Origin of the sequence: Crossiella sp. SN42, assembly GCF_023897065.1 — a bacterium.
Classification (GTDB): Bacteria; Actinomycetota; Actinomycetes; order Mycobacteriales; family Pseudonocardiaceae; genus Crossiella.
In genome coordinates, this window is sequence record NZ_JAMHIV010000039.1 from 56,604 (window position 1) to 101,666 (window position 45,063).

Here is a 45,063-nt window from a genome sequence, read left to right on the forward strand (position 1 = left end):
GAGTGCGAGTTCCGGCCGTCCCACCCACTCGGCCGCCTCAGCAGGCGCCGAGGTCCTGCCACACCCCCCATTCGCCGGTGGCCCCTGGCTCCTCGCCCTTGGTCCACCACTTGGCCCGCCACTTCTTGCCCTTGTGCGAGACCTCGTTGCCCTGGGTGTAGGTCGCGTCCCGGTTCCAGGCCGCCACCGAACAGGCCGGGGGCGGAGTGGTGGTCGTGGTCGTGGTGCTGGTCGTCGTGCTCGTGGTGGTGCCGGTCGTGCTGCTGCTTGTGGTGGTCGTGGGGGTGCTGCCGCCGGCGCCGCGGGCGTGGTCCTGCTTGAGCCCGTAGGTCTTGCCGCCGAAGGTCAGCGTGAGGTTGGACGGGGTGGCGATGGGCAGGTAGTAGACGATCGCCACCTCGGCGCTGGCCCCCGGCGCCAGGCTCTGCCAGCCGGGCAGCTTCAGCGAGATCCGGTGCAGGTCGCCCTTGAGGCCGCCGATGTTCGGTCCACTGTGGTCGGTGCGGGTCACCGCGAGCGTCCAGCCGGACTGCTGCTGCATGTTGGCCGGGGCCGAGGTGCCGTAGTCGAACTGGAGGTCCGCGCCGCCGGGGATGGTCACCGTGGAGTTGTTGGTGATCTTCGCCTTGGGGCTGATCGGGTAGTTCGCGTCGCCGACCGGGAACTGGCCCAGTTCCACCGACACGTCAAGGGTTTCCGCCGGGGTGGTGTGCTTGGCCTTGCGGTTGCCGTAGGCCGAGCCGGTGCGGAACTTGTCGTACATCGTGGTGGTCAGCGTGGACCCCATGAAGTACTCGTTCTTGGCGGTGTCCTTGGCGTAGTCGCCGGCCAGCTCCCAGATCATGATGCCGCCCAGCCCGCGGTCGAGCACGTACTGCGCCTTGGCCGCGATGGACTGTTCGTCCTCTGTGGACAGGAACACCTTCTTCTGCTCGTTCCACAGCCAGGGCGCGACCAGGGTGCTGTCGTAGTGGCGGGTGTAGGCGCCGGTGATCGCGTGGTCGGGGTTGGCCGCCGGGTTCAGGCCGTACTGCGCGGCGTAACTGCCGAGCTTGCCGTCCTGGAGGTTCTTGGCGTGCCACATGGGGTTCGAGCCAGCCGGGACCTCCTTGCCCGCGGTGTCCAGGTCGTGCCAGAGGTTGTCCACCCCGACCGCCCCGTTGCCGCACGGCGTGGTCGACCCGACCGAGCCCCCGGTGCCTGCCGGGCACTTGGTCTGGTCGGGCAACGCGGCCTTGCCCCACAAGCCGTTGGTGCCACCGCTGACCCCGCGCCAGCCGCGGGTGTAGTACGGCACCCCGAGGTTGATCCGCCCGGCCTGCATGGCGCCGCGGAAGTAGTGGTAGGACCAGTCACCGTTGAGGTAGCCGATCCCGCCGTACTGCGGGGTGCTGTAGACGTTGCCCGCGGCCAGCTCGGCGTCCTTGCCGTCGTCGAAGAGCGCGGCGTTCGGGCCGACGAAGTGGTTCCACGCGCCGTGCAGGTCGTAGGACATCACGTTGACGTAGTCCAGGTACTGCAACACCTGGTGGGTCTCCATGCCGCGCAGCATGTAGCCGGAGGAGGGCGCGGCCACGGTCAGCAGGTAGTACTTGCCGTCGGCGGCCGAGGCCGCGTCCAGCTTCTCCCGCAGCGTCTTCATCAGCGCGTTGTACCCGGCCATCAGCTTGGCCCGGCGCGGGTTGGAGAAGGAGAAGTCGAGCGGGTTGCCCGAGTTCGGCATGGAGGTCGCGTACTCGTAGTCGATGTCCGCGCCGTTGAAACCGTAGCGGCGCACCAGGTCCACCACCGAGTCGGCGAAGGTGTTGATCGTCGACTGCGAGTCGGTCATGGTGTAGAAACCGCCGCTGGCAACGCGGTTGCCGCTGTCGTCGATGAACCCGCCGGTCTCCGCCCAGCCCCCGATGGAGATCAGCGACTTCACGTCGGGGTACTGCTTCTTATACTTGTTGAGCAGGTTGAAGTGCCCCTTGTACGGCAACGACGGATCCAGCTCCGCCCCGGCCACGCCAGGCCACTCCATGCCGGTGGAGGGGTTGTTCGGACCGTTGGCGCCCACCGATGCCTTGTTGTCCGCGCCGATGTGCGCGAAGGCGTAGTTGAGGTGGGTGACCTTGGTCCAGGGGATGTCCTTGGCCAGGTAGGCGGGCTGGCCGTTCTTGCCGGTGCGCCAGCTGGTGAAGTAGCCGATGATCCGGCGCGGGTGGTCCGCGCCCATCTTCTCCCGGCCCTCGGCGTCGTAGGCCAGGCAGTAGGGGACGTTCACGTTCGGCGTGCGGTAGAGCCCGTCGGGACGGCAGTCCTCGTTGGCCGCGGTGTCAGGCACCTCGGCCCGCGACTCCGGACTCCGCACCGCGACGAACATCAAACTCGCCAGCAAGGCAACCAGGGCGGCGAAAAGCGGCACCTTCCTGATCACGGTTCACCTCCAGGGGACAGCGGCGGCGGAGGCGGCTGTGTGCGCGTGCGCGCGGTCACAGTGGTGCAGGGTGCCCGAAAGGTAAGAGGTCCAGACCATCATCGTCAATAGGTCTGGACCACTGGGTTTGGGTGGTGATCTGGGCTGATCCGGTTGGCGGTACGGGGTTGGGGCCGGTTGCCGGGGTGGTCACGCTCTCACGTCCCTGCCGACCGACCAGGCGGGCGGACACCCGTCACCTGTTCCAGTCGCTTGGCCACTCCCAGCAGCAAGCCGAACTTGCGGCGGAACGCGCCCCCGTGCACCGGGTACCCCCAGGTGGTCTCCAGCACGCCGTCGCCGACGTGGACATCGCCCCCGATGACCGGACGGCGAAGCATCCACCACCGCAATCCCTCCCCGGCACGCAACCGAGGATCGTCGGCGTACACCCGGACCCGGAACAGGAACCGCTTGTACTCGATACCGCAGGCCGGCAGGTGCTCGAAGCCGTACAACTTCAGCGTGGTGCGGTACGACTCCCCGCCGTCACCGTCGGAGTCGCGCTTCTCCACAACCCGGAACCGGTATCCCCGGTACGTGCCGGAGAAACGAACGGTTTCCAGGTCCCGACCCCAGTACTTTTCCGAGATCTTGTGCTTCCAACCGTGTCTCTTCGCCAGCCAGTCCAGTTGGAACGAGCGAAAAGCCCCCACCCGGATCTCGTGCAGGACCAGCCACCCCAAGGGGACGACCACCGGAGAACCACCGACCACCAGGGCCAGCAGCAAGTACAGTGTGTCGCTCACAGGTCGAGGTCCCGCCGGGTCTGGTCATCGGCCTGGTCCCGGCCGGTGGCCTGCTCGCTTTCCAGTGATTTCTTGATGTCCTTGGCGTAGCCGGCCGCCTTGCTGATCCCCTTCGCCGGGTCCGGCTTCTCCTCCCACTTTCCGTCCGCCTCATCCCACTTTCCGGTCTTGACGTCCTCCCTTCCGATGAGCTTCTTGCCCTGCTCCTTGAGCGAATCCTTGAGCTTCTGCCCGCCACCGGCCTTCACTTGCTCCCAGGCGGACGGGCTGACCCGCTCCAACGTGTCCCGCCATTCGTCCCTGGTGAGCTCGCGCTGATCCTTCGCCTCCTTGTTCTTGTTGTCCTCCAGCCCTTTCTTGGCCTTGTCCAGGGCCGAGGTCTGGGTCTTGTCCAGGGTCTTGCCGCCCTTACCAGTCGAGGTGTCCATGAACTTCTGACCAGTCTTGGACTCGCGGAGCCAGCGCTGGAGCTTGGCGATCAGTTCCTTGATCTTGTTGAGCAGCTTGGTGAGGCGGCTGACCTTCTGGGTCGTCTTCACGGTGGTGCTGGCCACCTTGTAGGTGGTCACCGCACCGGCCACGGCAGTGGATCCGCCCAGGGTGATCTTCGCGGTGGCCAGGGCAACCAGCCAGGTAATGATCAACCATTCGATCAGGTCGGCCAGCAGGCCTCTGATGAACTCCTCCGCGACCTTCACGAGCATGCTGGATATGTGGAGCAATCCGGCGATGTCGCCGGCCTTGTCGGCGGTGCCCGCCACGCCGTCGAGGAAATCCCCGAGCCGGCCCCTGGCAGCGTCCGCGGCGGCGCCCGTCCAGTCCTTCAGGTCCTCCTTCAGCGTCGCGCTCAACTCCTTGCCGAACTCGACGATCTCCTTGCCCAGGTTGCTGAAGCCCTGGGCGGCCTTGGTCAGGGCATCCGAGTCGCCGGAAACGAGTTGGAGGGCTTCCTTCAGCGGCGTGCAGATGTTGATCAGAAAGCCGAGTCCCTGGTTGATCAGCCAGCCGAGTGGGTCGGTCATCGCGGAGATGGCGGTGCCGGCGCAGGAGGTGACGAAGCTCTTGGCGTCCGCGGCCACCGCGAGCACGTCCTGGCTGACGGTGGCGGTGTCCTTGCTGAAGTCGAGTTTGTTGAACTTGTCCGCGAGCTTGACCGCGCTGCCGATGCCCGCGGGCAAGTTGGGCGCGACGGTGCCTTCCCAGTAGCCAGGAGCGGTCATCGCGGTCCCTCCAGCTTCGCCTTGAGCTGCGTGGCCGATTGCTGGGCCGTCTCGTCAGCCTCGCGATAGGCGGCCGCGCATTCGGTGAGCTTCTCGCCGGCGTTGCCGGTGCCCTCGGCAAGCTTGCGCAGGAAGTCCCGGAAGTCGGCCACCATCGGGCGGTAGAGGAGCGCGAGTGGCTGGCCGATCAGGCCCCAGGCCAGCTCGGGCACCTCGGCGCCGGACAGCTTGCCCTTGAGGCCGTCGGCCTTGCCCGCCAGGCCCTTGACCTTGCCCGCGCAGTTGTCGATGCCGGTCAGGTTGGTCTTGAGCTTGCCGGACATCAGTGGTCCTCCCCGTCGTAGAGCTTGCGCAGGAACTCCTGCCCCGGGCTGAGCGAGGAAGGCGGCGGGGACTGCGCCGGGCGGGACGGGTTCGCCTCGTCCCTGGCGAACTGGCGGTCCGCGAAGTCCTCGTCCGGGTCCGCGGGACGGGGGGCGGGGCTGGTGGCCGAGCGGAGTTGCTCGACGGGGACGCCTAGCACCTCGGCTTGGGTTTCCAGGACCTGGTCCAGGATGTTGAGGTCCTCGCCCACATAGCGCTGGACGGTCTCGGCCTGGCGGCGGGCGCCTTCGGCCACGGCCGCTTGCACGGTGGCCATGACCGTGGCGGAGAGGGCTTGTGGGCCTCGGCGGAGGGCTTCTTCGGTGAACTGGATGTTCCGGATGGCGCCGCCCGGGCCCGCGGTGACCGTGACGCCCCGGTCGGGTGAGGTGGCCACGGCTTCGACCGCGGCGATCTCCTCGCGCATGCCGTCGTAGGCCGCCAGGCGGGCCTCTGCTTTTCTGCCTTGTTCCTGGAAACGCTCGAACTCCGCCACCAGTGAATCGAACTCCGCCGACACGACGGTCCCTCCCCCTCGCGCTCGCCCATTCCCCAACAGTCGCCCCCCAGCGCGCTGCGAACGTAGCAAGGCCGCGGGAGGTCGTGGTGGGGTTTGGCCGAACTCCGCCCGGAGGTGACCTGGGTGACACTCGAACGGCTCAGGCCGCCTGGCTGTCCGTGCTCAGCACGGTCCAGTAGGCCAGGGCGGTGTCCAGTGCGCAGTCCATTGTGGAGTCCGCGGCGAGCCAGGCGGCGGCGCACAGGGCGCGGGCGCCGTCGGTGTGGTTGGCCGGGTTGGTGGTGGTGAGCAGCAGGTCGCCGTGGGCCAGGTCGGCGGTCCAGGTTCCACAGTGGACGGTGGTGCCGGTGGTGACGAGGTCGTTGTGCGGCACCAGGAGGCCGCGCAGGTCGGCGGCTAGGTAGGTGGGACGGTGGTGTGGTGGGGCCGTGGCCAGGGTGCGGACGGTGGTGACGCCGGTGAGGACCAGCAGGCTGTCCAGGCCGCTGGCGTTGGCGCCCTCGATGTCGGTGATCAGGCCGTCGCCGACGACCAGGTGCGGGGGTTCGCTGCGGCGAACGGACTCGGTGAAGATGGCCTGTTGCGGTTTGCCCGCGACCAGGGGTTCCTTGCCGGTGGCCAGGCGGACGGCGGTGGCCAGCGCGCCGTTGCCGGGGGCGATGCCGCCCTCGCGCGGGACCGCCAGGTCCATGTTGGACACGATCCACGGGATGCCGCGGGCCACCGCGTAGGAGGCCTCCGCCAGCTGGCGCCAGTCCACGTCGGGGGCGAAGCCCTGGACCACCGCGGCCGGGTCGTCCCCGGCCGAGCGGACCGGGCGCAGGCCCACCTCGGCCAGGGCGAGCTCCAGGGAGGGGCCGCCGACGATCAGCACCGGGGAGCCCGGCGGGACCTGCTCGGCGGCCAGCCGGGCCGCGGCCTGGGCGGAGGTGACCACCTCGTCCGGTGCGACCGGCAGGCCAAAACCGCTGATCAGGGTGGCCACCTCGGCCGGGGTGCGGGAGGCGTTGTTGGTGACGAACAGGGTCCGCAGGGCGTGCCGGCGCGCTTGGGTCAGGGCCTCGGCGGCGTGCTCGACCGCGACCGAGCCGCGGTAGACCACGCCGTCGAGGTCCAGCAGCGCGGTCCGGTAGCGCCGGGCCAGTGGCTCGGCGCTGCCGCGCAGGACCCGCACCGGCTCAGCCCGGGAAGCTGCGGGCCGCGGCGAGCATCGCCTCGTTCTCCTCCGGGGTGCCGATGGTGACCCGCACGCCGTCGCCGGCGAAGCAGCGCAGCACCACCTTCTGCTCCACGCAGTGCTCGTTGAACGCGGTCGCGCGCTCGGCCAGCGGCAGCCAGACGAAGTTGGCCTGCGACTCCGGCACCTCGAAACCGATCTTGATCAGCTCGTCCCTGACCCGGTCCCGCTCCGCCGCGATCAGCCTGCACCGCTCCATCAGCTCGTCCTGCACCTCCAGCGAGGCGAGCGCGGCCGCGTGCGCGAACCGGTTTACCGAGAACGGGATCGCCACCTTGCGCACCCCGCCGGCGACCTCCGGCGAGGCCACGCAGAAGCCCACCCTGGACCCGGCCAGCCCGTAGGCCTTGGAGAAGGTGCGCAGCACGGCCACGTTCTGCCTGCCGCGGGCCAGCTCCAGGCCGTCCGGCACGTCGGGGTCGGTGACGAACTCGCGGTAGGCCTCGTCCAGCACCACCAGCACGTCCTCGGGCACCCGGTCCAGGAAGTCGACCAGCTCGTCCCGGCGCAGCGCGGTGCCGGTCGGGTTCAGCGGGTTGCTGACGAAGATCAGCCGGGTGCGCTCGTTGATCGCCTCCAGGGTGGCGGCCAGGTCGTGCCGGTAGCCGGGGGCCAGCGGCACGGTGTGCCGGATCGCGCCGACCACCTGGGTGACGATCGGGTAGGCCTCGAAGGAGCGCCAGGCGAAGAGCACCTCGTCCTGGGCCGTGCACAGCGCCTGCACCAGCTGCTGGCACAGCGCCACCGAGCCGCAGCCGATCGCGACCTGCGCGGCGTCCACACCGAAGGACTCGGCGACCCGGGTGATCAGGTCCTCGCTGCCCATCGCCGGATAGCGGTGCACCGAGGCGGCCGCCTCGCTGACTGCGGCCACGATCGCGGCCGGCGGCGGGTAGGACACCTCGTTGCTGGCCAGGTTGATCGCCCCGGCGATCTTCCGGCCGGGAACGTAGTCGGGCATCGCGGCAAGGTCGGCTCTGACTCGCACGGGCATGCCCGCATCCTTACACCGCTGACCTGGCCGGAGGAATAGCGCATGTGACGCCCGGACCGGTGACGGCTGCGTTCCGCGTCACAGTGCGTCGACATGCGGACACTTCCCGGTGAACTCGGCGGGAACTGAACCCGGTCGCGGCCCGACTATCACCATCGAGAGCCGATCCCGCACGTTCAGGAGTCACCGATGACCCGCACCACCGTCGCGCTGGCCGTCGCCAGCCTGCTGCTGCTGAGCGCCTGCGCGGGCGCGCCGGCGGCCGAGAGCGGGGACGCCGGGTGCGCGCGGAACCACGAAGCGGGCCGGGACTACTTCCCGGACAAGGTCAGCGCGCAGGTCTCGAAGCAGTGGCAGGTGGAGTACCGGCAGAACTACAAGCTGCTCAAGGTCAACGCCGGGCCCAAGACCAGCCTGGAGCAGACCGACACCGCGCCGCGCTCCTACGTGCTCTACCAGTGCGGCACCCCCGCCCCCGAGCTGACCGGCGAGCTCGCCGGGGCCACCGCGATCCGGGTGCCGGTGCGCAAGGCCATCGACAACCCGGCCACCCTGCTCGGCGCGTTCGAGGTGCTCGCCCCCGAGGTGCTGGCCGGGTACGGCGAGTTCCCCGGCGCGGAGACCGCGGACAAGCACCTGCCGCGGGTCAACAAGCGGATCATGGACAAGACCGCGGTCGGCGTCGGGCACGGCGACAAGCTGGACACCGAACGGGTGCTCAACCTCGGCCCGCAGGTGATGTTCGCCGCCAGCGGGGACAAGGCGCGCTTCGACAAGCTCGGCCAGGGCGGGGTGGGCGTGGTCTTCTACGACCCGTTCAACGAGACCCCGCTGGGCAGCGCGGAAGCGGTGAAGTTCCTGTCCCTGTTCACCAACGGCGAGGCCAAGGCCACCGCGCACTACACCGCGGTCGAGTCCCGCTACCGCGAGCTGACCGCGAAAGCCGGTGCGGCAGCGGCGAAACCGGCAGTGCTGGTCGGCATCAACGGCCACGGCCGGGACTTCCTGGCCCCGCAGAACGACTACCTGGAACCCACCCTGGTCCGCGACGCCGGTGGCCGGACCGTGTTCGACCTGCCCGGCAAGGCCCTGCAGCGGCTGCCGATGGAGACCATGATCGAGCGCGGCGCGAGCGCGGAGTTCTGGTTCCGGCCGGACTTCGTCGGCAAGGGCGCCACCGTCGCCAAGATCCTCGAAGGCGAGCCGCGACTGAGCCGGATCACCGCGCTGACCAGCGGAAAGGGCATCGACCGGGCCGACCCGAGGGTGTACGCGGCGGCCGGCCTGGTCAACCCGGACAAGCTGCTGGCCGACCTGGTCAGCGTGCTGCACCCAGACCTGCTGCCCGGTCATCAGCTGAGCTTCCTGCGCCGGATCGAGGCCGGCTGATGACCCAGGCGACGCTGCCGGGCACCGACACCCCACCCACGGCCCCACCCCGGCCGGCCCGCACTCCCGTCCGGGCCGGGTGGCGAGTGGCGCTGCTGGGCGGTCTCGGCGGCGTCGCCCTCCTGCTCGCCGTGCTCGCGGTCAGCCTCGGCTCGGTGCGCATCCCGGTGCCCGACGTGCTGCGCGCGATCCTCGGCCAGCCAACGGAAAGCCCGTCCTGGGCGTTCATCGTCACCGAGATCCGCATCCCGCGCACGATCACCGCGCTGCTGGCCGGAGCAGCGCTCGGGGTGGCCGGGCTGAAGATGCAGACCCTGTTCCGCAACCCGCTGGCCGACCCGCACCTGCTGGGCGTCAACGCCGGGGCCAGCTTCGGTGTCAGCCTGGTGCTGCTCGGCGGCGGCAGCGCGCTCACCGGCGGCGTGGCACTGTCCACAGTGGAGGGAATCGGCACGGTGGCCGCGGCCGCGCTGGGCGCTGCCGCGGTGATGGCGGTGATGCTGCTGGTGGCCGCGCTGATCCGGAGCACGGTGATCGTGATCGTGATCGGCGTGATGGTGAACGCCTTCGTGCTGGCCATGGTCGACATGCTGGTCTACTACGCCCAGCCCGAGTCGGTGAAGACCTTCACCGACTGGAGCGCGGGCAGCTTCCAGAGCGTCACCTGGCAGGCGCTGCCGGTGCTGGCCGGGATGGTGCTGGCCGGACTGGCGCTGGCGGTGCTCTCGGTCAAGCGGCTCAACCTGTTCCTGCTCGGCGAGAGCTACGCCGGGTCGCTCGGGGTGTCCGTGCGGGCCTTCCGCTGGACGCTGATGGCCGGGGCCGCGCTGCTGGCCGGGGCGGTCACCGCGCACGCCGGGCCGATCGCCTTCCTCGGCATCGCCGCCCCGCACCTGGCCCGCGGCCTGCTGCGCACCGCCGACCACCGCTACCTGATCCCCGGCGCGGCCGTGCTCGGCGCCACCATCGCGGTGGCCGCGAGCATCCTCACCCAGCTGCCCGGCAGCGAGGCGGTGCTGCCGCTGAACACCACCCTCGCGCTGCTCGGCGCGCCGGTGGTCACCTGGGTGCTGGTGCGTCTCGGTCGCGGCCGAGGGCTGGACGTGTGATGGGCGCGGAAGTGTTGCGCGCCAACGACCTCGCGGTTGGCTACCGGGCCAGGCGGCGGAGCCGGACCGTGCTCTCCGGGGTTGACCTCGGCCTGCGCGCGGGCGAGCTGGTCTGCCTGCTCGGGGTCAACGGCACCGGCAAGTCCACCCTGATGCGCACCCTGGCCGGGATGCAGCCGCCGCTGGCCGGATCGGTTGAGCTGACCGGGGTTCCGCTCACGTCACTGTCCAGAGTGGAGCGTGCGCGGCGGCTGGCCGTGGTGCTCACCACCAGGGTCCAGGTCGGCAACCTGCGCGGGATCGACCTGGTCGAGCTGGGCCGCGCGCCCTACACCGGCTGGTCCGGCAAGCTCAGCGCCGAGGATGAAACCGTGGTGCGGCAAGCACTTCGGCTCACCGGCGCGGAGTCGCTGGCCGAGCGGCTGCTGGACGAGCTCAGCGACGGCGAGCGGCAGCGGCTGATGGTCGCGCGGGCGCTCGCCCAGCAGCCCGCCGTGCTGCTGCTGGACGAGCCCACCGCGTTCCTGGACGCGCCCCGGCGGGCCGAGCTGACCGCGATGCTGCGCGGCCTCGGCCGGGCCACCGATCTGGCCGTGCTGCTCTCCACCCACGATGTGGAACTGGCCCTGCGCAACGCCGACGTCATCTGGCTGGTGCTGCCCGGCGGCGGGGTGGTCGCGGGCGCGCCGGAAGACCTGGTCCTGGACGGTGTCCTGGAACGGGCCTTCGGCGGCCGCGACCACACCTTCGACCCGCTGGCCGGCGGTTTCCAGGTGCGCGCCGAGGTGCACGGCACGGCGCGGATCACCGGCGCGGGCGCGGAGCTGGCCGAGGTGTGGACCCGGCGGGCGCTCCAGCGCTGCGGTTACCGGATCGACGACTCGGCCGGGGTGGTGGACGTCGAGGTGGGCTGCCACCGCACCGCGGACGGCCACCGGTGGAAGGTGGCCACCGAGGCCGGGAACAGCGAGCACGACTGCCTGGCCGGCGTGGCCGAGGAGATCAGGCGGACACCGCGACGTAGTGCGACGGACGGCCGTTGAGCCACACCGGCTCGCCGATCTTGGCCGCGTCGATCCGCTTCATCAGGGTGTAGTTGTGCTCCCCGCGCTGCTGCACGGCCACCGAGTGCCAGGGGGTCAGCCAGCAGTCCGGCGAGCCGAGCAGCATGATGCCGAACTTGGGCCCGCCCACCGGCTGCGGGTGGATGGACAGCCGGACCTGCTTGGCGTGGTACTTCGCGATCAGGTCGCCCCAGGCCCGGCTGCGCTGGATCACCCCGTAGGCGCGCTGGCGGCACTCCCGCTGCAACGCCGACTTGGTGCCCTCGAAGTCACCGGCGTCCTCCACCAGGAACCGGGTGATCCCCCGGTACAGCCGCAACGCCTTGCCACCGGCGCGGACCTCCTCGCGCAGCGACTCCTCCGGCTCGGCGAACTCCTCGGTCAGGATCCGCCGCTTCTCCTCGAAACTGGCCTGTCCGTAGACGTTCTCCAGGCTGAAGGTGTCGATCGAGTCGAAGCCGCCCCAGGTGATCATCTGGCGCAGCGTCTCGGCGTACTCGTCGATGTGGTGGTCCGGCACCTTGATCAGGTCGCCGAAGACATGCCCGTCGGAGCAGATCAGCATCCGCGCGCCGGGCGGGTAGACCTCACGGACCCGCTCGGTCAGCCCGTGCAGGAACCGCAGCGAGAGCAGCTCGCCCAGGTCCGGCAGGTGGCCGAACACCTTGTCGTTGTTGGGCGACTTGCACGGGAACGCGGGCAGGGTGAACACGATCGGCTCGCCCGCGCTGACGAACTCGCGTAGCTGGGACAGCTGGTCGGCGAAGGCGGTGCGGATCTCGCCGTCGGCATAGGTGTCGTCGGCCTCCGCGCGCCGGTACGGCAACAGGATCCGCAGGATCGACTCGCAGGTCTCCGCCACGGCTAAGGCGTGGTCGGAGCCTGCCGCGGACAGGGTGGTCGTGGTGGGACTCATGGCGTGCCTCCAGTGCTGCGCGCAGCATCCATCGCGCCGGGTGCGCGCCCGGCGGGGACGGGAATGTGGTTCTCGGACGGGACAACCGGGGGTCACGACCCCGGCGGGATCGCGGTCAGTTCAGGCGAGTGCGGGCTGGGCCCGCGCGTGCTCGAAGGTCACCGGCAGCCGGGCCACCCCTCGGCCCAGCACCGCCTGGATCCACTCCAGGTCCTGCGCGGGCACCGCGAGGCGCAGCCCTGGCAGGCGGCGGACCAGCGCGGAGATCGCGGTCTGGCCCTGGATCCTGGCCAGTGCCGCGCCGGGACAGAAGTGGATGCCGTGCCCGAAGGCCAGGTGCGGGTTGGGCGAGCGGGTGAAGTCCAGCCGGTCGGGGTCGGCGAAGCGCCGCCCGTCCCGGTTGGCCGCGCCCAGGGAGACGATCACCGACTCGCCCGCCGGGATCGGCACCCCGTGCAGCTCGCTGTCCTCGCGGAAGAAGCGCCAGGTGGTGATCTCGAACGAGCCGTCGTAGCGGAACAGCTCCTCCACCGCGCCCGGCAACAGCTCCGGGCGCTGAGCCAGCTCGGCGAACTCGGCCGGGTGGTCCAGCAGGGCCACCGTCATGGTGGTGATCTGGTTGGTCACCGGCTCCTGCCCGGCGGCGAACAACTGGAAGATCATCGAGCTGAGCTCGTGGTCGGCCAGGTCACCGGCCTCGTTGGCCCGCACCAGCGCGGAGAGCAGGTCGTCGGCCGGGTGTTTCCGCTTGTGCGCCACCAGTTCGGCGATGTAGTCCTGGCACCCCTCCAGCAGTGCCAGGTACGCCGGACGGCCGGGCTCGTTGGGCCCCACCGGCGCGACCACCTTGCGCCACTCCGGGCGGAACCGGGCCCGGAACTCCGCGTCGATGCCCAGCACCTCGCTCAGCGCCAGGAACGGGAACTCCGCGGCGAAGTGCTCGACCAGGTCCGCGCTGCCGCCCCTGCGCACCTGCGCGACCACGTCGTCCAGCAGCGACTCGGCGATCTCGGCCACCTTGGCCCGCAGCGCGGCCATCCGGCGCGGGGAGAAGGAGTCGGTGACGTGCCTGCGCATCCTGGTGTGCGTCGGCGGGTCCTGGTGCAGCAGGTGCGCCTGCAACCGGCCGTGGTACGGCTCCGGCATGCTGGCCGAGAGCCTGCGCCACTGCTCGCCACCGTGCCGGTGGTCCTTGGACAGGCGCGGGTCGGCCAGGGTGGACACGGCCGCGTCGTAGCCGGTCACCAACCAGCCCACCACGCCACTGGGGAAGGCGACCCGGTGCACCGGGCCCTGCTCACGCAGCCGCGCGTAGACCGGGTACGGGTCGCGCTTGAAGTCCCTCGTGTGCAGGAAGACCGGTTCCCTGGGGCGCGGCGAGTGATCTGACAACGGCACAGCTCCTCCTCATGTCCTCAATCAGGGTCGGTGGCGACCCGCGGCGAGTTCCTCGGCTCTGTTGTGCCGGTACTCACGGTCCGGCCTGCGCCATTCGGCGGCAGGTGTCCTTGGAGGAGGAGGACACATACCGCGTAGTGGTCGAACGGAGCAGGCCTGGTTCTTTGGTAGCACGAAAACTTTGCTCGGGAATCCGTCACTGGAACCTAGCAGCGGCCAGAACTGCCGGGTGCCTGCTTCAAAATCTCGTATCGCTGCTTGAAAACTTGCCCCTCGTTCGGCATCCGGGCTGTTCAGGGGAACGCGTCAGCCACAACCCGGCAAAGGGCCTGGATCGGCAGATGTCAAACAGGTCTCAGCTGGCACGGGTCACGGAATTAACCGGCCAGCAGGAAGAACCGGACAAACCCCAGACTCGCGCCTGCCGTCACTCGCTGGCGGCGGAGCGGCGCGGGCCCTCGCCCAGCGCCTGCACCAGCTCCTGGCGCGCCCTGGCCACCCTCGACCGGATGGTGCCCACCGGGCAGCCGCACACCTCGGCCGCCTCGGCGTAGCCAAGGCCGATGACCTGCGTCAGCACGAACGCGGCCCGCTGGTCCTCGCCCAGCTCGCGCACGGCCAGCTGCAGCGCGACCGCCTCGTCCACCCCCGGGGTGACCGGGGTGGCGCGCTCGGCGCTGTCCTGCCAGTCGACCCCGCCGGAGATCCGCGGCCGGGCCATCGCGGAGCGGATCTGGTCCACCGCGACCCGGCGGGCGATGGAGAGCAGCCAGGTGCGGGCGTGGCTGCGGCCAGCGAAGCGGTGCACGCTGCGCAGCGCCCGGACAAAGGTCTCCTGGGTGAGGTCCTCGGCCTCCTCGCGGCCGGCCAGGTGCACCAGGAACCGCCAGACCTCGCGCTGGGTGGCCCGGATGAAGGACGCGGCCGCGACCTGGTCGCCCCGGCCGGCGGCCAGCGCCCACTCGGTGATCTGGGTGTCATCGGCCATGGCCGGAACTCTAACCACGAACAGGGGAACGGAGGGAACCGGACGAGGGTTCAGTCCGACCTTGAAAGACGTGGACTGCTCGAAGTACCAGGAGCTGCTCTCCGCGCGGCTGGACGGCGAGGAGCCGCCGCCCGCGGCGCGGCTGGACGCGCACCTGGACACCTGTGAGGACTGTTCCGCCTGGTACGAGCGGGCGGCGCGGATCACCCGGCTGGCCAGGACCGGGGTGGCCGAGGCCGGGCCGGACCTGGTCGCCGCCGTGCTCGCCGAGGCCGCGCCGCGGCGCAGGGTGAGCCTGGTCGCGGCGCTGCGCTGGGCGCTGGGCCTGCTCGGCATCACCCAGGTCACGCTGGCCATGTCGGTCTTCCTCAGCCCCGGCGGCGGCGACCACCACGGCACGGGCCTGCTGGCGGCCGGCGCCACCCACCTCTCGCACGAGAGCGCGGCCTGGAACCTGGCGCTCGGGGTGGCCTTCGGCTGGGCGGCGCTGCGCACCCGGCAGGTGGCCGGGCTGGTGCCGGTGCTGGCCACGTTCGTGGTGGTGCTGTTCGGGGTGAGCCTGCTGGACCTGCTGCGCGGCGGGGTGGCGCCGACCAGGGTGGCCGCGCACCTGGTGGCGCTGGCCGGACTGGTGCTGATCGTGCTGCTGGCCCGCTTCGGCGGTTCCCGGCACCGGCCCGCGCCCGCCGACCTGGTCGAGGACGAGGACCAGGACATTCCGCCTGGTTTGTTTCCGGTTACTGATATTCCCCAACTGAAACGGGGACGTCCCGGCACCGCGAGTGCCGCGCACCGCAGGCACGTGGCCTGATTGATGCGTGAAATTCACCAGCGTAATCAATGGTCGCTGGTGTTCGCCGCCGGAATGGTCGCGTTCACCTCGCTGTTGACGATGAACAGTGTGAACATCGCGTTACCGACGATGCAACACGAATTTGACGTGCCGCCCAGCGCGGCGCAATGGATCGTGCTCGCCTATCAGCTGCCGTTGATCGCGCTGGTGCTGCCCAGCGGCCGCTGGCTGGACCTGGTCGGCCCCCGGCCCGCGCTGGCGCTGGCGGTCGGCGGGTTCGCGCTGACCAGCGTGGCCGCCGCGGCCGCCGGTGAGTTCGCGGTGCTGGTGCCGGTGCGGGTCCTGCAAGGCTGCTTCGGCGCGCTGATGCTCGCGCTGACCCCGGCGCTGGCCGGCCGCGCGGTCCGGCCGGAGGCCAGGGCGCGGGCGATGAGCGTGCTGGCCACGCTCGGCCCACTGGGCGCGCTCACCGGTCCCGCGCTCGGCGGCCTGCTGCTGGAGTCCTTCGGCTGGCCCGCGGTGTTCCTGCTGAACGTGCCGATCTGCTTGCTGGTGCTGGGAATCGGCCTGCGCGCGATCCCGGCCGGGCGTCCCTTGTGCCTGCCGGACCGGAGCTGGCTGACCGAGGCCGCGCTGGTCGCGGGCGCGGTGAGCGCGGTGCTGCTCGGGGTGAGCTTCGCGGCCACCGACGGCCTGCCCTGGCTCGGCCTGCTGCTGCTCGCGGCGCCGCTGTTCCTATTGTGGCGCAAGCGTTCCACCAGTGCCGAGGTGCTGGAGCTGCTGCGCCGCCCGGGAATGGCCGGTCCGCACCTGACCTTGCTGGGCATCGGCCTGGCCTTCGCCGCGATGAACCTGGTCCTGCCGTTCTACCTGCAACGGGTGCTGCACGTCGACGCCGCCACCACCGGGCTGACCGTGCTGGCCTTCCCGGTGGGCATGGTGCTGGCCGGACCGCTGGGCGGGGTGCTCGGTGACCGCTGGGGGGCCCGCCGCACCGGCCTGCTCGGCGTGGCCGTGGTGGCCGCCGGCCTGCTGCTGGTGCTGCCGCTTTCCGAGTCCTGGCAACCGGTCGACCTGGCCTGGCGGCTGCTCGCGGCCGGGCTGGGCATGGGCCTCTACGGCGGTCCGGTGCAGTCCCTGGCCATCGGGGCCGCGCCGCGGAGCCGGATCGCGACCACCGCGGCGACCATCCAGCTGGCCCGCGGCATCGGGTTCGCGCTCGGTCCGGCGCTGGCCACCACGCTGTGGGCGGCCAGCGGCTACACCCTCTCCGGGATGCGACTGGGACTGGGTCTCGCGGTACTGGCGGCCGCGGCGACGCTGCCCGCGCTGACGCTGTCCCGGCCGAAGGTCGCGGTGGTCAGCCCGCGGTGAGGTAGCGCGTGAGCATGGCCACCAGCTCATGCTCCAGGCGGTCGAGGTCGATCGGGCTGGGCGCGCCGATCTGCTGGTGCACCACCAGTTCCACCGTGGAGACCACCAGCCTGGCCGCGGTCTCGGTGTCGGCCACCGTGACCTCGGGGTGCTGGTCGAGCAGGTCGCGGGCGAAGGCCACCAGGTCCCGCTCCTGCCGCTCGATCTTGGCCAGCAGCTCCGGCGAGCGGGGCGCCTGCTCGAACATCACCCTGAGCAGCTGCGGGTCCTCGCGGTGGTTCTCGATCGCGGTGCGCACGAACACCCGGAGGATCTCCTCGATCGAGCGCGGCAGCTCGGCCTGGGTGCTCAGCCGGGTGGCGGTGATCCCGGCGTCCAGGTGCCTGCTCACCAGCTCCAGCAGGATCGCGTCCTTGTTCGGGTAGTACTGGTACAGCGAGCCGATGGAGATCCGGGCGCGCTCGGCGATCCGGTTCGTGGTGCCCGCGGCGTAGCCGTGTTCGGCGAAAACCTGAGCAGCCGCGGTGAGGATCCGCTGCCGGGTCAGCTCGGCCCTGGCCTGGCGGGGCTGTTTGCGCGGGTGGAGACGGCGCCGCTCCGACGTCATGGCACCTCCTGGTCAGCGGGACGAAAGCGAGTAGACCACGAACTGAGTTATTGCTCATAATAGCGCTCTGACCTGCGAAAACCCAGATTGGTGCCGTGATGCTGCGCAAAGTCCACAAGTCGGCCGCCCGCAAGATGATCACCCTGGAGGTGCTGGGCCGGACCACGCTGAGCCCGCACTTCGTCTCCGTCACCCTCGGCGGCCCCGAGCTGGCGCACCTGGAGTCCTCCGGGTTCGACCAGGGCGTGCGCCTGTTCTTTCCGCGCGAAGGGCAGTCCGGCCTGCGGATGCCCACGCTGTCCAGCGAGGCCTGGCTGGCCGAGTTCATGCTGCTGCCCAAGACGCGCAGGCCCTGGGTGCGCAACCTGACCATCCGCCGGTTCCGGCCCGAGCGAAGTGAGATCGACATCGAGTTCGCGGTGCACGGCGACTCGCCGATGTCGCGGTGGGTGCGCCGGGTCCAGCCCGGCGACCCGGCCGGGATCTTCGACATCGGCCGCACCTACCTGCCCGCCGCGCACGCGCGGTGGCAGCTCCTGGTCGCCGACGAGAGCGCGCTGCCCGCCACCCTGTCGATCCTGGAACAGGCCCCGGAAACCCTGACCGCACAGGTGTTCCTGGAGGTGCCCGAGGCCGCGGACATCCGCGCGGACCTCACCGCGCCACCCGGAGTTCGAGTGCACTGGCTGCCACGCACGGACCCGCACCAGCGGCCGGGCGTGCTCGCGCTGGACACCGTCCGCGCGGCCGAGCTGCCGCCGGGCCCCTGCTACGCCTGGGTCGCCGGGGAGTCGAAGCTGGCCACCGGGCTGCGCCGGCACCTGGTCGGCGACCGCGGCCTGGCCAAGCCGGACATCGGCTTCGTCGGGTACTGGCGGCACGGCCGGTCCAGCCCCGGCTGAATAACTAAGGTAAACCTAACAAGTCTTTAGCTATGCTCAGGACATGACAACTTCACTGCTCAGCGCCGAGGCCGCGGTCAGCACCGACCGCCCCTCGCGCTACCTCACCCAGCTGTGCAAGCACTTCGCGCACAAGATCGAGGCCGCCGAGTTCTCCGAGGAACGCGGCGACCTCACCTTCGGCGCCGGCAAGGCCGAGCTGACCGCCGAGACCGGCATCCTGCGCCTGCGCGTGCACGCCGACTCCGAGGAGAACCTGGAGCGGATGCAGCACGTGGTGGGCAGCCACCTGGTGCGCTTCGACCAGCGCGACGAGCTCGCGGTGGACTGGTCCCGCGTCTAGAGCGGGGATTCGGTGGCCAGCCGCATGAGGCCTTCCTGCACGACCGTGGCGACGAGCTGGCCGTCGGCCGAGAAGAACCGGCCGGTGGCGAGCCCGCGCCCGCCCGAGGCGCTCGGCGAGACGCAGTCGTAGAGCAGCCACTCGTCGGCGCGGAACGGCCGGTGGAACCACATCGCGTGGTCCAGGCTGGCGCCGATCACGCCGTCGGAGCCCCAGTTCAGGCCGTGCCTGGCCAGCACCCCGTCGAGCAGGGTCATGTCCGAGCAGTAGGCCAGCAGGCACACGTGCAGCAGGTCGTCGTCCGGCACCTTGCCGTCGGCGCGCATCCACACCTGGTTGTTGGCCTGCTCGCGCGGGCCGGAGTCCTTGGACACCCACGGCGGGTCGGTCACGTATCGAACGTCGATCGGCCTGGGCATGGTCGCCCACGCCTTGAGCTGCTCGCGGTAGGGCGCGGTGCGCTCGGCATACGTCGGCAGGGTCTCCGGCGCCGGCACCTTCGGCATCTCGGTGGCGTGCTCCAGACCCTCCTCGACCACCTGGAAGGAGGCGGACAGCGAGAAGATCGCCTTGCCGTGCTGCACGGCCACCACGCGGCGGGTGGTGAAGGAGCGGCCGTCCCGGATCCGGTCCACCTCGTAGACGATCGGCACCCTGGGGTCGCCGCCGCGGATGAAGTAGGCGTGCAGCGAGTGCACCTTGCGCTCCGACGGCACCGTGCGGCCCGCGGCGACCAGCGCCTGACCGGCGACCTGACCACCGAACACCCTGGTCGGCGAGATCGAGGGACTGACCCCGCGGAAGATGTTCTCCTCGATCTTCTCCAGGTCGAGCAGCGCGACCAGGCGGTCGAGGATCGGCTGGCCGTGCGGCACTCCGTCCAGGGCCAGGGGCGCGGGGTGCGCTCCCTGGGCCCCGGTCGGATCGGCGGCTGCGGCGCGGGCTGCCTCAGTCACGTCTAGACACTCCCCATCGGGCGCTAGGCCCAGGTGAGTGACCTACGCGTGGTCCTCTTCACCCAGGCGGTGTACGCGGATGAGGTTAGTCGAGCCCACGGTCCCGGGCGGGGAACCTGCGACGATGACCACAAGGTCACCCTCCTGGTACCGGCCGATGGACAGCATCGCCTGGTCGCACTGGCGGACCATGGCGTCGGTGGAGTCCACCTCGGGCACCAGGAAGGTCTCCACGCCCCAGCTCAGCGACAGCTGGCTGCGCACCTCGGCCTCCGGGGTGAAGGCCAGCAGCGGCAGCGTGGTGTGCAGGCGGGCCAGCCGCCGCACGGTGTCACCGGACTGGGTGAAGGCGACCAGAGCCTTGGCGTTGAGGCGCTCGCCGATGTCGCGGGCGGCGTAGGAGATCACGCCGCGCTTGGTCCTGGGCACGTGCGTCAGCGGCGGGACCGTGTCCGTGGTGGTCTCGGTCTCGACGTACCGGACGATCCGCGCCATGGTCTCGACGGTCTCGATCGGGTAGCGCCCGACGCTGGTCTCCCCGGAGAGCATGACCGCGTCCGCGCCATCGAGCACCGCGTTGGCCACGTCGGAGGCCTCGGCCCTGGTGGGGCGCGAGTTCTGGATCATCGAGTCCAGCATCTGGGTGGCCACGATGACCGGCTTGGCGTTCTCGCGCGCGATCTGCACCGCCCGCTTCTGCACCACCGGCACGTGCTCCAGCGGCAGCTCCACGCCCAGGTCGCCGCGGGCCACCATGATGCCGTCGAAGGCCAGCACGACGGCCTCCAGGTTGTCGACCGCCTCCGGCTTCTCCAGCTTGGCGATCACCGGCAGCCTGCCGTTGCCGACCCGGTCCATCACCTGGTGCACCAGGTCGATGTCGGCGGGCGAGCGCACGAAGGACAGGGCGATGAAGTCCACGCGCAGGCTGAGCGCGAACTCCAGGTCCTCGATGTCCTTCTCGCTCAGCGCGGGCACGGAGACGTCCATGCCGGGCAGGGAGATGCCCTTGTTGTCGCTGACCGTGCCGCCCTCGGTCACGTCGCAGACCACGTCCTGGCCCTCGACGCCGACCACGGTCAGCCCGACCTTGCCGTCGTCGACCAGCATGCGGTCGCCCGGCTTGGCGTCCTCGGCCAGCCCCTTGTAGGTGGTGGAGACGCGGTCGTGCGTGCCCGCGATGTCCTCGACCGTGATGCGCACCCGGTCACCGGTGCGCCATTCGACCGGCCCGTTGGCGAAACGCCCGAGCCTGATCTTGGGTCCTTGCAGGTCGGCCATGATGCCGACCGCCTTGCCGGCCTCGTCACTGGCCTGGCGCACGATGTCGTAGATCTGCTTGTGGTCGGCATGGGTGCCGTGACTGAAGTTCAGCCGGGCGACGTCCATGCCAGCGGCAACCAGGTCGCGCACCTTCTCAGGGGTCCCCGTAGCGGGCCCCATCGTACAGACGATCTTCGCTCGTCGGCTCACGGTCTAGGAGCTTAGCTCGCTGCTGTACCGATCACGGTACCGATACGGGAACTTGTCCACCTTGTTCCGGCAAGATGAAGAACTGTGCGTCAAGCGAACGTTCGGGTGTTCCCTTTTGTCGCCGCCGCGCTACTGAGCGTTGTGGTTCTGTTCACTCCGGCGTCAGGTGTGCCATCCGCGCCGCCCGGCACGGACAAAGTGATCCACTTCAGCCTGTTCGCGCTACTGGCGGTCACCGGGCTGCTCGCCAGGTTCCCGCCGCGGCCGCTGGTCTTCGGACTCATCGGCTGGGCCGGGCTCTCCGAGTGGCTCCAGGCGGTGCTGCCGATCGGCCGGACCGGCGGCGTGCCGGACGCGGTCGCCGACCTGCTCGGCGTCGCGGCGGCGGTGACGCTGTGGTTCTGGGTGCGACGACTGCGGAGTTCCCGGCGCCGTTCGGGTTCAGTCGATCGGGGGAATGTTTCGGGCGAGTGAACTCCGCGCCGGGCGGGACCGGGTTCGTTGGCCGGGAGCCGATCACCGCCTAGGTTCTGAAGGATGCGTCTGTCGCCCCGCGAGCAGGAGAAGTTGCTCGTCCACGTGGCCGCCGACCTGGCGGCCCGGCGCCGCGCCAGAGGGCTGCGGCTCAACCATCCCGAGGCGGTCGCCCTGCTCAGCTCGCACGTCCTGGAGGGCGCGCGGGACGGCCGCACGGTCGCCGAGCTGATGGAGTCCGGCCGTTCCGTGCTGACCAGGGCGGACGTCCTGGAGGGGGTGCCGGAGATGCTGCACTCGGTGCAGGTCGAGGCGACCTTCCCGGACGGCACCAAGCTGGTCACCATCCACGAGCCGATCCCGTGATCCCCGGCGAGGTCTTCCCGGCGCAGGGCCGGATCGAGCTGAACGAGGGCGCGCCCCGGCTGCGGCTGCGGGTGGCCAACACCGGCGACCGGCCGGCCCAGGTCGGCTCGCACTACCACTTCGCCGAGGTCAACTCCGCGCTGGAGTTCGACCGGGCCGCCGCCCAGGGTCACCGGCTGGACATCCCGGCGGGCACCTCGGTGCGGTTCGAGCCGGGCGTGGTGCGCGAGGTGGACCTGGTGCCGCTGGCCGGCAGGCGCGTGGTGCCCGGCCTGAGCCTGAGGAGGCCGGAGTGAGCTCGATGGACCGGGCCGGGTACGCGGCCAGGTACGGCCCGACCGTGGGCGACCGGGTGCGGCTGGCCGACACCAACCTGCTCATCGAGGTGACCGAGGACCGCTGCGGCGGACCGGGCCGGGCCGGTGAGGAGGTGGTTTTCGGCGGCGGCAAGGTGATCCGCGAGTCGATGGGCCAGTCCGCGGCCACCCGCGCCGAGGGCGCGCCGGACCTGGTGATCACCGGCGCGGTGGTGCTGGACCACTGGGGCGTCATCAAGGCCGACGTCGGCGTGCGGGACGGGCGGATCGTCGCGCTGGGCAAGGCGGGCAACCCGGACACCATGGACGGGGTGCACCCGCAGCTGGTGATCGGCCCGTCCACGGAGGTGCTGGCGGGCAACGGGATGATCCTGACCGCGGGCGCGGTGGACGCGCACGTGCACCTGATCTGCCCGCAGCAGCTGCCCGAGGCGCTGGCCGCCGGGGTCACCACCATCGTCGGCGGCGGCACCGGCCCGGCCGACGGGACCAGGGCCACCACGGTCACCCCCGGGGCCTGGCACCTGGAGCGGATGCTGGTCGCGCTGGACGGCTACCCGGTCAACGTCGCCTTGCTGGGCAAGGGAAACACCGTCCGGGCGGAGGCGCTGTGGGAGCAGCTGCGCGCCGGGGCCAGCGGGTTCAAGCTGCACGAGGACTGGGGCACCACGCCCGCGGCTATCGACGCCTGCCTGCGGGTCTGTGACGAGTCCGGGGTGCAGGTGGCCATCCACACCGACACGCTGAACGAGGCCGGCTTCCTGGAGTCCACTGTGGACGCCATCGCCGGCCGCGCCATCCACGCCTACCACACCGAGGGCGCGGGCGGCGGGCACGCGCCGGATGTGATCAAGATGGCCGGGGAGTCCTTCGTGCTGCCCTCCTCCACCAACCCGACCCGGCCGTTCACGGTGAACACCCTGGACGAGCACCTGGACATGCTGATGGTCTGCCACCACCTGGACCCGACGCTGCCGGAGGACCTGGCCTTCGCCGAGTCCCGGATGCGGCCGGGCACCATGGCCGCCGAGGACGTGCTGCACGACCTGGGCGCGATCTCCATCATCAGCTCGGACTCCCAGGCGATGGGCCGGATCGGCGAGACCATCGTGCGCACCTGGCAGACCGCGCACGTGAACAAGGCCCGCCGCGGCGCGCTGCCCGGCGACGGCGGCGCGGACAACCTGCGCGCCCAGCGCTACGTGGCCAAGTACACGATCTGCCCGGCCGTGGCGCACGGGCTGGACCGGGAGGTGGGCTCGGTGGAACCCGGCAAGCTGGCCGACCTGGTGCTGTGGGAGCCCGCGTTCTTCGGCGTCCGCCCGCACGTGGTGGTCAAGGGCGGCCTGATCGCCTGGGCCGCGATGGGCGACCCCGGCGCGTCCATCCCCACCCCGCAACCGGTGTTCGCCCGCCCGATGTGGGGCGCGGAACCCGTTGCCGCGGCCCATTCCTCGCTGCACTTCGTCGCCCCCGCGGCACTGGAGGCCGGGCTGGCCGACCGCCTGGACGTGCGCCGGAAACTGGTGTCGGTGGCCAACACCCGCTCGCTGGGCAAGGCGGACCTGCCGAACAACACCGCGCTGCCCCGGATCGAGGTGGACCCGGATACCTTCACCGTCCGGATCGACGGGGACGTGGTGGAACCCGAACCGGCCGACTCGCTGCCCATGGCGCAGCGGTACTTCCTGTTCTGATGGTCGCGGCCGGACTACTACTGCTCGCCGACGCCCGGCTACCGGCGGGCGGCCACGTGCACTCGGGCAGCCTGGAGGCGGCGGTGCGGGCCGGGGTGGTGACGGATGTGCCGTCGCTGCACGGGTTCCTGCGCGGACGGCTGGTGTCGGCGGGGCTGGTGGCGGCGGCGTTCGCGGCGGCGGCGACCCGGCTGGCGGAGTCCCTGGATGGTGGGGACGCGGCTTGCTGGGCGGAGCTGGACGGGGAGCTGGACGCACGGACTCCGGCGGCGGGACAGCGGCTGGCTTCGCGGCAGCAGGGGCGCGGGTTGCTGCGCACACTGCCGGGGCAGGCGGTGCGACGCGGGGCGGAAACCGGTGTGGCGTCGGCTGATGCGGCGGGGCTCGGCGGGGCGGGACTCGACGCGGCGGGACTCGACGCGGCGGGACTCGACGCGGCGGAGGTCGATGCCGGGGCGGTGCTCGCCGCGTTGCGTGCCGGGTGTCCGGCCGGTGCCCACCACAGCCTCGCTTGCGGCGCGGGCGCGGCGATCCTGGGCGGCAGCGCCGAGGACGCGGCGGTGGCCATCGCGCTGGCCTCGGTCACCGGACCGGCCTCGGCCGCGGTCCGGCTGCTCGCCCTCGACCCGTTCGCCGTGCAGTCCGCACTCACCAGCCTCGCGTCCACAGTGGACAGTGTCGCGGCCACCGCGGCCACTCCCCTGCCCTGGGCCGAGCTGCCGGACGAGGGCGCGCCCGCGCTGGACCTGCTCGCCGACACCCACGCCACGCTGTCCGACACGCTTTTTGTGTCCTGAGAGGAGATCCATGGGCGCCTACCACGGTGACGGCCCGCACGACGACGGCCCGGACCCGCACGCGCACCTGCACCGGCTCGGCGCGAGCCCGCGGATCGGCATCGGCGGCCCGGTCGGCTCCGGCAAGACCGCGCTGGTCGCCGCGCTGTGCCGGACGCTGCGCGCGGAGCTGCGGCTCGGCGTGGTGACCAACGACATCTACACCACCGAGGACGCGGAGTTCTTGCGCCGCAACGCGATCCTGCCGGATGACCGGATCAGCGCGGTCAAGACCGGCTGCTGCCCGCACACCGCGATCCGGGACGACATCACCGCGAACCTGGACGCCATCGAGGACCTGGAGGCCCGGCACGGCGCCTTCGACCTGGTGCTGGTGGAAAGCGGCGGGGACAACCTGACCGCCACCTTCAGCAAGGGCCTGGTGGACCGGCAGATCTTCGTGGTGGACGTGGCCGGTGGCGACAAGGTCCCGCGCAAGGGCGGCCCCGGGGTCACCCTGGCCGACCTGCTGGTAGTCAACAAGACCGACCTGGCCCCGCTGGTGGGCGCGGACCTCGGTGTGATGGCCAGGGACGCGGCCGCGGTCCGGGGCGAGCTGCCGGTGCTGTTCAACTCCCTCGCTGAGGACCCGACGGCGGCCGGCGTCGCGGCCTGGGTGCGCGCGGTGCTGGCCGAGCTGGCCCCCGCGCACCAGCACTGATGCGCGCCGAGGCGGCGCTCACCATCCGGCGCGCCCCGGACGGCCGGTCCGCGGTGGCCACCGCGCGCTCCCGGCCGCCGCTGACGTTGCGCCGCACCAGGTCCAGCGGACCCGGCGTGGAGGTGTGCCTGGTCGGCACGGCGGCCGGCCCGCTGGGCGGCGACGAGCTGAGCCTGACCGTGGCGGTGGAGGCCGGGGCGAGCCTGCGGCTGCGCTCGACCAGCGCGCAGCTGGTGCTGCCGGACCGCGAGCACCGGCCGGCGAACCTGCGGGTGCGGGCGGTGGTGGGCGCGGGCGCGGTGCTCGACGTCGAGCTGGAGCCGACCGTGCTCGCCGAGGGCTGCCTGCTGGCGGCCACCACCGAGGTGGAGCTGGCCCCGGACGCGGTGCTGCGCTGGCGGGAGGTCACCGTGCTGGGCCGGCACGCGGAGCAGGCCGGGCGGGCGGTGCAGCGGTGGCGGGTGCGCCGGGACGGCAAGCCGGTGCTGCGCACCACGACCTCGCTGCTGGACCCCGCCAGCTACCGGTCACCCGCGCTGGCCGGCCGGGCCCGGGTGCTGGCCACCGTGCTGGTGGCCGCGCCGGGACTCACCGCGCCGCAACGGGTGCTGGGCCCCGGCGCGGCCTGGGGCGCGGTGCACGTGCTGCCGGAAGCGGCGCTGGTCAGCGTGCTCGCCGCGGACACCGTGGCGGCGCGGGCGGCCCTGGCCGAGCTCACCGAGGGCTGGCTGGCGCAGGCCGCGGGCGGCTGACCGGTTCGCCTCAGGCGCTGGGCGGACCGACGTGGTCGGCGAGCCAGGCGGTGAACGGGGCCAGCGCCCGCCAGTGCTTGCGCACCAGGGTCAGGCACTCCCGTTCGTGCAAGTAGTCGCCGGGCTCCCAGGACCGGCCGACGTAGAGCGAGCGGTGCCGCAACAGGTCCAGCCGCGGGTGGTCCGGCTCGACCCCGCGCGGGCGGCTCTTCATCACGTCCCCGTGCACACCCCAGCCCGCCTTGGTCAGCTTCGCCAGGATCTTGGCCAGCTCGCCGCCGCGCCGGTCCTCGGCGACCGCGGTCCGGTACCGGGCCAGCTGGTCGGCGGCCAGCCGGTAGCTGCCCGCGCCGATCCTCAGCCCGTCCGCCGAGAGCTGCACGTAGTAGCTGGACTCCCCCAGCTTGCCCCCGGCCAGCGCGCCACAGGCGGTCTTGTACGGCGTCTTGTCCTTGCTGAACCGCACATCCCGGTACGGCCGGAACACCTTGCCGGGCCCGAACTCGTCTTCCAGATCGGCCAGCAGCGCCACCATCGGCGCCCGCACGTCCTGCTCGTAGGTGGCCTTGTGGTCGGTCCAGTAGGCCTTGGAGTTGTCCGCCTCCAGACCGTCATAGAAGTCCACGGCGTGCTCGCCGAACCCGGTGAAACCCATCATCGCCGCCACTGGTCGCTGAGGCCGACGTGGTCGGCGCACCACTCGTTGATCGCGTTCAGCTCCCGCCAGCCCAGCCGCACCCGCTCCAGGCACTCCGGCCCGTGCAGGTCGTCGTCAGGAGGCCAGCGCCGGGCCACGTAGAGCGAGCGGTGCCGCAGCAGGTCCAGCCGGGGATGGTCCGGGTCCACGCCGCGCGGCTTGGTCTTCATCACGTCCCCGCACACCTCCCAGCCCCCCTTGACCAGCCTCGCCAGGATCTTCACCAGCTTCCCGCCGCGCCGCTCGTCGTCCACCGCCGTGCGGTAGCGGGCCAGCTGGTCGGGGGCCATCGCGAAGGACCCCCCGCCGATCATCAACCCCTCCGCGCTGACCTCGACGTACCAGGCCCCGCCGCCGCGCCCCTGCTCGACCACCCCGCCGCAGTGGTCCTTGTACGGCCGCTTGTCCTTGCTGAACCGCACATCCCGGTACGGCCGGAACACCTTTCCCGCCCCGAACTCCGGCTCCAGCTCCGCCAGCAGCCGTTCCATGGGGGCGCGCACGTCGCGGTCGTAGACCGGCTTGTGGTCGGTCCAGTAGGACTTGGAGTTGTCCGCTGCCAGCCCGTCGAAGAAGTCGACCGCGTACTCGCCGAAACCCGAGAACTCCATGCGAGCCAGCCTACGACTCGGCACCGACAGTCACCGTTCGGGTGATCCGGCCTGTTCGGCCCCGACCAGGTAGTCCAGGTCCGCGCGCACCCGGTGCCCGGCCGACGCGGCGAGCCGTGCCAGCAGTTCGCCCTCGACCGGCAGCAGTCCGCCCGGCGGCTGCTCCGTCGCGGGCCAGTACGGCAGCTCGACCCGTTCGACCAGGCACTCGTCCACCCGGCTGAACCCCTCCAGCACCCAGACCACGTTCTTCATCGCGACCATGGTGCCGGACCGGCCCGGCGGGTCACCGGGCCGGTCCGGAATCTCAGCGAACCGCCAGGGGCACCAGGTTCGGGCGCACCGGCGAGGGCAGGTTGGACACACCGGTCAGGTACGTGTCCACCGCGTGCGCCGCGGACCGCCCCTCCGCGATCGCCCACACCACCAGCGAGGCCCCCCGGTGCGCGTCCCCGCACACGAAGACCCCCGGCGCGTCGGTCTGCCAGTCCGAGCCGCAGGAGATCGAGCCGCGCTTGTTCAGCTCGATGCCCAGGCCGGGCAGCAGGGGCATGTGTTCCACGCCCTCGAAGCCGATGGCCAGCAGGGCCAGGTCGCAGGGGACCTCCTCGACCTCGGCGGAGACCGGGATGACCGAGCGGCGGCCGTCGGCGTCCTTCTCCACCCTGACCTTGCGCAGGCGGACCGCGCGGACCTGGCCTTCGCCGTTGTCCACGAACTCCTCGACGGCGACGGCGAACTTGCGCTCGCCGCCCTCGTCGTGCGCCGGGTAGGTGTGCAGGATGACCGGCCAGACCGGCCACGGGGAGCGGTCCTCGTCGCGGACCGTGGGCGGCATCGGGTACTGGTCGAGCTGGATCACGCCTGCCGCGCCCTGGCGGTGGGCGGTGCCCAGGCAGTCGGCCGCGGTGTCGCCGCCGCCGATGATGATCACGTGCTTGTCCTTGGCGTCGATGCCGGCCGGGCCGTCGCCCTCGCAGAACTTGTTGGCGGGCACCAGGTGTTCCATCGCCAGGTGCACGCCCTTGAGGTGCCGGCCGGGGATGTCCGGGGCGTCGCGGCCGCGCAGCGCGCCCACCGCGAGCACCACCGCGTCGAACTCCGCGCGCAGCTGCTCCACCGTGAGGTCGACGCCGACCTCGCAGTTGGTGATGAACCGGGTGCCCTCGGCGCGCAGCTGGGCCAGCCTGCGGTCCAGGACCTTCTTCTCCATCTTGAACTCGGGGATGCCGTAGCGCAGCAGCCCGCCGAGCCGGTCGTCCCGCTCGAACACGGTGACCTCGTGGCCCGCCCTGGTCAGCTGCTGGGCGGCGGCCAGGCCGGCCGGGCCGGAGCCGACCACGGCGACCTTCTTGCCGGACTGCACGGTGGCCGGGTTCGGGCTGACCGTGCCCGCCTCCCACACCTGGTCCGCGATGGCCTGCTCCACCCGCTTGATCGCCACCGCGCCGCCGGAGAGCGGGGAGATGGCCAGCACGCAGGCCGTCTCGCACGGGGCGGGGCAGAGCCTGCCGGTGAACTCGGGGAAGTTGTTGGTGGCGTGCAACCGGTCCCCGGCCTGGGCCCAGTCGCCGCGGCGCACCAGGTCGTTCCACTCCGGGATCAGGTTGCCCAGCGGGCAGCCCGCGGAACCGCTGTGGCAGAAGGGGATCCCGCAGTCCATGCAGCGGGTCGCCTGGGTGCGCACCTGGTCCTCGCGGACCTGGGGCTCCAGTGCGGCGTACACCTCGTGCCAGTCGTCGATCCGCTCGCTGGCCGGGCGCTTGGCCGGCTCGGTGCGGGCGTGCTTCAGGAATCCGTTCGCATCAGCCACGGGAGGCCTCCATGATCGCCTCGTCCACATCGCGGCCCTCGGCGCGTGCGATCCGCACCGCCTCCAGGACCCGCTGGTAGTCCCTGGGCATGACCTTGGTGAACGCCGCCGAGCGGCGCGGCCAGTCCCCGAGCAGCGACGCCGCCACCGTGGATCCGGTGAGCAGGTGGTGCTTCTCGACAATCTCGCGCAGCCAGCGGAGGTCGTCCGCGTTGGGCCGCTGGAGCTCCACCATCGCGGTGTTCACCTTCACCGGATCCAGGTCCAGCACGAAGGCGATGCCACCGGACATGCCGGCGGCCACGTTGCGGCCGGTCGGCCCGAGCACCACGGCCCGGCCACCGGTCATGTACTCGAAGGCATGGTCGCCCGCGCCCTCGGCGACCGCGGTCGCGCCGGAGTTGCGCACGCAGAACCGCTCGCCCACCTGGCCGCGCAGGAAGATCTCGCCCGCGGTGGCGCCGTAGCCGATCACGTTGCCCGCGATCACCTGCAGCTCGGCCCGGAACGGCGCGTCCTCGTGCGGGCGCACGATGATCCGGCCGCCGGAGAGGCCCTTGCCCACGTAGTCGTTGGTGTCGCCGACCATCTCGATGGTGATCCCGGCGGGCAGGAACGCGCCGAGGGACTGCCCGGCCGAACCCTCCAGCTTGACCTGGATGGTGCCCTCCGGCAGGCCGCCGCCGCCGAAGCGGCGGGTGACCTCGGAGCCGAGCAGGGTGCCCACGGTGCGGTTGACGTTGCGCACCGGCAGTTCCAGCCGCACCGGGTGCGCGTCCTCCAGCGCCGCCTCGGCCAGCTGGATCAGCGTGCGGTCCAGGGCCTTGTCCAGGCCGTGGTCCTGGTCGCGGACCCGGCGCTTGGCGCTGCCCTGCGGTCCCTCGACCACCTCGAACACCGGGGACAGGTCCAGGCCGACAGCCTTCCAGTGGTCGATGGCCTGGTCCGCGCCGAGCAGCTCGGCGTGCCCGACGGCCTCGTCCAGGCTGCGGAAGCCCAGCGCGGCAAGGTACTCGCGGACCTCCTCGGCGACGAAGTAGAAGAAGTTCTCCACGAACTCGGCCTTGCCGGTGTACCGCTTGCGCAGCTCCGGGTTCTGCGTGGCCACGCCGACCGGACAGGTGTCCAGGTGGCAGACCCGCATCATCACGCAGCCGGCCACGATCAGCGGCGCGGTGGCGAAGCCGAACTCCTCCGCGCCGAGCAGCGCGGCGATCAGCACGTCCCGCCCGGTCTTCATCGCGCCGTCCACCTGCAGGGTGATCCGGTCGCGCAAACCGTTGAGCACCAACGTCTGCTGCGCCTCGGCCAGCCCGATCTCCCAGGGCGTGCCGCAGTGCTTGAGCGAGGTGAGCGGGGAGGCGCCGGTGCCGCCGTCGTGGCCGGAGACCAGGATGACGTCGGCGTGCGCCTTGGCCACACCCGCGGCCACGGTGCCGATGCCGACCTCGCTGACCAGCTTGACGTGCACCCGCGCCTGCTCGTTGGCGTTCTTCAGGTCGTGGATGAGCTGGGCCAGGTCCTCGATGGAGTAGATGTCGTGGTGCGGCGGCGGCGAGATCAGCGAGACGCCCGGCGTGGAGTGCCGGGTGCGCGCGATCCACGGGTACACCTTGTAGCCGGGCAGCTGGCCGCCCTCGCCGGGCTTGGCGCCCTGGGCCATCTTGATCTGGATGTCGGTGCTGTTGACCAGGTACTCGCTGGTGACGCCGAAGCGGCCGCTGGCGACCTGCTTGACCGCCGAGCGCCGTGCCGGGTCGTACAGGCGCTCCGGGTCCTCGCCGCCCTCACCGCTGTTGGACCGGCCACCGAGCCGGTTCATCGCCACGGCAAGGGTTTCGTGCGCCTCGGCGGAGATCGAGCCGTAGGACATCGCGCCGGTGTTGAACCGCTTGACGATCGCGCTGGCCGGTTCGACCTCCTCGATCGGCACCGGCTTGCGGCCCTGCGCCTTGAGCTCGAAGAGCCCGCGCAGCGCGCCGCCTTCCTTGGCCAGGCGGTCGCATTCGGCGGTGTAGCGCCGGTAGACGTCGTACTGCCGGGTCTTGGTGGCGTGCTGGAGCAGGAACACCGTCTCCGGGTTGAACAGGTGCAGCTCGCCCTCGCGGCGGTAGAAGTACTCGCCGCCCACCGGCAGGCCGCGGTGCGCCCGGTCGGTCGGGTTGTCCGGGTAGGCCAGCCGATGTCGTTGCGCCACCTCGGCGGCCAGCACGTCCATGCCGACGCCGCCGAGCTTGGAGGCGGTGCCCACGAAGTACTCGGCGACCACGTCGGTGGCCAGGCCGACCGCCTCGAAGACCTGCGCGGCGGTGTAGGCGCCCACGGTGGAGATGCCCATCTTGGACATCACCTTCAGCACGCCCTTGACCAGCGCGCCCACGTAGTTGCGCACCGCCTTGCGGGCCTCGATGCCGGTCACCGCGCCGCGGTTGACCATGTCCTCGATGGTCTCGAAGGCCAGGTACGGGTTGACCGCGGCCGCGCCGTAGCCCAGCAGCAGCGCGATGTGGTGCACCTCGCGGGCGTCGCCGGACTCCACCACCAGCGCGACCCGCAGGCGCTCCTTGGTGCGCACCAGGTGGTGGTGCACCGCGGAGACCAGCAGCAGCGAGGGGATCGGGGCCATCCGGTGGTCGGAGTCCCGGTCGGAGAGCACCAGGATCCGGGCGCCGGCCGCGATGGCCTCGGAGGCCTCCCGGCGGACCCGTTCCACCGCGGCGGTCAGCGCCTCCGCGCCACCGTCCACTTCGTACAGTCCACTGAGGACAGCACAGGCGAAGCCGGGCAGGTCGCCGTCGTCGTTGACGTGGATGAGCTTGGCCAGCTCGTCGTTGTCGATGACCGGGTACGGCAGCTGGATGTGCCGGCAGGAGGAGGGGCCGGGGTCGAGCAGGTTGCGCTCGGGGCCCATGACGCGCGCGACGGAGGTGACGATCTCCTCGCGGATGGCGTCCAGCGGCGGGTTGGTCACCTGCGCGAAGTGCTGGACGAAGTAGTCGTAGAGCATCCGGGAGCGCTGCGAGAGCGCCGCGATCGGGGTGTCGGAACCCATGGAGCCCAACGGTTCCAGCCCGTTGACCGCCATCGGGGTGAGCAGCACGCGCAGCTCTTCCTCGGTGTAGCCGAAGGTGAGCTGGCGGCGCACCACGGACTCGTGGCTCTGCACCACGTGCTCGCGGTCGGGCAGGTCGGCCAGGTTGAGCAGGCCGGCGTGCAGCCACTCGTCGTAGGGCAGCCCGGCGGCGAGCTCGGACTTCACCTCGTTGTCGTCCACGATCCGCCCGGCGGCGGTGTCCACCAGGAACATCCGGCCCGGCCGCAGCCGGCCCTTGGCCACCACCTGGCTCGGGGCCACGTCGAGCACGCCGGTCTCCGAGGCCAGCACCACGCGGCCGTCGGCGGTCTGCCACCAGCGGGCCGGGCGCAGGCCGTTGCGGTCGAGCACCGCGCCGACCAGGGTGCCGTCGGTGAAGGTGACGCAGGCCGGGCCGTCCCACGGCTCCATCAGACTGGCGTGGAACTGGTAGAAGGCGCGGCGGGAGGCGTCCATGGTGGCGTGGTTCTCCCACGCCTCCGGCACCATCATCAGCACCGCGTGCGGCAGGGTGCGGCCGCCCAGGTGCAGCAGTTCCAGGACCTCGTCGAAGGAGGCGGAGTCCGAGGCGTCGCTCGCGCAGATCGGGTACAGGCGGGACAGGTCGCCGGGGATGAGGTCGCTTTCCAGCAGGGCCTCGCGGGCGCGCATCCGGTTGCGGTTGCCGCGGATGGTGTTGATCTCACCGTTGTGCGCGACGAACCGGAACGGGTGCGCCAGCGGCCACGAGGGGAAGGTGTTGGTGGAGAACCTGCTGTGCACCAACGCGATCGCGCTGGCCAGCCGGTGGTCGGTCAGGTCGAGGAAGAACGCGGGCAGCTGCGCGGTGGTCAGCATGCCCTTGTACACCAGGGTGCGCGCGGACAGCGAGGGGAAGTACACCCCGTAGCCCGCCTGCTCGCTCTCGTGCTCGGCGCGCTTGCGCAGCGCGAAGGCCAGCCGGTCCAGGTCGATGCCCGCCCGACATCGCCCGTCCGGACCAGGCTCGGTCGCGGTCACCAGCAGCATGGAGAAGTGCGGCATCACCGACAGCGCGGTCGGCCCGACGCCCGCGGCCTCCGGGCTGACCGGCACCTCGCGCCAGCCGAGCACCCGCAGGCCCTCTTCCTCGGCGATCCGCTCGATCAGCGCGACCGCCTTGACCCGCAGGTCGTCCTCGGCGGGCAGGAAGGCGATGCCCGCGGCGTAGGTGTGGTTCCCGGCGGCGTCCGGCTCCGGCAGGTCGCCGAGCTCCGCGCGCAGCAGCTCATCGGGTAGCTGCAGCAGGATTCCGGCCCCGTCCCCGCTCGTGGGCTCGGCGCCGGCGGCGCCGCGGTGTTCGAGGTTCGCCAGTGCCGTCAGGGCGTCGACCACGATCCCGTGGGAACGGCGGCCCTGGATGTCGGCGACCATGGCGACACCGCAGGCGTCTCGTTCCTCGGCCGGGTCGTACAGTCCCTGCTGGGCGGGGATGGCGGAGAAGATCACGCGGAGACCTCCCTCGTCGTGTTCCGTGCTCAGGTGGTGGAAAGCTGGGCACGGGACGACGGTGGCCCGCGAGGTCACACCGGCGTACGCGCCGGTAGCGACAGGTATGACCGGACTGTAACAGGCAGGAAACCCGGAAACACCCCTCGAAGGGTGATGTCCGTCATTGCGCCGTAACGATTTTGCTGCTTCGTTCGACATAGCGGCGAGACCAACAGTACGCCTGTCCTGCTGATTCTCTGGGCATGGTGTGGAACACGCCGGTAACGTCCCTGGGAGCTTTCACCCGATCGACCCCAGAGGATTCGATGCGTCTTCCCCGGAGTACCCGCGCAGCACTCATCGCCGTCAGCGCCATCGCCCTCGTTGGCGGGTGCGCGAGCCGGGTTCCCGATCCGGCGCCGAACCAAACCTCGGTGGAGTCGGCGTTCCCGGTCCAGGTGGGCGCGCCGGGCGGCAAACCGCTCACCATCACCAAGAAGCCGGAGCGGATCGTCTCGCTGAACCCGACCGCGACGGAGAGCCTGTTCGCGATCGGCGCCGGCAAGCAGGTGGTGGCCGTGGACGAGAAGTCCAACTTCCCGGCCGAGGCGCCCAGGACCACGCTGTCCGGCTTCAAGCCGAACGTGGAGGCCATCGCCGGGCACCAGCCGGACCTGGTGGTCGCCTCCAACGACGTGGAGGGCGTGGTGGCCGGCCTGGAGAAGCTGAAGATCCCGGTGCTGCTGCTGCCCGCGGCCAAGACCCTGGACGACGCCTACGGCCAGATCAGCATCCTGGGCCAGGCCACCGGGCAGGGCACCCCGGCCAACGACGTGGTGAACCGGATGAAGGGCCAGATCAGCAAGCTGGTCCGGGAGACCCCTCGGCCCGCTGAGGCGCTGAAGTACTACCACGAGCTGGACCCGACCTTCTACACCGTGACCTCCAAGACCTTCATCGGCTCCATCTACGGCCTGTTCGGCCTGGTCAACATCGCCGACGCGGCCGACCCGACCGGCGGCGGCTACCCGCAGCTCTCCGCCGAGCAGGTGGTCAACGCCGCGCCGCGGCTGATCTTCCTGGCCGATGTGAAGTGCTGCGGCCAGAGCGCGGCCGCGGTCGGCACCCGGCCGGGCTGGGCGAGCGTGCCCGCGGTGCGAGACGGCGGTGTGGTGGCCCTGGACGACGACATCGCCTCCCGCTGGGGACCGAGGGTGGTCGACCTGGTGCGCACCGTGTCCGAGGCCGTGACCGCAGCCGGGAAGAAGTGACCGCCGCCGCCCCCACCCGGCTCCGGTTCCGCCACCTGGCCCTCACCCTGCTGCTGTTGCTCGCCGTGGTGACCGCCGCGGTGCTGCTCGGCGCGATCGACCTGGGCGCGGGCCGCGTGCTCGGCGAGGTCTTCGCCCAGCTCACCGGCGGGGTGTCGCCGCTGTCGGCGCGCGAGGCGGCCATCCTGTGGGAGCTGCGCGTGCCCCGGGTGGTGCTGGCCTGCCTGGTCGGCGCGGCGCTGGCCTCCTCGGGCGCCGCCTTCCAGGGTGTGTTCCGCAACCCGCTGGCCGACCCGTACCTGCTGGGCGCGGCCGCCGGGGCCGGGCTGGGCGCGACGCTGGCGGTGTTCGCGGTGCCCACCTTCAGCACCGGCGACTTCTTCGGCCCGCTGCCCATCGCCGCCTTCGCCGGGGCGGTGCTCGGCGTCGGCCTGACCTGGGCGCTGGGCCGCTCGGCCGGTCCGGGCACCGCGACCCTGGTGCTGGCCGGGGTGGCGGTGGCCGCGTTCCTGACCGCGGTGCAGACCTTCGTGCAGACCCTGGACGTGGACAGCCTGCGCACCATCTACACCTGGATGCTCGGCGGCCTCGGCGGCGCGGGCTGGTCCCAGGTGCTGGTGGTGCTGCCCTACATCGCGCTGTCCTCCTTCGTGCTGTGCGCCAGCGGCAGGCTGCTGGACGTGCTCGGCGTGGGCGATGAGGAGGCCTCGGCGCTGGGCCTGCACCCACGCCGGGTGCGGCTGATCATCCTGGGCGCGGCCTCGCTGGCCACCGCGGCCGCGGTGTCGGTCAGCGGCCTGATCGGGTTCGTCGGCATCGTGGTGCCGCACGTGGTCCGGCTGCTGGTCGCGGGCAGCTACCGGGTGCTGGTGCCGCTGTCCCTGCTGGGCGGCGCGGCCTTCGTGGTGCTGGCCGACATGGTGGCCCGCACCGTGATCGCCCCCGGCGAACTGCCCATCGGCGTGATCACCGCGTTCACCGGGGCGCCGTTCTTCGCGGTCGTGCTGCGCCGCTCCAGGAGGGTCTGATGCTGGCCATCGAGGGAGTCGCCGCGGGCTACCACGGCCGGATCGCGGTCGCCGGGGTCACCGTCACCGTGCCGCCGGGCAGCTGGCTGGCCGTCATCGGCCCCAACGGCGCGGGCAAGTCCACCCTGCTCAAAGCCGTCGCCAACGCCGTCCCGCACACGGGAACCATCACCATCGACGGCACCCCGGTCGCCGCCCTGACCAACCGCGCCCGCGCCCGCCGCATCGGCTACGCCCCGCAGACCCCCACCCTGCCCGAGGGCCTCACCGTCACCGACTACGCCCTGCTCGGCCGCACCCCGCACCTGGGTTTCCTGGCCCGCGAAGGCCCGGCCGACCTGGACCTGGTGGCCGACATCCTGGCCCGCCTCGACCTTTCCCAGCTGGCCGACCGCCCACTCCCGACCCTCTCCGGCGGCGAGCGGCAACGCGCCGTGCTGGCCAGGGTGCTCGCCCAGCAGGCCGGGTTGCTGCTGCTGGACGAGCCGACCACCGGCCTGGACATCGGGCACGCGCAGTCCCTGCTGGACCTGGTGGACCGGCTGCGGCTGGCCGACGGCACCACGGTGGTGAGCACACTGCACGACCTGACCCTGGCCGGCCAGTACGCCGACCAGCTGCTGATGCTGGACGCCGGGCGGGTGGTGGCGGTGGGGCCACCGGCGGAAGTGCTGACGGCGGAACGGGTTTCGCGGCACTACGCGGCGCGGGCGGAGGTGCTGACCGCGCCGGACGGGACGCGCGTGGTGACGCCGGTGCGGTCGGGGTGAGTCAGATGTTGGGGCGGGGGTAGAGCCGCCGCCCCACGAAGAACGCCACTCCCTGGAGCAGCACGGGCAGGTAGGCGACGGCCACGAACAACCAGTCCCAGCCGTCCATTTGGCCACCTCGCCTGAGTTCGGTCTGCAGCAGGCCGAGCAGGAAGAAGGTCAGGAAGAACGCGAAGACGAACATCATTCCCCAGTGCAACCCCAGCAATTGACGGCTCCGCTGCACCAGGAGCAGTTCGATCTGCTCGCCCCGCAGGTGCCGCCACGGGTTCAGCACCAGAAACCCGGTCATGGCCAGGAACACGTCCATCGTGAGCGCGAAGATGTAGACGAACGGGACCAGCACGTCATACCTGGTGACCAACTGCCCACCGAGCAGGACCACCAGCACCGCCAGCACCACCGCCGCGGAACCGGTGAGCATCGCGAACCAGCCGCCGAGGGTGCGGAGCCGCCGCGCCTGCTCGGCGGGGATCGGCACCCAGATCGGGGGGCGTCCGATGTAGACGGCCACTAGCGCGGCTTCCAGTCCGAACCGTCACCATCCAGCACGCTGGCGTCGCCCATCTGCCCGATCCGGCCCTGCGACCAGGTTTCGCCGACCATCCGCAGCTTCTCCTGGAGCGCGGACTGCTCGGCCTTGCAGGTGTTCACGTGTGCCAGCAGGCCGGTGATGAGGCTGCCGATCAGGCCCGCGACCGACGGCAGCACGGCGACGAGGATCAGCAGTGCCAACGGGATACCGGCCACCGAGACGGTCAGGGCCGCCGCGGAGGCGATGCCGATGAGGGCCACGACCAACGCGACGGTGATGCCCACCCAGAAGCTCTCGATGGAGTTGCCCAGGTTGACCAGCGACCCACGCATCTGGCTGGCCAGGTCCTTCAGCCCGGTCAGCCCGCTGACCTGGGTCGGGATGGTCAGTCGATAGGCCTCAGCGGCCCTGCCTTCCCACTCCAGGGTGGTGTCCATCTTGCTCGGGTCGATCGCGCCCGCCACGTCGTTCAGCTTGCCCGCGATGTCCTTCGACCACTGCTCAGCGGCCTCTCTCACCCGGCCGACATCGCCTCGGTCGCCGAGCAGATCCTCGAGCTGCTTTCCCAGCTCCAGGCTGTTCCGGGTCACTGCCTGCACCAGGAGGTCGATGCGCGGGATGACCCAGCGCAGCGGCTCCGGCACGCTGTTGACCGCCTGATTCACCTGGTCGAAGAACTTCCGCATGCGTTCGTCAACCTCGCGCAGGCGCTCATTGGCCCGCTGCACGGCTTCGCTCACAGCTCCCCCTACTTCGTGGTGTTCTTCAGCGTGTGCAGGCTGGCTTCTTCCTCGCGCTCATAGGTGTCGGCGGCCTGCCGCAGGGTCTCGCTGATGAGCCGGAAGGTCTCCATCGCCTTGCCGATCATGTCGGCCATGGTCGTGCGCGCCTGGAGATAGGTCTGATCCAGGCCTTCTTTGACCGCCCACTTGGACAGCTCGGCTGGGCCGAGGTGCAGGCCGTCCAGTGCCCGGCGAGGCGCCTCCAGGGAATCCGCCGCCTCGTCCCAGCGGACGGCGTCGGCGCGCAGGGCCGCATAGGCCGCGGACAGATCCGTCATGACAGCCCCAATCGGCGCAGCAGCAGGTTCGGGTCGCTGACCAGTGCGGTCAGTTCGGTGATAGCCGGGCTGGTCGGCCACCTGGTCAGGTCCGGATCGGAGGTGCCGCGGCGGTGCAGTTCGCGCAGCACCTCGGTCAGTTCGCCCTCGATCTCCGGATTGCGCGCCGAACCGGCCCAGTACGGGTCCACCGTCAACGTGCTGACCTGCCCGTTCATCGCGCCGCCGCGCACATGCCCACCCGCGCTCTCAGCCTCGATCGGCTGGTTCAGCACCGCGTCCAGGCGACCGGTCAGCGTCGCCAGTTCGGCGTCCACCTCGTCCAGCAACCGGAACGCCGCGTCCGTGGTGAGTGGCGTGGTTTCCGGCTGTGCGGTCGGCGTCGGCCAGGGTTGGACATCGGTCTGCTCGGTCTGCTCGACCTGCTTGGCCAGTGCCTGCATCACCGCGTTGTTCGCCGCGGTCAGCACGCTGCCCTGCAATGCCCGCGGATCCACCGAGCGGCGCCAGTCCGCGGCCAGCCGCACCGACAGCACCTCGCCCATCGGCCCGACCGACACCGTCACCACCCGGTCGGCGTCCTGCCCGGTGATCCCGTCCGGCTCTGCCACGCTCGGCTCCGGCGTGAGCGGGCGCTTGGGCGTCGGTTCCCAGTCGTCGGCGTCCTCGAAGCCCCAGCGCTCGACGTCACTCATCCGCATTCCCCCCTCTGGAATGAAATCAGTGACCAAGAAACTACACACCGAAGGCCGGGCCCACCACGCGGTGAACCCGGCCCTCGGCCCCCAGGGCGACGCTAGGAAGTCTTCTCCGCCTCCGCCTTCGCCTTCTTCTCGGCGGCCTCGCCGTCCTCGATCTTCATCAGCTCGTCCATGTCCACCAGCGACGGGTCGTTGAGCACCCGGTCCAGCTGTTCCCGGTCCAGCGAGTTCTGCCACTTCGCGATGACCAGGGTGCCCACGCCGTTGCCGATCAGGTTGGTCAGGGCTCTGGCCTCGGACATGAAGCGGTCGATGCCAGCGATCAGCGCGATGCCGATGCTGGCCTCGGGGATGACGTTCTGGAAGGCCACCAGGGAGGCGGCCAGGGTGACCAGGCCGGCTCCGGTGACGCCCGCGGCGCCCTTGCTGGAGAGCAGCATGAACAGCAGCAGGCCGATCTGGGTCCACAGTGGCAGGTGGGCGCCGGTGGCCTGGGCGATGAACAGCGCGCCCATGGTCAGGTAGATGCAGGTGCCGTCCAGGTTGAACGAGTAGCCGGTGGGGATGGTCAGGCCGACCACCGACTTCTGCGCGCCAGCGGCCTCCAGCTTCACCAGCATTCGCGGCAGCACCGCCTCGCTGGAGGAGGTGCCGAGCACGATCAGCAGCTCGTCCTTGATGAAGCGGATGAACTTGAAGATGTTGAACCCGGCCAGCTTCGCCACCCCGCCGAGCACCAGGATGATGAACAGCACGCAGGTCAGGTAGAAGGCGATCATGAGGAACGCCAGTGAGGACAACACCTTCGCGCCGTTGGTGCCGATGGTGTAGGCCATGCCACCGAAGGCGCCGATCGGCGCCGCGTACATGACGATCTTGATGACGCCGAACATGATCTTGGCGATGGTGTCCAGCGCCTGCAGCGCCTTGGCGCCGCGCTCGCCCATCATGCCGATCGCGACCGCGACCAGCACCGCCAGCACCAGCACCTGGATCAGCTGCCCGCTGGTGAACGCGCCGACGAAGGACTCCGGGACCAGGTGCAGGATGAACGCGGTGAAGCCCTCGGCGCCCGCGGCCTTCTTCTGCGCGTCCGCGCCCGCCTTGAGGTCCGCGGCGCTGGGCTGCATGTCCAGGCCGACGCCCGGCTGCAGGATGTTCACCACGATCATGCCGATCACCAGGGCGATCAGCGTCATCACGATGAAGTACAGGATGGTGCGCAGGGCCAGACCGCCGGCCTTGGCGAGGTTGCCCAGCCCCGCGATGCCGACGACGATGGTGCAGAAGATCGTGGGCGCGATGACCATCTTCACCAGGTTGATGAACAGGTCCGCGAGCCACTTCAGCCCGGCTGCCTGAGCAGGGAACAGGATCCCGACCAGGATGCCTGCCGCGATCGAGACCAGCACCCAGAAGTACAGGTGCCGGTAGATCGGCTTACGCGTTCGCCCCCCAGCAGCGGTCGTTGCCAACATGTCCTCCTCGACAGTGAACCGTGGTCCGGGCGAATGCTCGTGACCGGACAACTTCACCGGCAAGCGACCCGGGCGAAACTTGAGACTGTCCTGACAAAATCTCCGGCATGGTGATAGGGCCGTTACCGGAACAGGGCCGCGATGTTGTCTCGGTGTGCCCGTCATCCAGACGGACTAGCCTGACACCATGCCGCCGACCGCGCTGACCAGACGCGCGCTGTTGCTGGGCGGGGCCGGCACCGCGGTGACCGCCGCCCTGGGCAGCTGCACGACGGGGCAGCTGCCCGTCCTGCCCGAGCTGGTGCTGGCCACCGGGCCGCCCGGCGCGGTGTACCGGGAGATCGGCGGGGCGCTGGCCGAGGAGCTGCGCAAGCACCTGCGGAGCACCGCGGTGCGCACCCGGCCGACCGGGGCCTCGGTGGAGAACCTGATGCTGCTCGGCTCCGGCCAGGCCCAGCTCGGGTTCGTCTCCCTGGACGCGATGCTGGCCAGGCAGAACAGCCCGGTGGAGGGCGTGAGCGCGATCGGGCGGCTCTACGACAGCTTCCTGCACCTGGTGGTGCTGGACAGCTCGCCGATCAAGACCACCAGGGACCTGGCCGGGCGGCGGATCGCGGTGGGCGCGGCCGGGTCCGGCACCGAGTACACGGTGGAGAAGCTGCGCCGGATCGCCGGGCTGAGCTTCAACGAGGTGCGGCTGTCCCAGGCCGAGGCGGCCAAGCAGCTGGAGGAGGGTGGGATCGACGCGTTCTTCACCCTCACCGGCATCCCCACCCCGGCGATCAGCGACCTGCTGCGGCGGCAGGTGCCGATCCGCATGGTCGAGCTCGCCGAGCAGGCGCAGGCGCTGGCCAGCGGCGACTCCTCGGCCTACATGCCGGCCACCATCCCGAAGCCGACCTACGGCTACCTGCTGCCCTACCGCACGGTGTCGGTGCCGAACCTGTTGGTCGCCAGGGACGACCTGCCGATCGAGGTGGCGAAGATCGTGACGAACACGGTGTTCGCCGAGTCGGACGCGATCGCGGTCAACCACCCGGAGGCGCGGCGGATCAACCGCAGCACCGGGATCGCCACCGGGCCGGTGCCGCTGCACCCGGGGGCGGCAACCTGGTTCCGGGAGTACAAGCGGCTGGTGTGAGGCCCGGGGTCAGACGCCGGCGGGCGGGGTGCCGGGCGTGGTCTTCCCCGGCGGCGGGTCCTCTGGGCCGGGCTGGTCGGCCACGGGTGGGCGGGACAGGTGTTTGCGTTCCTCGTCGGGGCGGCCGTCGGCCTCGTCGGTGGGGTCGAACAGCTGCTCGGCTGGCGCGACCGGCAGCCGGATCGCCACGTCGAGTCCGTGCGGGTGTGCCTGGTGCAGCCGGAACTCGCCACCGGCCGAGGTGACCAGCTCGCTGCAGATGGCCAGGCCGAGGCCGGTGCCGGAGATGTTCTGGTGCTTGGGCGAGCGCCAGAACCGGTGCAGCGCCACGGAGAGCTCCGCCTCGTCCAGGCCGACGCCGTCGTCGATGACGTGCAGCTCGACGTGCCCGTCCTCGACGCTGTCCGCCGGTTCCTCGTGCCGGGCCCACACCCGCACCCTGGTGCCGCCGGAGAGCCGGATCGCGTTGCCCACCAGCTCGTCCAGCACGCTGCCCAGGCCGCCGGGCGGTTCCAGCACGCGCAGGCCCTCCGGGATGTCCAGGCGCAGCCGGATCGCGGCCCGCTGCGCGTTGGCCTGCCAGGCCGGTTCGTGCGCGGCGACCAGCTCGTCCAGCTCGACCGGTTCGGCGGCCGCGGCGCTGTCCAGCCGGGTGGCGGCCAGCAGCGCGTCCAGCACCCGGCCCATCTCCTCGGCCTCCTCCACAGCCAGCTGGTGGGCTTGCCGCGCCGGTTCGTCCGGCAGGTGCGGCGCCAGGTTCTCCACCGCGAGGCGGAGGCTGGCCAGCGGGTTGCGCAGCTGGTGGGAGGCGTCGGCGACGAAGTCGCGCTGACGGCGCAGCGCGCGGCCGACCACGTCGACCATGGTGTTGAAGGAGCTGGCCAGGGTGCGCAGCTCGGGTGGCCCGTGCACGTCGGCGCGGGCGTCCAGGCGGCCGCTGGCCACCCGGGAGGTGACCTCGTCCAGGCGGCGGATCGGGCGCAGGATCCAGCGGGAGACCGGCCAGGCGGCGCCGATCAGCGCGAGCAGCGGGACCAGGCCGTTGAGCGCGAGCAGCAGCCAGGAGTTGAGCACCTGGGCGCGCAGGCCGTCCGAGGGCGAGATGGTGACCACGGCGGCCACCACCTGGCTGTCCCGGCCCACCGGTTCGACCACGACCAGCGGGTTGGTCTCCCACGGCCACACCACCCGCGGCGGGTTGGGCCGGTACCCGGCGAAGGCCACCGCCAGGCCCTCGCGCACGCCGGGGGTGTTCAGGTCGACCGAGGCGTCCGAGGGCAGGATGATGTTGCCGCCAGGGTCGACCAGCACGGCGGGGATGTCGTAGAGCCGGTGGTAGCGGGTCAGCTCCTCGGCCAGCGGGGTGGTGCGGTCCAGGCCGAGGGCGTTCTCGGCCAGCGCGGCGAACCGGCTGGCGTCGCTGAGCCGGTCCAGGTAGACGGTCTGGGTCTCGCCCTGGCCGACCGCGGCGGCCAATGGCACCCCGAAGGCGGCGGCCATCGCCACCAGCAGCGGCACCAGCACCGCGAGCAGCCTGCGGAGCACCCCGGCCTCCCTACCGGGCCATCCGGTAGCCCACGCCGCGCACGGTCTCGATGCGCACGAACGGGCCGAGCTTGCCGCGCAGGGTGGCGATGTGGGTGTCCAGGCTGCGCGAGCGGGCCTCCCAGCTGGCGTGCCACACCTGGTCCAGGATGCGGTCCCGGCTGACCACGCTGCCGGGACGCGCGGCGAGCAGGGCGAGCACGTCGAACTCCTTGCGGGTCAGCGTGATCTGCTCGCCGGAGACGGTGGCGGTGCGCGAGCCGAGGTCGAGCCGGAGCGGGCCGACCTCCATCACCTCGTGCTCCTCGCTGTCCGCGCGGGCGGCGCGGGTGCGGCGCAGCACGGCCTCGATCCGGGCCAGCAGCTCGGCGGTGCCGAAGGGCTTGACCACGTAGTCGTCGGCGCCGCTGCGCAGGCCGAGCACGCGTTCCCGCTCCTCGCTGCGCGCGGTGACCGCGATGACCGCGGTGCCCTCGCGCTGCCGGAGCTTGCGCAGCACGTCCAGCCCGTCGGCGTCGGGCAGTCCGAGGTCGAGCAGCACCACGTCGGCCGGGGCGGCCTGGAGCGCCGCGGCCGCGGTGGCGGCGCGGAGGACTTCGTAGCCGGCGTGCTGCAACGCGGTCACCAACCCGCGCGCCACCCGGTCGTCGTCCTCCACTACGAGGATGCGCATGAGGGTCGATACTAGGCCGCGGCGGGCAGGACTGATGTCCACTGGGCCGCCGAGATCGACTTCCGCATGGCAGAATTCAAGGCGCCGGCAGTGCACCAGGCCACCGGAGTTGGTTTCGACACGCCTGGAGGCGGCCATGGTGATCCGCAAGACCGACGCGGAGATCGACCAGATGGCCAAGGCGGGAGCAATCCTGGCCGAGGTCCACGAAGAACTACGAGCGGCCCTGCGCCCCGGTAAAACCACTGCTGACCTGGACCGCGTCGCCGCCGAGGCGATCGAGCGCCGAGGCGGCAAACCCGGCTTCTTCGGCTACAACGGCTACCCGGCGGTCATCAACGCCTCCCTGGGCGAGCAGATCGTGCACGGCGTCCCGTCCCGCCAGACCCGCCTGCGCGAAGGCGACATCCTCAGCCTGGACTGCGGCGTCCTGTGGAACGGCTTCCACTCCGACGCGGCCTGCACCTGGATCGTCGGCGAGGAAGAAGCGGCCCCCGAACACCTGCGCGCCTTGGTAGCCGACACCTACCGAGCCCTGTGGGCAGGCATCAGCGCGACCCGGGTGGGCAACCGGATCGGCGACATCTCGGCCGCCATCGGCGCGGTGGGCGCGGCCGGGGGTTACGGGGTGGTGTCCGACCACAATGGACACGCCATCGGCGGCCACGGGATCGGACGGTCGCTGCACGAGGACCCGTTCGTGCCTGGGCGCGGCAGGCCGGGGCGCGGGTTGCGGTTGAAGCCGGGGCTGGTGCTGGCGATCGAGCCGATGTTCACGACTGGTGATTCGGGGTTCCGGACGCTGGGTGACGAGTGGACCGTGGTGACGGTGGACGGCAGCACGGCGGCGCACTGGGAACACACGGTGGCGGTGACGGAGTCCGGACCGAGGGTGCTGACGGCACGGCCGGAGGAAGTGGCCATGGCGCGGATCGCGGACCTGGGCTGAGCGGAGGCCAAGACGCCGGGGTTGAAAACCCACGAAGAGGGCCTCTCGTCTTCTCCGTGCGGCCTGGAGACTGCTAACCGCATCCCACCGAGCAGACGCTCACAGCAACCGCCGCCAACGCCGATCAGCGTGACGGCGGCTGGTCGGTGGGATGTGGTTCGCTGTCGGAAGGTCGTGCGGAGAAGACGAGAGGGCCGCGAGCACGCTGGAATCGGCCCCGGCAGCCTGCTCAACCCCGCAACCTGCTCGTCCCGGCTTTTGACTTGTCAACCCCTCCGGGGGTCTGCCCGTC

The 45,063-nt window shown here is 71.2% G+C and carries 44 protein-coding genes; 19 read left to right on the forward strand and 25 right to left on the reverse strand.

Annotation, left to right across the window (positions count from 1 at the left end; genetic code table 11):
* Positions 1 to 37 precede the first annotated feature (37 nt).
* The 7 genes from M8C13_RS36745 to hisC all read right to left on the reverse strand — a co-directional run bounded on the left by M8C13_RS36745 (position 38) and on the right by hisC (position 7,541).
* Positions 38 to 2,365, reverse strand: a complete 2,328-nt coding sequence (locus tag M8C13_RS36745; protein WP_252485453.1) for a chitinase C-terminal domain-containing protein — start codon at positions 2,363 to 2,365, stop codon at positions 38 to 40.
* A gap of 251 nt (positions 2,366 to 2,616) precedes the next feature.
* A complete protein-coding gene (locus M8C13_RS36750) occupies positions 2,617 to 3,189 on the reverse strand; it encodes a hypothetical protein (RefSeq protein WP_252485407.1) in 573 nt (190 codons plus the stop codon).
* A gap of 14 nt (positions 3,190 to 3,203) precedes the next feature.
* Positions 3,204 to 4,427: a hypothetical protein gene (locus M8C13_RS36755; protein ID WP_252485408.1), complete on the reverse strand. Its 1,224-nt coding sequence runs from the start codon at positions 4,425 to 4,427 to the stop codon at positions 3,204 to 3,206.
* A complete protein-coding gene (locus tag M8C13_RS36760; protein ID WP_252485409.1) occupies positions 4,424 to 4,750 on the reverse strand; it encodes a hypothetical protein in 327 nt (108 codons plus the stop codon). Before M8C13_RS36760 ends, M8C13_RS36755 begins: the two co-directional genes overlap by 4 nt.
* Positions 4,750 to 5,310: a YbaB/EbfC family nucleoid-associated protein gene (locus M8C13_RS36765; RefSeq protein ID WP_252485410.1), complete on the reverse strand. Its 561-nt coding sequence runs from the start codon at positions 5,308 to 5,310 to the stop codon at positions 4,750 to 4,752. Before M8C13_RS36765 ends, M8C13_RS36760 begins: the two co-directional genes overlap by 1 nt.
* 139 nt (positions 5,311 to 5,449) lie before the next feature.
* Positions 5,450 to 6,484, reverse strand: a complete 1,035-nt coding sequence (locus tag M8C13_RS36770; RefSeq protein WP_252485411.1) for an HAD-IIA family hydrolase — start codon at positions 6,482 to 6,484, stop codon at positions 5,450 to 5,452.
* A gap of 4 nt (positions 6,485 to 6,488) precedes the next feature.
* On the reverse strand, positions 6,489 to 7,541 hold the full coding sequence (gene hisC / locus M8C13_RS36775) for a histidinol-phosphate transaminase (protein WP_252485412.1): 1,053 nt from the start codon (positions 7,539 to 7,541) through the stop codon (positions 6,489 to 6,491).
* A gap of 189 nt (positions 7,542 to 7,730) precedes the next feature.
* Between hisC and M8C13_RS36780 the strand changes: the two genes are divergently transcribed.
* The 3 genes from M8C13_RS36780 to M8C13_RS36790 are packed head-to-tail and all read left to right on the forward strand — an operon-like array spanning position 7,731 to position 11,082.
* On the forward strand, positions 7,731 to 8,930 hold the full coding sequence (locus M8C13_RS36780; protein WP_252485413.1) for an ABC transporter substrate-binding protein: 1,200 nt from the start codon (positions 7,731 to 7,733) through the stop codon (positions 8,928 to 8,930).
* Entirely contained in the window at positions 8,930 to 10,039 is a 1,110-nt protein-coding gene (locus M8C13_RS36785) for an iron ABC transporter permease (protein ID WP_252485414.1), read from the forward strand. The genes M8C13_RS36780 and M8C13_RS36785 overlap by 1 nt, the downstream gene beginning before the upstream one ends.
* The gene (locus M8C13_RS36790) at positions 10,039 to 11,082 is read left to right on the forward strand and encodes an ABC transporter ATP-binding protein (protein ID WP_252485415.1); all 1,044 of its coding nucleotides are present in this window, start codon (positions 10,039 to 10,041) and stop codon (positions 11,080 to 11,082) included. Before M8C13_RS36785 ends, M8C13_RS36790 begins: the two co-directional genes overlap by 1 nt.
* On the opposite strand, the gene M8C13_RS36795 is transcribed toward M8C13_RS36790, so the two are convergent.
* The 3 genes from M8C13_RS36795 to M8C13_RS36805 form a co-directional block, all read right to left on the reverse strand.
* On the reverse strand, positions 11,042 to 12,019 hold the full coding sequence (locus M8C13_RS36795) for an L-tyrosine/L-tryptophan isonitrile synthase family protein (protein WP_252485416.1): 978 nt from the start codon (positions 12,017 to 12,019) through the stop codon (positions 11,042 to 11,044). The two genes, M8C13_RS36790 and M8C13_RS36795, sit on opposite strands and share 41 nt — an antisense overlap.
* A gap of 120 nt (positions 12,020 to 12,139) precedes the next feature.
* Positions 12,140 to 13,417, reverse strand: a complete 1,278-nt coding sequence (locus M8C13_RS36800) for a cytochrome P450 (protein WP_252485417.1) — start codon at positions 13,415 to 13,417, stop codon at positions 12,140 to 12,142.
* A gap of 427 nt (positions 13,418 to 13,844) precedes the next feature.
* Entirely contained in the window at positions 13,845 to 14,405 is a 561-nt protein-coding gene (locus M8C13_RS36805) for a sigma-70 family RNA polymerase sigma factor (RefSeq protein ID WP_252485418.1), read from the reverse strand.
* A gap of 70 nt (positions 14,406 to 14,475) precedes the next feature.
* Between M8C13_RS36805 and M8C13_RS36810 the strand changes: the two genes are divergently transcribed.
* Both M8C13_RS36810 and M8C13_RS36815 read left to right on the forward strand, forming a co-directional pair.
* Positions 14,476 to 15,216 carry a zf-HC2 domain-containing protein gene (locus tag M8C13_RS36810; RefSeq protein WP_252485419.1) on the forward strand — a complete coding sequence of 247 codons (741 nt, stop codon included), beginning with the start codon at positions 14,476 to 14,478 and terminating at the stop codon, positions 15,214 to 15,216.
* A gap of 54 nt (positions 15,217 to 15,270) precedes the next feature.
* Positions 15,271 to 16,572 carry an MFS transporter gene (locus M8C13_RS36815; protein WP_256510331.1) on the forward strand — a complete coding sequence of 434 codons (1,302 nt, stop codon included), beginning with the start codon at positions 15,271 to 15,273 and terminating at the stop codon, positions 16,570 to 16,572.
* Here the strand turns inward: M8C13_RS36815 and M8C13_RS36820 are convergent.
* Positions 16,559 to 17,179: a TetR/AcrR family transcriptional regulator gene (locus M8C13_RS36820; protein WP_252485421.1), complete on the reverse strand. Its 621-nt coding sequence runs from the start codon at positions 17,177 to 17,179 to the stop codon at positions 16,559 to 16,561. The genes M8C13_RS36815 and M8C13_RS36820 overlap by 14 nt on opposite strands.
* Positions 17,180 to 17,277: 98 nt before the next feature.
* Between M8C13_RS36820 and M8C13_RS36825 the strand changes: the two genes are divergently transcribed.
* Together M8C13_RS36825 and M8C13_RS36830 are read left to right on the forward strand one after the other, a co-directional pair.
* Entirely contained in the window at positions 17,278 to 18,081 is an 804-nt protein-coding gene (locus M8C13_RS36825) for a siderophore-interacting protein (RefSeq protein ID WP_252485422.1), read from the forward strand.
* 43 nt (positions 18,082 to 18,124) lie between these two features.
* Positions 18,125 to 18,424, forward strand: coding sequence for a DUF2218 domain-containing protein (locus tag M8C13_RS36830; RefSeq protein WP_252485423.1), 300 nt, complete (start codon positions 18,125 to 18,127; stop codon positions 18,422 to 18,424).
* On the opposite strand, the gene tesB is transcribed toward M8C13_RS36830, so the two are convergent.
* The gene (tesB, locus tag M8C13_RS36835; protein WP_252485424.1) at positions 18,421 to 19,380 is read right to left on the reverse strand and encodes an acyl-CoA thioesterase II; all 960 of its coding nucleotides are present in this window, start codon (positions 19,378 to 19,380) and stop codon (positions 18,421 to 18,423) included. The two genes, M8C13_RS36830 and tesB, sit on opposite strands and share 4 nt — an antisense overlap.
* 42 nt (positions 19,381 to 19,422) lie before the next feature.
* Complete coding sequence (pyk, locus tag M8C13_RS36840) at positions 19,423 to 20,853, reverse strand: pyruvate kinase (RefSeq protein WP_252485425.1); 1,431 nt, start codon at positions 20,851 to 20,853, stop codon at positions 19,423 to 19,425.
* Between the two features lie 198 nt (positions 20,854 to 21,051).
* Between pyk and M8C13_RS36845 the strand changes: the two genes are divergently transcribed.
* From M8C13_RS36845 to M8C13_RS36875, 7 genes are all read left to right on the forward strand, one after another.
* Positions 21,052 to 21,327, forward strand: coding sequence for a VanZ family protein (locus tag M8C13_RS36845; RefSeq protein WP_252485426.1), 276 nt, complete (start codon positions 21,052 to 21,054; stop codon positions 21,325 to 21,327).
* Between the two features lie 63 nt (positions 21,328 to 21,390).
* Positions 21,391 to 21,693 carry an urease subunit gamma gene (locus M8C13_RS36850; RefSeq protein ID WP_252485427.1) on the forward strand — a complete coding sequence of 101 codons (303 nt, stop codon included), beginning with the start codon at positions 21,391 to 21,393 and terminating at the stop codon, positions 21,691 to 21,693.
* Positions 21,690 to 21,989, forward strand: a complete 300-nt coding sequence (locus tag M8C13_RS36855) for an urease subunit beta (protein WP_252485428.1) — start codon at positions 21,690 to 21,692, stop codon at positions 21,987 to 21,989. The genes M8C13_RS36850 and M8C13_RS36855 overlap by 4 nt, the downstream gene beginning before the upstream one ends.
* 5 nt (positions 21,990 to 21,994) lie before the next feature.
* Entirely contained in the window at positions 21,995 to 23,707 is a 1,713-nt protein-coding gene (locus M8C13_RS36860; protein ID WP_252485454.1) for an urease subunit alpha, read from the forward strand.
* The gene (locus M8C13_RS36865; RefSeq protein ID WP_252485429.1) at positions 23,707 to 24,504 is read left to right on the forward strand and encodes an urease accessory protein UreF; all 798 of its coding nucleotides are present in this window, start codon (positions 23,707 to 23,709) and stop codon (positions 24,502 to 24,504) included. The genes M8C13_RS36860 and M8C13_RS36865 overlap by 1 nt, the downstream gene beginning before the upstream one ends.
* On the forward strand, positions 24,494 to 25,204 hold the full coding sequence (gene ureG, locus M8C13_RS36870) for an urease accessory protein UreG (protein ID WP_374213277.1): 711 nt from the start codon (positions 24,494 to 24,496) through the stop codon (positions 25,202 to 25,204). Before M8C13_RS36865 ends, ureG begins: the two co-directional genes overlap by 11 nt.
* On the forward strand, positions 25,204 to 25,956 hold the full coding sequence (locus M8C13_RS36875; RefSeq protein ID WP_252485431.1) for an urease accessory protein UreD: 753 nt from the start codon (positions 25,204 to 25,206) through the stop codon (positions 25,954 to 25,956). Before ureG ends, M8C13_RS36875 begins: the two co-directional genes overlap by 1 nt.
* A gap of 10 nt (positions 25,957 to 25,966) precedes the next feature.
* Here M8C13_RS36875 and M8C13_RS36880 read toward each other — a convergent pair whose 3' ends face one another.
* The 5 genes from M8C13_RS36880 to gltB are packed head-to-tail and all read right to left on the reverse strand — an operon-like array spanning position 25,967 to position 33,638.
* Positions 25,967 to 26,611 carry a DUF2461 domain-containing protein gene (locus M8C13_RS36880; protein WP_252485432.1) on the reverse strand — a complete coding sequence of 215 codons (645 nt, stop codon included), beginning with the start codon at positions 26,609 to 26,611 and terminating at the stop codon, positions 25,967 to 25,969.
* A complete protein-coding gene (locus tag M8C13_RS36885; protein WP_252485433.1) occupies positions 26,611 to 27,264 on the reverse strand; it encodes a DUF2461 domain-containing protein in 654 nt (217 codons plus the stop codon). The genes M8C13_RS36880 and M8C13_RS36885 overlap by 1 nt, the downstream gene beginning before the upstream one ends.
* Before the next feature lie 30 nt (positions 27,265 to 27,294).
* Positions 27,295 to 27,519, reverse strand: coding sequence for a hypothetical protein (locus M8C13_RS36890; RefSeq protein ID WP_252485434.1), 225 nt, complete (start codon positions 27,517 to 27,519; stop codon positions 27,295 to 27,297).
* A 52-nt stretch (positions 27,520 to 27,571) separates the two neighbouring features.
* Positions 27,572 to 29,077 carry a glutamate synthase subunit beta gene (locus M8C13_RS36895; protein ID WP_252485435.1) on the reverse strand — a complete coding sequence of 502 codons (1,506 nt, stop codon included), beginning with the start codon at positions 29,075 to 29,077 and terminating at the stop codon, positions 27,572 to 27,574.
* Complete coding sequence (gene gltB, locus M8C13_RS36900; protein WP_252485436.1) at positions 29,070 to 33,638, reverse strand: glutamate synthase large subunit; 4,569 nt, start codon at positions 33,636 to 33,638, stop codon at positions 29,070 to 29,072. The genes M8C13_RS36895 and gltB overlap by 8 nt, the downstream gene beginning before the upstream one ends.
* 416 nt (positions 33,639 to 34,054) lie before the next feature.
* Here gltB and M8C13_RS36905 point away from each other — a divergent pair, with 416 nt between their 5' ends.
* From M8C13_RS36905 to M8C13_RS36915, 3 genes are read left to right on the forward strand one after another with little or no spacing between them, the layout of a single operon-like run.
* Positions 34,055 to 34,891: an ABC transporter substrate-binding protein gene (locus tag M8C13_RS36905; protein ID WP_252485437.1), complete on the forward strand. Its 837-nt coding sequence runs from the start codon at positions 34,055 to 34,057 to the stop codon at positions 34,889 to 34,891.
* Positions 34,888 to 35,919 carry an iron ABC transporter permease gene (locus M8C13_RS36910; RefSeq protein ID WP_252485438.1) on the forward strand — a complete coding sequence of 344 codons (1,032 nt, stop codon included), beginning with the start codon at positions 34,888 to 34,890 and terminating at the stop codon, positions 35,917 to 35,919. Before M8C13_RS36905 ends, M8C13_RS36910 begins: the two co-directional genes overlap by 4 nt.
* Complete coding sequence (locus M8C13_RS36915; protein ID WP_252485439.1) at positions 35,919 to 36,689, forward strand: ABC transporter ATP-binding protein; 771 nt, start codon at positions 35,919 to 35,921, stop codon at positions 36,687 to 36,689. The genes M8C13_RS36910 and M8C13_RS36915 overlap by 1 nt, the downstream gene beginning before the upstream one ends.
* Before the next feature lies 1 nt (position 36,690).
* Here the strand turns inward: M8C13_RS36915 and M8C13_RS36920 are convergent, their stop codons facing one another.
* The 5 genes from M8C13_RS36920 to dctA all read right to left on the reverse strand — a co-directional run bounded on the left by M8C13_RS36920 (position 36,691) and on the right by dctA (position 40,460).
* The gene (locus tag M8C13_RS36920; RefSeq protein ID WP_252485440.1) at positions 36,691 to 37,203 is read right to left on the reverse strand and encodes a hypothetical protein; all 513 of its coding nucleotides are present in this window, start codon (positions 37,201 to 37,203) and stop codon (positions 36,691 to 36,693) included.
* Complete coding sequence (locus M8C13_RS36925; RefSeq protein WP_252485441.1) at positions 37,203 to 37,964, reverse strand: hypothetical protein; 762 nt, start codon at positions 37,962 to 37,964, stop codon at positions 37,203 to 37,205. Before M8C13_RS36925 ends, M8C13_RS36920 begins: the two co-directional genes overlap by 1 nt.
* An 8-nt stretch (positions 37,965 to 37,972) precedes the next feature.
* Entirely contained in the window at positions 37,973 to 38,284 is a 312-nt protein-coding gene (locus M8C13_RS36930) for a hypothetical protein (RefSeq protein WP_252485442.1), read from the reverse strand.
* Entirely contained in the window at positions 38,281 to 38,979 is a 699-nt protein-coding gene (locus M8C13_RS36935; RefSeq protein WP_252485443.1) for a YbaB/EbfC family nucleoid-associated protein, read from the reverse strand. Before M8C13_RS36935 ends, M8C13_RS36930 begins: the two co-directional genes overlap by 4 nt.
* Positions 38,980 to 39,080: 101 nt before the next feature.
* Positions 39,081 to 40,460, reverse strand: coding sequence for a C4-dicarboxylate transporter DctA (dctA, locus tag M8C13_RS36940; RefSeq protein ID WP_252485444.1), 1,380 nt, complete (start codon positions 40,458 to 40,460; stop codon positions 39,081 to 39,083).
* Positions 40,461 to 40,650: 190 nt separating this feature from the next.
* Between dctA and M8C13_RS36945 the strand changes: the two genes are divergently transcribed.
* Positions 40,651 to 41,604: a TAXI family TRAP transporter solute-binding subunit gene (locus M8C13_RS36945; RefSeq protein ID WP_252485445.1), complete on the forward strand. Its 954-nt coding sequence runs from the start codon at positions 40,651 to 40,653 to the stop codon at positions 41,602 to 41,604.
* Between the two features lie 9 nt (positions 41,605 to 41,613).
* On the opposite strand, the gene M8C13_RS36950 is transcribed toward M8C13_RS36945, so the two are convergent.
* Both M8C13_RS36950 and M8C13_RS36955 read right to left on the reverse strand, forming a co-directional pair.
* Positions 41,614 to 43,149, reverse strand: a complete 1,536-nt coding sequence (locus M8C13_RS36950) for a HAMP domain-containing sensor histidine kinase (protein WP_252485446.1) — start codon at positions 43,147 to 43,149, stop codon at positions 41,614 to 41,616.
* Between the two features lie 10 nt (positions 43,150 to 43,159).
* Positions 43,160 to 43,822 (reverse strand): response regulator transcription factor, encoded by a 663-nt coding sequence (locus M8C13_RS36955; protein ID WP_185008462.1) that lies wholly within the window; start codon positions 43,820 to 43,822, stop codon positions 43,160 to 43,162.
* A 136-nt stretch (positions 43,823 to 43,958) separates the two neighbouring features.
* On the opposite strand from M8C13_RS36955, the gene map reads away from it, so the two are divergent.
* Complete coding sequence (map, locus tag M8C13_RS36960; RefSeq protein WP_252485447.1) at positions 43,959 to 44,771, forward strand: type I methionyl aminopeptidase; 813 nt, start codon at positions 43,959 to 43,961, stop codon at positions 44,769 to 44,771.
* The last annotated feature ends 292 nt before the right edge of the window (positions 44,772 to 45,063 follow it).

Excerpts from the sequence above, each read along its gene's own strand:
- M8C13_RS36780 (WP_252485413.1), top strand. The coding sequence starts at position 7,731 with ATGACCCGCACCACCGTCGCGCTGGCCGTCGCCAGCCTGCTGCTGCTG.
- M8C13_RS36945 (WP_252485445.1), top strand. The coding sequence starts at position 40,651 with ATGCCGCCGACCGCGCTGACCAGACGCGCGCTGTTGCTGGGCGGGGCC.
- M8C13_RS36745 (WP_252485453.1), bottom strand. The coding sequence starts at position 2,365 with ATGTTCGTCGCGGTGCGGAGTCCGGAGTCGCGGGCCGAGGTGCCTGAC.
- M8C13_RS36815 (WP_256510331.1), top strand. The coding sequence starts at position 15,271 with ATGGTCGCGTTCACCTCGCTGTTGACGATGAACAGTGTGAACATCGCG.
- M8C13_RS36875 (WP_252485431.1), top strand. The coding sequence starts at position 25,204 with ATGCGCGCCGAGGCGGCGCTCACCATCCGGCGCGCCCCGGACGGCCGG.
- M8C13_RS36795 (WP_252485416.1), bottom strand. The coding sequence starts at position 12,019 with ATGAGTCCCACCACGACCACCCTGTCCGCGGCAGGCTCCGACCACGCC.
- M8C13_RS36790 (WP_252485415.1), top strand. The coding sequence starts at position 10,039 with ATGGGCGCGGAAGTGTTGCGCGCCAACGACCTCGCGGTTGGCTACCGG.
- M8C13_RS36830 (WP_252485423.1), top strand. The coding sequence starts at position 18,125 with ATGACAACTTCACTGCTCAGCGCCGAGGCCGCGGTCAGCACCGACCGC.
- M8C13_RS36885 (WP_252485433.1), bottom strand. The coding sequence starts at position 27,264 with ATGGAGTTCTCGGGTTTCGGCGAGTACGCGGTCGACTTCTTCGACGGG.
- M8C13_RS36860 (WP_252485454.1), top strand. The coding sequence starts at position 21,995 with ATGGACCGGGCCGGGTACGCGGCCAGGTACGGCCCGACCGTGGGCGAC.
- M8C13_RS36785 (WP_252485414.1), top strand. The coding sequence starts at position 8,930 with ATGACCCAGGCGACGCTGCCGGGCACCGACACCCCACCCACGGCCCCA.
- map (WP_252485447.1), top strand. The coding sequence starts at position 43,959 with ATGGTGATCCGCAAGACCGACGCGGAGATCGACCAGATGGCCAAGGCG.
- M8C13_RS36805 (WP_252485418.1), bottom strand. The coding sequence starts at position 14,405 with ATGGCCGATGACACCCAGATCACCGAGTGGGCGCTGGCCGCCGGCCGG.
- M8C13_RS36890 (WP_252485434.1), bottom strand. The coding sequence starts at position 27,519 with ATGAAGAACGTGGTCTGGGTGCTGGAGGGGTTCAGCCGGGTGGACGAG.
- M8C13_RS36935 (WP_252485443.1), bottom strand. The coding sequence starts at position 38,979 with ATGAGTGACGTCGAGCGCTGGGGCTTCGAGGACGCCGACGACTGGGAA.
- M8C13_RS36865 (WP_252485429.1), top strand. The coding sequence starts at position 23,707 with ATGGTCGCGGCCGGACTACTACTGCTCGCCGACGCCCGGCTACCGGCG.
- M8C13_RS36755 (WP_252485408.1), bottom strand. The coding sequence starts at position 4,427 with ATGACCGCTCCTGGCTACTGGGAAGGCACCGTCGCGCCCAACTTGCCC.
- M8C13_RS36880 (WP_252485432.1), bottom strand. The coding sequence starts at position 26,611 with ATGGGTTTCACCGGGTTCGGCGAGCACGCCGTGGACTTCTATGACGGT.
- hisC (WP_252485412.1), bottom strand. The coding sequence starts at position 7,541 with ATGCCCGTGCGAGTCAGAGCCGACCTTGCCGCGATGCCCGACTACGTT.
- M8C13_RS36915 (WP_252485439.1), top strand. The coding sequence starts at position 35,919 with ATGCTGGCCATCGAGGGAGTCGCCGCGGGCTACCACGGCCGGATCGCG.
- M8C13_RS36955 (WP_185008462.1), bottom strand. The coding sequence starts at position 43,822 with ATGCGCATCCTCGTAGTGGAGGACGACGACCGGGTGGCGCGCGGGTTG.
- M8C13_RS36820 (WP_252485421.1), bottom strand. The coding sequence starts at position 17,179 with ATGACGTCGGAGCGGCGCCGTCTCCACCCGCGCAAACAGCCCCGCCAG.
- M8C13_RS36850 (WP_252485427.1), top strand. The coding sequence starts at position 21,391 with ATGCGTCTGTCGCCCCGCGAGCAGGAGAAGTTGCTCGTCCACGTGGCC.
- M8C13_RS36825 (WP_252485422.1), top strand. The coding sequence starts at position 17,278 with ATGCTGCGCAAAGTCCACAAGTCGGCCGCCCGCAAGATGATCACCCTG.
- M8C13_RS36760 (WP_252485409.1), bottom strand. The coding sequence starts at position 4,750 with ATGTCCGGCAAGCTCAAGACCAACCTGACCGGCATCGACAACTGCGCG.
- M8C13_RS36930 (WP_252485442.1), bottom strand. The coding sequence starts at position 38,284 with ATGACGGATCTGTCCGCGGCCTATGCGGCCCTGCGCGCCGACGCCGTC.